Genomic DNA, 57671 nt, shown 5'->3' on the forward strand with positions numbered 1-57671 from the left:
GACCAGCGGCCGAAGGCCGCCGGTCACCCGGTGAACGTTGGTGGCCACCGCACTGATGTGGCTGAAGGGCGGGCCCGCCGCCTTTCGGTTGGTCCGCCCTTTCACACGCCGAGCGGCAGGGCCCGTCGCCGCGGCGGCCTTCGGCCCTTGCTCGCTGGTCGGCAAGCCGCCGGGGTGCGGGTCTGCGCCGCTGGTGCCCTCGGGTCGGCTGCCCCCTCACTCGCTCTCGGGCAGGCCCGCCGCCGCGGCGGCCGCCTTCGGGCCGACGAACGGTGCGAGCACCACATAGCTCAGCTCCGGCAGCCGGCCCGGCAGCTCCGCCGCCCGCCCGGTCGAGACGTGGTCGAAGATCACCCCGTAGACGCCGGCGATGACCGCCTCCACCGCCACCCGGGGTACCTCCGGCTGGCCGGCGCGGCGCGGCGCCTCGGCGAAGAAGCCCAGGTAGCTGGCGAGCAGCTGCCGCCGGCAGGCGAGCGCCTTGGGGCCGGCGGCCAGCACCTCGACGACCGCGAGCGAGGCGAACGCCGGCTCGGCCGCGAGGATGTGCAGCAACGTGCCGAGCCCACGCCGCATCCGCTCCGGCCACCGCCCCGGCTGCCCGTACGCCACGGCGACGCTCTTTTGCAGCAGCTCCACACCGAGCTCGAACGCCGCGAGGAAGCACGTCTCCTTGTCCGGAAAGTGCTGGTAGTACGCCCGCGTGGAGACCCCGGCCGCCGCGCAGACGTCGCCGAGGGAGGTGCCCACGTATCCCTTCTCCGCGACGGTGCGCGCCATCGCGTCGATGAGCCGGTCTCGCTGGGTGCGGGCGACGAACTCGCGCGGCAGGTCGTGCCGCCCCCGGGGCAGCCGCCGGTCGGGGGAGTTGGCCGACCGCGAGCCCGGGATCCCCGTGCCGAGCGCGGCGGTCCACTCCGACACCCCACCGCTCGGTGCTGCTGCGCTCGACATCCCCTCATAGTGCCGCACGCCCGCACCCCCCAACCCCTCCGTCCGGCCCGACCCCACGTGCGCCCCCGCCTCCGTGACGCCGGCGGTCGTGACGGCCTGGAGCGCATACCCACCCGCGCGGACCAACGCCGCGGATCTCGTCGGCGAGTGGGCAATGTCGGGGACATCGCCCACTCGGAGGCGGTGGATGGGGCAATGTCGGGGACATCGCCCCATCCGCGACCGGGGCCCCTCGCCGGCGGCGTCGGGGACGGGCGCGGCGCGCCCAGCGAAGGGCCGGCGACGCGCCGACCGGCGGCAGATCGCGGGACGGGCGGCGAGGCGGCGGGTGGTCAGGCGGGGGGCGGCGACACCGGTGACGGGCGGTGGCGGCGTAGCTCGCGGCGGGCGAGAGCGGCCCGGTGTACCTCGTCGGGGCCGTCGGCGAGGCGGAGGGTGCGGGCGGCGGTCCACAGGCGGGCGAGCGGGAAGTCCTGGCTGACCCCGCCACCGCCGTGGGCCTGGATCGCCTTGTCGAGCACCCATTCCGCCATCGCCGGCGTCACGATCTTGATGGCCTGGATCTCGGCGTGCGCGGCCTTGTTGCCGGCGGTGTCCATCAGCCACGCGGTCTTCAGGACCAGGAGGCGGGCCTGCTCGATCCGTACCCGGGACTCGGCGATCCAGTCGGCCACCACGCCGTGCTCCGCGATCGGCCGCCCGAACGCCACGCGCCTGCTCGCCCGCCCGCACATCAGGGCCAACGCCCGTTCGGCCATGCCGATCAGCCGCATGCAGTGGTGGATCCGGCCGGGACCGAGCCGCGCCTGGGCGATCGCGAAGCCGTCACCCTCGCCGGCGATCAGATTCGAGGCGGGTACGCGTACGTCGTCGAAGGAGATCTCCGCGTGGCCGCCGTGACCCCCGTCGTCGTACCCGAAGACTGTCATGCCGCGCCGCACGGTGACGCCGGGGGTGTCGCGGGGTACCAGGATCATGCTCTGCTGGCGGTGCCGCGGCGCCGCCGGGTCCGTGCGGCCCATGACCACGAGGATCTCGCAGCGGGGGTTCATCGCGCCGGTGGACCACCACTTGCGGCCGTTCACGACGTAGTCGTCGCCGTCGCGGGCGATGCTGGTGGCGATGTTGGTGGCGTCGGAGGAGGCCACCTCGGGCTCGGTCATGCAGAACGCGGAGCGGATCCGCCCGTCCAGCAACGGCTCCAGCCACCGCTCCCGCTGCGCCGGGCTGCCGAACTCGGCGAGCAGTTCCATGTTGCCGGTGTCCGGGGCCGAGCAGTTGAGCGCCTCGGGGGCGAGCAGCGGGCTGTGGCCGGTGATCTCGGCGAGCGGCGCGTACTGCAGGTTGGTGAGGCCGATCGACGGGAGGAAGAGGTTCCAGAGGCCGCGTTCGCGGGCCCGCGCCTTCAGTTCCTCCACAATGGGCGGAGTAGTCCACTGTGGACCAGCGGCCTCCTGCTCATCGAGGAGCGCCTCGGCCGGGTACACGTGATCGTCCATGAAGGACAGTAGACGTGCGCGCAGCTCTTCGGTCTTGTCGTCGTACCCGAAGTCCATCAGGCCTCCTCCGAGAGCGTGGCGTGGCCGTACGCGACCAGGGGTTGGACGATCTGGCCGAGCCGCTCGAAGCCGGCGCCGACGGTCTGGCCGCGAGTGAAGCGGTAGTGGATGCCCTCGGCGATGACGGCGAGCTTGAAGAAGCCGAACGCGGTGTACCACGGCAGGTGGGTGAGGTCGGCGCCGCGCCGCTCCGCGTAGCGGGCGGCGAGCGCGCGGCCGGGCGGGAAGCCGGCGGCCGGGTTGACCGCGGTGGCCACCGCGTTGCCGCCGATGCGGGCCAGCCCGTCCCAGTAGACGACGAGCAGGCCGAGGTCGGCGAGCGGGTCGCCGAGGGTGGCCATCTCCCAGTCGAGTACGGCGGCGACGTGGCCGCCCGCGTCCACGACCACGTTGTCGAGGCGGTAGTCGCCGTGCACCACGCCCGCGCCGCTCTCCGGCGGCACCTTCCCGGCGAGGCGGGCGTGCAACTCGTCGATGCCGGGCAGGTCGCGGCTGCGGGAGGCGTCGAGCTGCCCCTTCCAGCGGCGCACCTGCCGCGCCAGGTAGCCGGCCGGATGCCCGAAGTCGCCCAGCCCCACCGCGGCCGGGTCGACCTCGTGGAGGTCGGCGAGGACGTCGACCAGCGTGTACGCGAGGGTGCGCGCCCGCTCCTCGCCCAGTGTCGCGGTCTGCTCGGCGGTGCGGTAGACGGTGCCGTCGACGTACTCCATGACGTAGAAGGGCGCGCCGATCACCTCCGGGTCCGCACAGAGCAGCACCGTGCCGGGCACGGGTACGGCGGTGGGGGCGAGCGCGCTGATCACCCGGTGCTCGCGGGCCATGTCGTGCGCGGTGCGCAACACGTGCCCGAGCGGCGGGCGGCGCAGGACCCAGGTGTGGGTGGCGTCCCGCAACGTGTACGTGAGGTTGGAACGGCCGCCCGGGATCAGCTCCGCGCGCAGGTCGCCCTCGCGCAGCCCGGGATGCTCCCCATCGAGGTACGCCCGCAGCCGCGCGACGTCGAGCCCCGGCGGCTCGGTCGCCGGGTGCCCGCTCGGCGGTGGTGGCGGCTTGGTCACCGGTTGCCCGTTCGGCGGCGGCTTGGTCACAGGTTGCCCAGCAGGGTGAGGCCGCCGTCGACCACCAGCGTCTGCCCGGTGATCCAGGCGGCGTCCGGCGAGGCGAGGAACGCCACCGCGCCGGCCACGTCGGTCGGGTCGCCCAGCCGCCCCAGCGGGTAGCCGGCGGCCACCTCCTCCTCCCGCCCGGCGAAGAGCGCGGTCGCGAACCGCGTCTTCACCACGGCCGGCGCCACGGCGTTGACCCGTACCGCGGGCGCGAGCTCGACCGCGAGCTGGGCGGTGACCTGGACGAGGGCGGCCTTGCTCGCCGCGTACGCGCCGAGGCCGGGTGCCGCGCCGAGCCCGGCGATCGACGACATGTTGACGATCGCGCCGCCGTTCTTGCCCAGCCAGGCGTCGTACACGTGGCGGACCCAGCCGAGCGCGGCGAAGACGTTCACCTCGAAGATCTTGCGCACCGCGCCCGGGTCGGTCTCCAGCAGCGGGCCGAACGTGGGGTTGATGCCGGTGTTGTTGACCAGGATGTCCAGGCTTCCGAACGACTCCACCGCCCGCACCACGGCCTCGGCCTGGTGCTCCGGGTCGTCCGCCTTGCCGGCGACCGCGATCGCCCGCTCCGGGCCGCCGAGCGCGGTGGCCGCCTCGAGGAGCGGCTCGGCGTTGCGGGCGGTCACGCAGACCCGCGCGCCCTCCGCGACGAGCCGCTGCGCCACCGCGTACCCGATGCCCCGGCTCGCGCCGGTGACCAGCGCGACCTTCCCCTCCAGCCGACGCTCCACCCGGTCGCCTCCCGCCTCGTCGCGCACCCTCCGCCGTATGTTACTGCCCAGTCAACCCAGCACCTCCATACACGCCTGGAGCTTCCCGGTGCGATGCGGGCTACCCAACCCCTCTCCAGCCCTCAACGATGGTGGCTTGTCAATGTCTGATAACGGACACCGCCTTCTTTTGGCTACTTGTCTAGGTGGATGGCTATTCTTTGAAATTGCCACGAGGCTCCCGGTCGAAGGGTGATGCGGCCAGTTGCGTTGGCGCATACGGTCGTAACGAACGGTGATTTGATGGCTGTGGAGTGAGACTCGGCCGGTGAAGGGGAGCTGAGCCGTGAAGGTGATCTCAATCATCAACTTCAAGGGTGGCGTAGGTAAGACCACACTCACGGCTAACATCGGTGCTGGCCTGGCCGCGCGAGGTCTTCGCGTGCTCATTATCGATCTCGACCCGCAGGCGAGTCTCACCTTCTCCTTCTTCCGGCCCGAGGAGTGGTACGAGAATCTCGCCAACAAGCGCACCATCAAGCAGTGGTACGACAGTGCGGGTCAGGGCCGTACGCCGACGAGCCTGGCAAGTCTCGTGTCCACACCGCCCCGGGTGGCGCACCTGATCAGCGGGTCAGGTGGCTGGCTGGACATCATCGCATCACACCTAGATCTGCTCAGCGTCGACCTGTTGCTCGCTTCGGCGCTCGATCCCCGCTCCGGTCAAGTGCCACCGCGTCGATTCGTCAAGGTTCACCAGCGGCTTGCGGACGGTCTGGCGGAGGGAGTGGGCGACTATGACATCGTGCTGATTGACTGTGCGCCCAACTTCAACTTGGTGACGAAGAACGCTGTAGTAGCGAGCGACTTCATGTTGATTCCGACCCGACCTGACTTCCTCTCCACCCGCGGTATCGATCATCTGGGTGGTCAGGCCCGCAGCCTGGTGCGCCGCTACAACGAGCACGCTGCAGAGGGTGGTGACGGGATCATCAAAGAGCCGAGCTTCGCCGTGGTATTCACCATGGTCACGTTCAGGTCGGACGAGCCCATTGAGGCTCACGCCACTTACATTGCCCAAACCCGAGGGCTAGGCGTGCCAACATTCTCGACTCTGGTGCGTGATCGCAAAGCAGTGTACTCGGCCATACCCGAGTCCGGGGTGCCGGTGGTGCTGGCCGGCTCGGCGCCGCGTGCGGCGCGGCAGGAGACGCGGCAGCTTGTTGACGAATTCAGGAACTGGATCGAAGGGAACGCCCTATGAGTCATCCCGCCGCGCTAGCCGCGTCCGCGCTGAAGCAGATCTTCCAGGCCCTCGGACGGCTCACCGAGGAGGAACTAACGGACCTCGCCGAGGGCCGGGTTCGGGTGCAGTTGACCGCACGTCCTGCCCTAACTGCGGCCGGGGCAACTCCTACCAGAAGCCGCTCCAAGGCGAAGGTGGATGTCGAGAGGGTTGCGGAGACCATCCGGGATCTCCATACCACGGAGGAAATCGAGGCGTACCTCGAAGAGAACGACAAGGTCTTTACGGTCTCGGTTCTCAAAGAAATCGCGAAGGCTCTCGGCCCCACTGTTTCCAAGGCGGGAACGCGGAAGGCGGACATTAAGCAGAACATCGTACGAGGGACGATCGGCTTTCGGCAGAGTTCGGCGATGGTCGGCACCGGCGCGTACCTGGCGTGATCAACCCTGGTCGAGCACGATAAGGATGGCTTCCACGACCTGGTCGATCCAGTCGATCGTCTGCATCGTGCTCGCGGCGTCGATGTCCCGCTTGGCAGGACTCTGGGCCGGGTCCTCGTCGTACTCGTGTGCGATCTTGTTGCGGCGGCGCACCGCATCGCCGAGGCGGCGCCTAATTTCCGCGCCTGTGAATGTACTGGAGTCGCCAGAGCGTTCGCTCAGGACGGTGGCCACTCGTTGCCACAGGTTGCTTACGTCCGCGACCAAGCGCAAGCCGTCACGGATCTTGTCGGGATTCTGGTAAGTCGCGAATGCGAGCGTGCTGCGCAGGTGTCCGTCAACAGCGTCATGTAGCGTGCGCTTTCCAGCTTGGACGTCCTCCACGGCTTCCAGAGGCAACTCGAACCGACGATAACTTTCGGGACGCGTCCGAGAAGGATCGCCCACCATTGCGAGCATCCTCTCGTGGATCTCCTGCCGTACCCAGTGGTCCAGTGCCGCCACAGCCTGCACCCAGGCTGCGCGGTAGACATCCTTGACCTCGAAACCGGTAACGCCAAGCCGTTCCAAATGGGAACCTGCCGTGGCCAGGCTGCGGGCGTAACTGAGGTTTCGCCGGAGGTTGTCCGCCGCACGAAACTCGCCCGATACTTCTGACACCTTCGCGTTCCGTCCCGGGGGCGGCAAATCCGCAGGCGCCACTGACCCGCTCACAGACAGAAGGCGATCCGTCGCGTCCGGCCTGCTGATCCGGTAGATCGCCGTGAGTGCGGGCGCGGTCGCCAGGTCTGCGCCGATCTCACTGAGTCGGACGTCCCGCCGCAGCCATCGCACGGGGCGGGTATGGCTTGCCGGCAGGTCGGGACGGTATACATAGTCCCCAACGATTTCCCCAACGGCAACCTCGGGTGCTCGTGCCCGCAGCAGGACGACCAAGTCGCCGCGTCGCATGGAACTACGCAAGGCCCATAGCTGTGGGGCATAGGTGTCTCGGGTCTGCGGCTGTACGCTTCGGTACGCTTCCGCGACGAGGCGTCGGATGTCGCTGATCTTGGTCTGCTCCGAGAGGTCACCTACTTGTCGCCAGCCCACAGCGATGAGGTCTTCTGAGAAGGCGACGTCCTCGTACTCGTCGTTTCGGCCCGCCCGGACGATCCACGCCTGCGTCACGACTCTTAGGCCTCACTCTGTGCTGGTGACAGGGAACGTAATCGGCGGCGCTCCGAGCCACGGGGCCTCCGGGACTGACGGCAACGTTGACAGCGGTCGGGGAAGCGTCGACTCGCGCTCGATCACTTGACGCCACTGATCGGGTGTTCCAGTGACCAGGAACGGTCCGACCTGGACCTGGATGGCCTCTTCTACGACCTGGACTGGCACGGTCTCGCCAGCGATGCGGACATCTCCGTCGATGCCAACGACGCTTGCATCGGTGATCGCCTGCTGGAATTCCGCCATCGCCGCTGACCCGGTCCACCGTATGCCGTCACCACTGGCGGTGAAGAGCAGCCGCCCCGGATCCCAGGTGCTGGCGTATAGCACAAGGGACAGCGCATAGCCGTCTATCGGTGCCGCTGGCGACGTCGGCAGCCGATCCAGCCACGTGGGCCGAAACTGGGCGAGTAGTTGGTTCATTGATGCCGCCAGCAACCTCCGGCGCTCTTCGAGGAAGGCCGGGTACGCCTCCGGTTTCCAAAGCGTCTCGGTGAGCGGTATGAGATGAGCGGTCAGCTCCTCAACGTCCAACTGTGGGAAGTACTCGGCCGGCGTTTTTGTGCCGATTCTGCGGTTGGCTCGACCAGAGATAAAGACGAGGTTTGCTAGGTCATTGATCTCGGTCTTGTCGTACTGGCCGTCGAGAGTCGCCATTGGATGTACGTGGTGTGTCTCCAGCTTGCGGTCGCCGTCCGCTCCGGGCAGGATCTCCGTCCCGTACCACCAATCGCGCGCGCCGTTGAGCTGGGCCGCGAGCAGGCTGAGAAAGGCATAGGGACTCTCCTTCGTTCGGCCCGTGAGAGACTGAACGGTCACCTGAGGGGTGTTCGTCAGGAGGTCGAGATTGCCCAGTAGCGCCTGCATCGGGTCCGGGCGCCTAGCGGCGCGAATGTCGCGGCTGAGGGTCGTGTCGGTGGACCCGCCGTACCGGCCCTGCATAGTGGCGACTAGCAGCCAGTAGATGACACCGTCGCTCAGTTCTTTGTCAAGCGGGGCATCCGGCCGTTCTCCGAGAAACACGACAAGGGGGATCAGGGCGAGCATCGAGGGAAGCGGCCCAGACCCAGTGAGCTTTAGATTGGCGCGTAGCAGCGCCGCGACATGTCTCAGTCCGCGGCACACTGTGGCCCATCCTTGATCGAGATCCTCGTCCGACGCCGTCGCCAGCCTTCCATGGGACCACCCGGACAGACCGCCCCCAAGGACCACACCGGCCAGCGCCCTCGACAGAAAGTTCACGTCGATATCGGCGTAGCCTTGGCGACGCCAGTAGTCGGCCTGACCCTGGAGCTTTTCCAGCACCCCTGGCCATCGTGCTGACAGGGTTGCCATCGCGAGATCCAAGGTCCCGAGACGCCGTCCGCCGCTGTTGACGCGTACGAAGATCTCAGCCACCGTCTCGTATGGAAACCCCTTGAGGATCTCCATGTGGAAGCGGTGCTCCCGAAACTGCCGGATCCGCCCGAGACGCTGTTCGATCTCGGTGTCCTCAAGCTGGCTACCTGCGTCGATCAGTCTCTTGGTGAGCCTCAGCATGCTGGCCTTCGGATCCAGCACCTCCGACAGTTTGATCCAGCGTGGATCTTGCCGCGTGGCCGCGCTCTGGTTCTGGAACCTTTCCCGTTCGATGTTGAAGACGATCTGTGCGTCGGGGTGGTCAGCGAACACGCGATGTAGGGATGTCAGGCGCTGCTGCCCATCGAGCAGATAGAGCGGAGGCCGGACCGGTGTGACCGCGACGTCCGTGATAGCCATTTCTCGGACGACCGGAGCGTCCTCGGCCTGCCAGAAGAGTAGCGAGCCGGAGGGAAAACTCCGGTACAGCGAGTCCATCAACTTGGCGATCTGGGTGGGCTTCCAAACGAAATCACGCTGCAGTTCGGGCAGCTTGATCTCGGCACGCCCTATCTGGTCGATCAACTCTCCGACAGAACGTTCCGTCTTCTCCACGTGCACGTGGGCCGCCTCGGCATCATCGACTATGGGCACAGATCCGCAGGTGCATTCTCTCCCCTGAGGAACGCCCGTGTCGTGGCAGAAATCAGACAGTTTCGCCGAGCCGTCGACCTCCGCCCCAGCTGTTCCACAGACGCCCTGGGGTGATCCGAGGAGCGTGACGGCGAAACGAGGAGGTGGCCTCGCTGGTCGAGGACGACGCCGAGTTCGTCATCCACGGGATACAGCGGGCAAGGCGCTCTCGTGCCGACCGCCGTGCCGAACAAAGGTGGACTGAGGCGAACTATCCCGCGACGGAAGCTGGCCAGTCTTAGAGACAGACGAGACCCTGGCGAGGGTCTATACGCAGCCGGGCGGAGCCGGTAGCCAACACGGGTGCAGACGTTAGCACACTCCGCTCGACACGAGGTCGGGCCGTGTTCAGCGGCGACGGGGCGCTGGTGCTCACGTACGCGCTCTAGGTCGAAGGTCTTTGCCAACTCGACAATTACGGCACGACCATCTGGCGGTGTAGGCGTACCCATTGCTCCTGCAGGCGATGCTCGACATGGTCTCAGCGACGACCAACCCGGCGAAGGCACCGGCCGACACTCAGCCCAGCCGCACGCGCGGGTGTGGTCCACAGTAGATCCGAGCCGATAGCATGTGCTCGATGGCTGACGACGGAGGTGCCGGGCGCAAGCCGCCACTGCGGCCGCGTTACCGGCGGCCCGAGCCGGAGCGGCCGGCCAGCCGGCCCGCGTCGGTCTGGGTCGTGTCGGTGCTGCTGGTCCTCTTCGGGGTGCTGGGCGCGGTGCTCGGCGTGCTGCTCGTGCGGGACGCGGTCGCCCACGGCGAGGAGGACGAGGTCGTCGCGGCCGGGGTGTTCGCCGTGCTGCTGGCCGCCGCGCAGGTGGTGTCGGGCGTGGGCGTCTTCGCCGGCTGGGCCCGCGGCCGGGTGCTGGCGATGCTGGTCTGCGCCGCCAACGTCGTGCTGGTCATCGTCGGCGCCGCCACCGACCGGGTCGGCTCGGGGCAGTCGTGGCTGGCGATCGCGTTCTACGGCGCGCTGCTCTTCGGCCTCGCCGGCCCGAAGATCAGCGACTGGTGCAAGTAGCGCCGCCCCTAAGTCAGGGTGATCGAAGCTCCTCTCACGTCGTTCTAACGACTTGAGAGGAGCTTCGATCACAGGCGGGGACCGCGAGGTCAGTCGCGAAGGTCCCGGGCGCTGTGGACGACCAGGGCGCCGGCCTCGTCCACCCGGGCGACCTCGGTGGGGGTGAGCGTCGGATTGGCGGCGCGGATCCCGGCCGCCGTGTCGAGCTGGCCGAGGGGGTGGCCGCCGGCGTACGCGAGGAAGGACACGAGCAGCGCGCGGGCCGCCTCGGCCAGTTGCCGCGCGGGGTCGACGGCGACCTCGGCGCAGATCAGCGCGGTCATGGCCAGGTCGAGGTCGGGCGGGCCGCAGAGGGCGTCGCGCCAGTCGATCACGTACGGGCCGTGCGGGGTCAGCACGACGTTCTCGGGGTGCAGGTCGCGGTGGACGACGGCGGTGCCGGGCGGGGCGGCGGCCGGTGGCGGCAGCGCGTGCAGGCGGGTGTGCAGGTCGGCGAGGATCCGCGCGCCCTCCTCGGCGGGGAGGGTGCCGGCGACGAACGCGCCCAGCATCGTCGGGCCGTCGAGGCGGTCCATCACCAGGTCCGGACCGCGGGTGGCGTACACCGTGGGCACCGGGTACCCGTGGGTGGCCACGTGCGCCATGACGGCGGCCTCCGGCGCGGTGTCGACGTCGCCGTCCCGGTACCGCCGCAGCACCCGGCCGCCGCCGAGGTCGTAGACGTCGGCGTCACGGCCGGCGGCGAAGGGGGCCCCGAGGCCGGACGCCGTCACATCGGGATGCGGAGTGCGACCGTGCCGCGCAGGTCGAGCCAGGCGGCGTCCGGGGTGCGGACCACGCGCAGCACCACCTCCTCGCAGGCGGGGCAGCGGGCGACCATGCCGGGCGCGTTCGCGCTCGCGTAGACGTGCAGGGCGGCCAGGGCGCCGGCCAGGCCGCAGGCGGCGCAGCGGCTGGTCGCGGCCGTGACGTCCACGGCGAAGATCTCCCGCAGCGGCCCGGCGAGCGCGTTGCCGTCCAGGTGCGGGCCGAGGTCGAGCTGTTCGGTCATGTCAACCTCCAGTCAGAGCGAAGCGCATGTCAGCCTCCAGTCGCAGCGAAGCGCACGCGCGGCGCACCCATCAGCCTCCAGTCGGGCCGAAGCGCTCGGTGCGTAGCCGGCGGGGCTCGTGGCCGAGCGCGACGAGGATGTCGGCCACCGCCTCGACGAAGCCGGTCGGGCCGCACACGTAGCAGTCCGGGGTGAGGGCGGGCGGCCAGCCGTTGGTGTTGACGTCGGCGACGCCGATCCGGCGCGGCGGGTGCGGCCAACCCTCGGGCACCTCCCGCGTGTACGCGAACGTGACGTCGAGGCCGGCGTCGTCGCGGGCCCGGCGGCGCAGCTCGTCGCCGTAGTAGACGTCGCCGGGCGTGCGCACCGAGTAGATCAGGCGGAACGGGACGCGGCTGCCGGCCGCCCGCCGCGCCCGGATCATCGCCATCAGCGGCACGATGCCGGAGCCGCCCGCCACCAGCAGCACCGGGTCCATGGCCGCGGGGCGCCACACGAACCACCCGCCGACCGGGCCGCGCACCTCCACCGGGTCGCCGGGGGAGAAGACCTCGGTCAGGTACGGGGAGACCTCACCCTCCGGTACCGCCTGGATGGTGAGCTCGACCCGCTCGCCGTCGGCCGGGGCGGCGATCGAGTAGCTGCGCTGGGTGCTGTAGCCGTCGTCGGCGGTCAGCCGCACGTCGACGTGCTGCCCGGGAAGGTGGCCGGGCCAGCCGGGCACGTCGAGCACCAGCGTGCGGGCGGTCGGGGTCTCGGCGCGGGCCTCCGCCAGCCGGCCGACCCGCCAGGTCAGTCGCCCTGGTACCGCTGCTCGCGCCACGGGTCACCGTAGTCGTGGTAGCCGGCCGTCTCCCAGAACCCGGGCTCGTCGTCGAAGCGCAGCTGGATGCCGCGCACCCACTTGGCCGACTTCCAGAAGTACAGGTGCGGGACGAGCAGCCGGGCCGGGCCGCCGTGCTCGGGGTGCAGGTCTTCGCCGTCGAACCGGTACGCCACCCAGGCCTGCCCGTCGAGCAGGTCGGCGAGGGGGAGGTTGGTGGTGTAGCCGCCGTACGAGTGGACGAGCGCGTAGTCGGCGGCGGTGTCCACATCGGACATCAGCGTGTCGAGCGAGACGCCCTGCCAGCTGGTGCCGAGCTTGGACCACTTGGTCACGCAGTGGATGTCGACGGTCGGCGTGTCGCTGGGCAGCGCCATGAGGTCGGCCCAGGTCCAGCGGTGCTCCCGGGACGTCTCCGTCGTGATCACGAACTCCCAGCGGTCCATCGGCACCCGGGGCGTGGGGCCGGCGGAGAGGACCGGAAAGTCTTCGGTCAGGTATTGCCCCGGCGGCAGCGTGACCCCCGACGCCCGCGGCCGCCCGTGAAACCCAGGAGAGACGATTCCCACGCGAGCAGACTACGCGGCGGCGATGATCTCTTGGGCGGTTTGGGCGGCGCGCTCGATCGGGATGGCGAAGCCGATGCCGATGTTGCCGTTGCCGTCGATGGTGGCGATCGCGGTGTTCACCCCGACGACCTGGCCACGGGCGTTGACCAGCGGCCCGCCGGAGTTGCCCGGGTTGATCGAGGCGTCGGTCTGTACCGCCGACTGCCGCCCCGCGTTCCCCATCCGCACCTGGCGGTCGACGGCGCTCACGATGCCGGCGGTGACGCTGCCGGAGAGGCCGAGCGGCGAACCGACCGCCAGCACCGGCTCGCCCACCTTGAGGTCCGTGCTCCGGCCGAGGGTGAGCGCCCGGAGCGTCTCCGCGCCGTCGCCCACCTGCAACACCGCGATGTCGGTCCGGGCGACCCGGCCGACCAGCCGCGCGCCGCGTTCCTCGCCGTCCTGGCCGACCACGGTGATCCGGCCGCCGGAGGCGACGACGTGGTTGTTGGTCACGATGTGGCCCTGGTCGTCGATGACGAACCCGGAGCCCGACGAGGCCTCCTCGTCACCCACCACCTCGATCGACACCACCCCGGGCAGCGCCTCCTCGGCGGCGCCGACCAGCGCCTGCGGCACCGCGGCGTCCGCGGCGAGGCGCGGCGTCTGGACGTTGGCCCACAGCGACGCGTACCAGCCGGCGGCGCCACCCGACGCGGCCGAGAACGCGGCGACGAGCAGGCCGGCGAGCAGCAGCCGCCCCGGCCCGCGGCGGCGGGGCCGCTCCGCCGGGGTCTCGTCCCAGACCGTGCCCGGGGGCAGGTCGGCCCGGTGCCGCGGGTACGTGCGCGGCCCCGGCCAGGGCTCGTAGCGCTGGCCGGGCGGGTGGTACTGGCCACCCGGATCGTCGTAGCCCAGCATCGCCGTCATGCCCCCAGATACGGACGGCGGGCGTCGCCGGCTGAACGGAAACGAGAAATTTTCCCGGCCTGATCATCTTTCCGGGCCCGCGCTCCGTACTCCGGCACAGCGTCTGAGGTCGTTGGGGGACCGATGAACGTACCAGGGCTCACCTATGTGTTCGATGGCTACTGCGCGTGGTCGTACGGCTTCGCTCAGACCATGGTGGACATCGCTTCCGCGTATCCCGAGATCCCCGTCGAAGTCCTCTGTGGAGGGTTGTACGTGGGCTCGGCGCGGGTGCCGATCCGGCGGCTCGCCGACGTACCCGGCACCAACCGGCGGATCGCCGAGCTGACCGGCGCCTGGTTCGGCGACGGGTACGAGCGGCTGACCGCGGACGGCTCGTTCGTGATGAACTCCACCGCCGCCGCCCGTGGCTTCGCGGCGCTGCGCCGGGCCGCGCCGGACCGGACCGTGGAGCTGGCGGCGGCGCTGCAGGAGGCGTTCTTCGTCGAGGGGCGCAGCCTCGCCGAGCCGGAGACGCACCGGTGGATCGCCGGCGAGTACGGGCTGGACGGCGAGGCGGTCGTCGCCGGGTTCGACCACCCGTGGTCGCTGCGGGCAGCGGAGGCGGACTTCGCCCGGGTACGGCGGATGGGCGTGGCCGCGTTCCCGACGCTGCTGGTCACCTCGGGCGACCGGCCGCCGGTACCGGTGATGGCGGGTTCGGCCACCGCCCGGCAGGTGGAGGAACGGCTGTCCGCGCTGCTCAGCCGGGCCGGAAGGCAGGCCGGACCGGCGTGACGGCTGGGGCTGGTGGGACGCAAGTTGCATCCGAATTATGGACACGGGGCGTTCAATAAACTAGCTTGCCGTACGGACGGCGACGGTCACCGTGTGGGGACGGAGACGGCCGCGACCCGGCGAGGTGGTGTCGATGGGCAGGCACGCGCGGCTGGAGGTGGTGGTCGACGCCGCCACGGTCACCGCGGCCCGCGACGGTGACAAGCGGTCGTTGGACGACCTGGTCACCGAGCATCTGCCGCTGGTGTACAACATCGTCGGCCGGGCGCTCGACGGCCACCCGGACGTGGACGACGTCGTGCAGGAGACGATGCTGCGGGTCGTCCGCAAGCTGAAGAGCCTGCGCGACAGCAGCCGCTTCCGGGCCTGGCTGGTCGCGATCGCCATGCAGCAGGTACGGGCCCGGGCCCGGGCGCGCCGGGAGATGCTCGCCAGCGGCCTCGAGGACGTCCGCGAGCTGGCCGACCCGACCGCCGACTTCGTCGACGCGACCATCGCCGAGCTGGGGCTGACCGGGCAGCGCCGGGAGGTCGCCGAGGCCACCCGCTGGCTCGACCCGGCCGACCGGCGGCTGCTCGCGCTCTGGTGGCAGGAGGCCGCCGGCGAGCTCAGCCGCGCCCAGCTCGCCGCCGCGCTCGGCCTCACCGCGCCGCACGCGGCGGTCCGGGTACAGCGGATGAAGAGCCAGCTCCAGGGCGCCCGCGCGGTGGTCCGGGCGCTCTGGTCGGACCGGCACTGCACCGGCCTCATCGACCTGCTCGAAGGCTGGGACGCCAAGCCCAGTCCACTGTGGCGCAAGCGGCTGATCCGGCACACCCGCGGCTGCGCCGAGTGCGGCCACCACTGGGCCGACCAGGTGCCGGCCGAGCGGCTGCTGGCCGGGGTGGCGCTGCTGCCGGTACCCCTGGAACTGTCGGCCCGGCTCGGTGGCGCGCACGGGGTCGTCACCGGGACCACCGCGGAGGTCGCCCGCGCCGGCGCCGTCGAGCGCCTGCTGGAGACGGTTTCCGCGCGTCCCGGCGTCCGCGGCGGGCTGCTGGCCGGCGCGGTGGTCCTGGCCGTCGGCATCGTGTACCTGATCGTGCCGCACGAGCCGTCCGGACCCGCGGAGGTGGCCGCGCCGCCGCCGGCCGTCGCGCCCCCGGTCGAGCGGTCGCCGAGCCCGTGGGAGCCGAAGCCCGGGGCGCCCCGGCCGGTCGCGCAGGAGCGGGCGCCGGTACCCGCGCGGATCGCACCCAAGCCGTCATACGGGAGCAATGTGGACAGTCCGGATCCGGTGCCGCCGGCCGACCGCGTGCCCGGCGAGCTCCCGCGCCGCCCCGAGGGGCGCGCCGTGGTGCCGGTGGATGGCGAGTTCGACCGCTTCGGGTCCGGCCGGAGCGGCACGGTGCTCCTGCGCGAGCGCGGCCACCAGGTCACGGTCGAGGGGCAGGGGTACTTCGCGGTGCGCTGGCAGGTCTCGTTCCACCGGTGCGGCGGCGAGATCGCGATGCCCACCTGGACCGGCCTGACCGGCAAGCTCTTCCACGCCGGCTCCGGCGGCGGGCGGCGCCTCGACGACCGGGTGCCCGGCGCCGCGCCCGGCATGACCTGGATGGGCGTACCGGAGCGGGATCCGGCCCGGGTGCCGGCCGGCGCGCAGCAGATGTGGCAGGTCGAGTTCTACTACCTCGACGGCACGGTCACCCTGCACCACAACGAGGTACGCCGCTCCACCGCCGACTACGACCTCGCGGTCGCGCCGACCACGTGGCGTGCGGTGAACGCGGACCTGACCCGGGCGCCGCGCGCGCGGTGGGGCGTGCAGCGCTACGGCAAGGTCCGCGACACCGGCACCGACCGCGCGCCCGTTCCGCAGTACCTGACCAGGTCCAGCCCGGCCGACCCGCGGCGGGTGCCGCAGCGCTCGGCGCTCTGACGACCTGTGATCGAAGCTCCCCTCATGTCGTTCTAACGACTTGAAGGGAGCTTCGATCACGGGGTTGGGCTGCCGCGCAGGCCGGTCAGGACCATGTCGACGAGGTTGTCGACGTACCGCTCGGTGCGGGCGGTGACGTCTTCGCCCGGCGCGGGCGGCTCCATCGAGACCTGGACCGTGGCGACGCCGAACATCGTGCCGAGGACCAGCGCGGGCGCGGTCCCCTCGGGCAGCTCGCCCCGGTCGACCGCCGCGGCGATCATCGCCTCGACCGTGCGGACGCTGCCGAAGAGGTAGAAGTCACGCAGATCGGCGAAGAGGTCGGGGTAGGTGCGGGCGTCCAGCCACAGCCGCATGATCGCCAGGCCGGCCCAGCCCCAGTACATCTGGAAGACGAACCGCGCCATGGCCTTGAGGTCTTCGCGCAGGTCGCCGGTGTGGGTCCAGCCCTGGAACGGCTCCAGCCGGTCGCGCATCGCGGCGAGCAGCAGCTCCCGCTTGTCGCGCCAGCGCAGGTAGACCGAGGCCTTGCCGACGCCGGAGCGGCGGGCCACCTCGTCCAGCGTGAACCCCGCCCAGCCCTTTTCGGCGAAGACCAGGACGACGACGCTGTAGACCCGCGCCTCCATGTCGGGGTCGCGGGGACGGCCACGCCGCCGTAACGCCCCCGAATCATCCACCGCGCGAGCGTACCGGGCGGGCGTTCCGCAGCTCGTACCGGCTCTGGGTCCGCAGTGCCCTGTGGGTGCCAGGTCACGGCGGGTATCTGGTAGAACCGCGTCGATACGCCCCGCAGTCGTCATCGATGGGCCGCGTCGGCTCGAAACCAGTGGTGCTGATGTGACGTGAGCTGGGTAAAGTGCCGGTTGAGGGTTACTCCGCGTGGCCTCGCGCCAGGTTGTGAGCGTCCGTAGGTGGTTGCGGAGCGTGGCGTGAATCCGACGGAACGTTACAGATCCGCCTGAATAGGCTCAGTGTGGTGCAAGGGACGTTTTAACCTTCCTTTCCAGGGCGAACTCTCCCTACCGTGTCCGTGGGCGACGCGGAGGGAGGGCGGCCATGCGAAACAACTGGGACTGGGGCTGACATATCACGGGGCTGTCGATCTCACTCACTGCTGCGGTAACCTGACCGAATGTCGACCGGTCGATGGAAACCTTCCACAGTGGAGAGAGCGGGCCGACGTGCGGAAGGGTGAGACCGGGCAGCTGCGGCTGTTGACCGGTCTCGTCCTGTTTCTGGCCGCCGGGTGCGTGACCTGGGCGGCCACCCACCTGGTCGCGCCGTCACCGGCCGAGTGGCTCTACCTCGTCATCGCCGTCGGCCTCGTCATCGTCGCCACCGCGTGTTCCGCGCCGGTGCAGATCCGCAGCCAGATGCGGTTTACCGCCACCTCGGCCGCGGTGCTCGTGCTCGCCGTGATCCTGCCACCGGCCTGGGCCATCCTCTGCGCGGCCACCGGCGTCACCGCCGGCCGGCTCGCCGCCCGGCACGCCGGTGTCTCGTTTCACAAGGCCCTGCACAACAGCGGCAAGGACGTCCTGGCCGCCACCGCCGCGTCGTACGCGGCGTGGCTGGCCGGTGTCCGGCCCGGCGTCGAGGGCGAGCTGCTCACCCAGGGCTGGGTCACGTACGTGGTGGCGCTGTCGCTGGCCGCCGCCGCGTTCGCCGCGGTCGAGGAGATCGTCATGCCGGCCACGCTGGTGCTCGCCACCGGCCGGTCGTGGGGCCAGATCTGGCGCACCGACTGGGACGTGCGGCTCGCCGTCAACCTCGCGAGCATCCTGCTCGCCGGCGCCGCCCTCGGCCTGCTCGCGCTCGACCCCCGGCTCATGATCGCGATACCCCTGGCCCAGCTCGTCCTCTACCTGCTCTACATGCACCGCCTGCACCTGCGCGCCGAGCGCACCACCTGGGAGCAGCTCGCCGCCGCCACCGACGCGCTCAACGGCGTCGACCTCACCGGCGTGCTGCACACCGCCGCCCGGGGCGCCGTGGCGGTCTTCAACGCCCGGCAGGCGCAGGTCGAGCTCTGGGACGTCGAGCCCTGCCGGCTGGTCCGCGCCGACGCCACCCGCGTGCTGTACGACGGCCCCTCCAGCCAGGCGCCGCCGCCGGCCGAGCTGACCGCCAGCCGCTTCCTCGGCGGGCGCGACGGCAGCGCGATCGGGGTGCTGCGGCTCGCCCTGCCGGCGACCACCGGCGGCATCCACGGGCGGGAGGAGAGCACGCTGCGGGCCTTCGGCGCCTCGCTGACCACCGCGATCCTCAACGCCCGGGCGTACGCGGAGCTGACCGAGGAGCGCGACCGGCACGCCGAGGACGCCCGCCACGACCCGCTCACCGGCCTCGCCAACCGGCGCGCCCTGCTCGACCGCCTCGGCGCGGCGCCGGAGCAGCCGGCCAGCGGCACCCGCGCGCTCGCGCTGGTCGACCTCAACCGGTTCAAGGAGGTCAACGACACGCTCGGCCACGCCTTCGGCGACCAGCTCCTGGTCGAGCTGGGTGGCCGGCTGCACGCGGCGGCCGACGAGAACGGCGCGGTGGTGGCCCGGCTGGGCGGCGACGAGTTCGCGATCGTGCTCGACAACCTGCCCGCACCGGCCACCGCGATCCACCGCGCCCGCCGCATCCTCGACTGCCTGCGCGATCCGGTCGCCCTCGCCGGCATGCAGGTCACCGTGCAGGCCAGCGCCGGCATCGCCCTCGCCGGACCGGGCGTGGCCGCCGGCGAGCTGCTGCGCCGCGCCGACGTCGCGATGTACCAGGCCAAGCGCGCCGGTGTGTCCATCGTGGACTACCAGCACGGCCGGGACACCGCCGACCACCGGCAGCTCTCCCTCGGCGGCGAGCTGGCCCGCGCGGTGGAGGAGGGCGAGTTCACCGTCCGCTTCCAGCCGATCGTCGACCTGGGCAGCGGCGAGGCGGTCGCGGCCGAGGCGCTCACCCGCTGGCAGCACCCCCGCCACGGCGTGCTGCTGCCCAAGCAGTGGCTCCCGATCGTGGAGCGCTCCGACCTGCTCGGCGCGTTCACCGCCCGGGTGCTCCGCCAGGCGCTGCTCGGCCTGCGCGAGTGGAAGGCGGCCGGCTTCGACCTGACCGTCGCGCTCAACGTGTCACCGCACAGCCTGCTCGACCCCGCGTTCCCGGCGATGGTCCTCGACGAGCTGCGCGCCCGCCGCCTCGACCCGGGCTCGCTGATGCTGGAGCTGGCCGAGACTACCTCGGTGGGGCAGCTCCAGGCCGTCGAGCGGGTGCTGACCACCCTGCGTTCGGCCGGCGTTCGGCTGGCGCTGGACGACTTCGGCACCGGCCACTCGTCGCTCTCCGTCGTCTCCGAGGTCGCGGTCCACGAGCTGAAGATCGACCGTACCTTCGTCGCCGCGATGCGCACCTCGGCCCAGGCGGCCGCCGCCGTCCGCTCCACGGTCGAGCTGGGCCGCTCGCTCGGCCTGGCGCTGGTCGCCGAGGGCGTGGAGACCGCCGACCAGCGCCAGGCGCTGTGGGAGCTGGGCTGCACGGCCGGCCAGGGCCACCTCTTCGGCCGCCCGATGAAGGCCGGCGAGCTCCTGGAAGCCCTGCGCGACGGCGCCGACGGCGTACGCGGCTCCCTCGCCGCCAGCCTCCACCCCGGCGCCACGGTGATCGCCCTCCGAAACCGCCCACCCGCCTGACCCGACTCGCCCGCCGCTTGATCGTTCGCCCGTTCTCCGCGTGAAACGCCGTGGAGAGCGTGGTTTTCGGGCGAACGATCAAGCGGCTCGTCGGCGGGCAGCGGCGAGGACTTCCAGGACCTCCCGCCGTACCGCATCCGGCTCGCGAAACAGCCGGCGGTGGGTAAACCGGACCACCTGGATGCCGAGCGCTGCCAGCGCGGCGTCCCGTCGCAGGTCCGCCTCGCGCCGCTCGGGCGCCGCGTGCCACGCCGCGCCGTCCAGTTCGAAGTCGACGCGCTCCCTCGGCGCCCACACGTCGAGATAGCACGCCCGACCGTCGACGCGCACCGCCACCTGGCGTTCGAACCGCGGCATGCCCGGCCCGGTGAACACCTGGTCGTGGCCCCAGATCTCCAGCGGGCTGTGACAGCCGCTGGCCAGCCGGTCCAGCAGCGCTCGGATCCCGGCGCGGTCGGCGAGCCGGGGTACGGCCTCCAGCGCCGCCAAGACCCTTTCCGGCGTGGTCCACCGCTCGCGGACGGCCTTGATCAGCGGTGCGGGTCGCTCCTCCCGCCGGAGCAGCGGCCACGCGTCGACCAGTGTGGTCTCCAGGCGCGTGACCGGCAGTCCGGACCGCGTGACCACGTCCGGCGGCTCGATCCGCAGGCCCCTGCGTTGGTGCACCACCACTGGCGGGTGCGAACGCAGCCGGACGTCGAAGGGGACGCGGAGATGCACGGGCTCGTCCCGATCCGCGGGGCGCAGCCCCCACACGTCCAGAGCGGTGGTGTGGCTGAGCGTCCCGCGGCCCCCGGCGTACCGGACGGCGGCGCGCCGGAGCACGGCGGGCTGGTCGGCGAGGGCGGCCTCGGCGTACACGCCGGGCAGGAGCCGGTGCACGTGACCGGAGCGCACGGCCCACTCCAGCGCCCGGATCGAGACGACCTGGTCCACCTCGTTCCGTCCCGCCACACCATGGCCGTGGGCGAGCAGGGCTCGCAGCGTCGCGTTCATGCCGCGATGCTCGCCCATCCGGCCGGCGCGCTCGACGCGCCGATCGTCGATCTGTGGACGGCGGTCGACGCTGTGGAAAGCCACCGCGACGGCGACGGATCTGCTATGGCGCTCGATCGTTCGCCCGAAAACCACGCTCCGGGCGGCGTTTCCCGCGGAAAGCGGGCGAACGATCAGTGGCCGCGGAAGGCTTCCTCGAGCCACCACGACGGCTCGTGCGACGTCACCTTGGCGTCCACGACCAGAGGGGTGTCGCGCGGGCCGGCGAGCCACTCGCGTACCCCATCCAGGTCTTCCGGGGTGCGGACGGTGAGTGACGCGCAGCCGAAGCCGCGCGCGGTGGCGGCCAGGTCCGTGTCCGGAAACGTGACCGTGTCGAGCGGGTGGCCGTGCGGGCCGAAGTGGTGGACCTCGGCGCCGTAGGCGGCGTCGTCGTAGACGACGACCAGCAGGGGGAGGCCCAGCCGGACGGCGGTGGTGAGCTCGGCCACCGACATCAGGAAGCCGCCGTCGCCGAGCGCGGCCACCGTGAGGCGGTCGGGGCGGGCGACCGCGGCGCCCAGCGCGGAGGCGAGGCCGAGCCCGATCGACTGGAACGCCTGGGTGAAGCAGAAGCCGGCCGCGTCCGGCACCGAGAGGTACATCGACGGGTAGCCCATGAAGTTGCCCGAGTCGACGACCACCGTGCGCTGCGCCGGGAGCAGGTCGTCGAGCGCGGCGCTCAGCGTGCGCGGGTCGACGCGGCCGCCGCCGGTCGCGTCCTCGTACGGCACGTCGCGCCACCGCCCCGCCGCGGCGATCCGGGCCCGCAGCGACGCGGTGCGCCAGCCCTCGTCGCGGCCGAGGCCGGCGGCGCAGGCGCGGGCGACCTCGACCACGTCGCCGGTCACCGCCACGTCGACCGGGCGGTGGCGACCCAGCGCGGCCGGGTCGAGGTCGACCTGGGCGACCGTGGTGCCGGGGCGGATCAGGCGGCCGTGCCGGGTGGTCCACATGTTGAGCGCGCAGCCCCAGGCGACGACGAGGTCGGCACCGCCGATCAGCTCGGCGGCGAGCGGGGTGGCGAAGCCGCCGGAGACGTCCAGGTACCAGGGGTCGCCGGCGAAGAGGCCGCGGGCGGCGGCGGAGACGGCCAGGAGCGCGCCGCGGCGGTCGGCGAGCGCGGCGATCGCGGTGCGGGCGGCCGCGCCCCGGCGGGCGGCGCCCCGGCCGGCGACGAAGACCGGGCGCCGGGCGGCCCCGAGAGCGTCCACAAGGGACCCGACGTCGGGGGTGGCGGTCGGGGGCGGCGGCGCGCCGGGCGCCGGTGGGCCGGCCGGCTGGGCCTGGACGTCCAGCGGGAGGCCCAACACCACCGTCCGGCCGGCGGCGCAGGCCCGCGCCACGTCCGCGTACACGGAGGCAGCCGCCACCCGGTGGAAGGCCGCGCCCACCGACCCGGCCAGGGCGGGCAGGTCGACGTGGAAGTTGGAGTGCGGGCTCGTCGCCTCCGGGGCCAGGACCACCAACGGGGTACGGCTCTTCGCCGCCTCGGCGACCCCGGTCAGCGCGTTGGTCACGCCCGGGCCCTGGTGCACGGTGAGCACGCCGAGGCGGCCGGAGACCCGGGCGTACCCGTCGGCCATGCTCGCCGCGCCACCCTCGTGGGCCGCGGCGTGGAAGCGGGCGCCGGCGGCGACGAGCGCGTTCGTGACGTGGAAGTTGCCGCTGCCGACCACGCCGAAGACGTCCCGCACGCCGTGGGCGGCCAGGGCCTGAGCGACGGCGGAGGCGACGTTCACCGCTCGACCAGCGCCAGCACCCGGCACGGGCTGCCCGAACCGTCCACAATGGGCAGCGGCCCGGCCACCAGCACCGCGCCGGTGGGCGGCAGCAGGGCGAGGTTGCGCAGCTGGGTGAGGCCGTACTTGCCGGCGCCCAGCAGGTACGAGTGGCAGGGGAACGGCGGGTCGAACGAGTGCGCCGCCCCCGCGTCGGTCCCCACCGTCTCCACGCCCACGCCGCGCACCGGCGCCTCCTCGGCCAGCCACTTGGCGCAGGCCACCGACATGCCCGGGGTGCGGCCCGCGTTGAGGTACGCCGTGTCGTCGTCGCTGCGCGCGTCCCACCCGGTGCGGACCAGCAGCCACCCGCCGGCCGGGAGCGGGCCGTGCTCCTCCTGCCACGCCTCGATGTCGGCGACCTCCAGCAGCGCGTCCGGGTCGTCGGCCACCCGCGCGGTGAAGTCGAGCACCACCGCCGGCGCGAGCAGGTCGCGGGCCGGGACGCGGGAGACATCCGGCAGGTCACGCCCGGTCACCCAGTGGATCGGCGCGTCGAAGTGGGTGCCGGTGTGCTCACCGGTGGTGAAGTTGTTCCAGTACCAGGCGGGGCCCGCGTCGTCGTACCGGCTGATCTCGGCCAGCCCGAAGCGGCTGGTCTGCCCGAACTGCTCGGGCAGCGCGATGATCGGGGTCGCCGGGGAGAGCGGAGCGGTGAGGTCGACCACCTCGATCGTGCCGGCGTCGAGGGCGGCCACGAGGTCCGAGAGCAGCGTCATGGGTGGACCGTAGAGTCACGGCGCTGGCCGGGCAAGAGCCCAGACCGGATCGCCCGCCCGCGGCCTGCCGGCCATGCTCTGTCCATATTGGACGGTAGGCTTCCCTTCCGCCCGTTTCCGCGCGAGATCGCGCTATCGACCGTGTGGGGTCGGCATCGGCCGGCCCCGACGTCGGCGTCACGCTCCGGCGAGCGATCCGGCGAGGTCCGGACCGTTGCTCCCGCGGCCCCGCCCTCCGCGTCGACTTCACCTCCTGAGGGCGCGGCCGCCGTCGCCAGTGGCCATTGTGGACCAGGGCCTGTTTCGAGAATCCTTGCCGGGCTGCGCCGGGCCCAGACGACGACCGGCGGCGCCGGCGAGCTTGCCGAGTCGCCGGCGCCGCGCGAGCATGAAGCCCGTACGGACGTGCCGGCGAGTCGGCTGGCTCGCAGCCTCCCTGGACCTCGGCTCGCCTCGACAATCCGTTTGAAACAGGCCGTAGCCCGTGATGCGGGCCTTCCGGATGCTGGGAAAGGAACAGATCGTGGTACGTAGATGCCCCTGGAGGGGCAGGAAAGTACCACGATCTGCTCCGCGGCACGGCTCGTGCTCAACCTGCGGCGCCGCCGCGAGAACGACGCGCTTGCGCGGCGCCGGCACGAGAACGGCGCGCCGGCGCGAGAACGGCGCGTCCGCGCGGCGCCGGCGCCCGGGTCAGGCGCTGGCGCAGGCGGTGCCGTTGACCGTGCAGGCGGTGGGGGCGATGTCGCGGCCCCACCGCTCGAACTGGACGCGCAGCGCCAGCTTGCCGCGGGCGGTGACCGGGGTGCGGCCGGTGAAGACGTAGGCGCCGCCGAGGCGGTCGAATTCGGGCGGGGGCGCGCCGTCGACCCAGAAGGTCTGCAGGCGCCCCACGCCGCGCGGGAACTCCAGCCGCACCGTCCACTCGCGCTGGTTGGCGGCGGGGTTGGTGACCAGCACCTGGCCGATGAAGCCGTCGCGGTAGGTGTCGACCAGCGAGTAGCGGCCGGTCACCGGGGGCGGTGCCGGGGGAGGCGGCGGCGTGGTGCGGGGCTTGGCGGTGGTGGGTCTGGCGGATGGGGACAGCGGCGGCAGCGTGTTGGGCGGCGGCGGGGGCGAGGGCGCGCGGGTCGTGGTGGCGACGGCGGGCGTGTAGTCGGCGACCGGCGGGGTCCAGGCGTAGTCGATGGAGGCGCGCGGGGCCGGGCCGGCGCCGGAGCCGCGGGTGACCGCGACCGCCGCGATGATGACCAGGGCCACCGTCACGCCGAGCGCGGTCGGTGCCCAGAGCAGCAGCACCTCGGACGCGCTGGGCCGGCGGAGGCCGAAGGGCGCGGCGCGGCGCGGCACCGGTCCGCCGGGCGGTGAGGTGGGGCTGGCGGGCAGGGTGCGGCGCGGCACCGGGCCGGCGGGTGGCGAGGTGGGGCTGGCGGGTAGGGCGCGGCGCGGCACCGGGCCGGCGGGTGGCGAGGTGGGGCTGGCGGGTAGGGCGCGGCGCGGCACCGGGCCGGCGGGCGGTGAGGTGGGGCTGGCGGGTAGGGCGCGGCGCCGGCCGGGCTCGACGGTGGGCGCGTCAGCCGGCCTCGCGGGGCGGGGGCCAGGGTGGTCCGGGCGGCTGGGCACTCAGTCTCCCTGCGGGCGGCACGGCGGGGTCGCCCGAGTGGGGGCCGGGCGGAGGGGGTCCGGCGGTGCCGCCGGCGCGGCCAAAGCCTAACCCTTTCGGGCGCAAACCGGCATCCCCTCGGTTGACAGAATTCATGGGCATCTATACGGTAAGGAACTGGAAAGCGTTTTCCTGTCTCCGGGCTACCGCTTGCCGCCGCGCCCGCCGGTGCTGATCTGCCTCGCTCCGGCCCGCCCGGCGCACCGTCCCCACGGGAGGTTCCCCCATGACGCTCCACCGCACCGACCAAGCCGAGCGCCCACGCCCGCGCCGCTGGCGCGGGCCGGCGATCGGTGTGGCCGCACTGGCGCTCGCCGCGGCCGGGGCACTGGTCGCGATGCCGGACGCGTCCGCCGCCACGTTCAACTTGCAGGGCTGGGCCACGCAGGGCGGCGGCACGACCGGCGGCGGCAGCGCCTCGCCGGTGACCGTCACGAGCTCGTCGGCCCTGATCAGCAACATGCAGGCCAGCGGCGCCCGGGTGATCCGGGTGTCCGGCACGATCTCGATCAGCGGCATGCAGAAGGTGGCGGCCAACAAGACCATCATCGGCGTCGGGAGCGGCGCCACGATCACCGGTGGCGGGCTCAACGTCTCCGAGGTGTCCAATGTGATCATCCGGAACGTCAACTTCCGGGGCTGGGGTGACGACGCGATCAACGTGCAGTACTCCACCCGGGTCTGGATCGACCACAACAGCTTCAGTGACGGCAGCGACGGCGCGGTCGACATCAAGCGCGCCTCCGACTACGTCACGGTCTCGTGGAACCGCTTCTTCGACCACGACAAGACCGCGCTGCTCGGCCACTCCGACGGCAACGGCGGCGAGGACCGCGGCCACCTGCGGGTGACGTACAACAACAACTGGTTCGACGGCACCAACCAGCGGCACCCGCGGGTGCGCTTCGGCAACCCCGTCCACGTGTTCAACAACTACTACAGCAACATCGGCAGCTACGGCGTCGCCTCCACCTGCGAGGCGGGCGTCCTCGTCGAGGGCAACTACTTCGAGAACGTCGAGGACCCGTTCCACCGCGGCGAGGGCAGCTCGCCGGATGGCAACCTGGTCGCGCGCAACAACCACTTCGTCAACTCCGGTAGCGGGGAGACGGGCGGCAGCGTGGCCGGCATCCCGTACTCGTACCAGATGGACAGCGCGAGCAGCGTCAAGGCGTCGGTGACCAGCGGCGCCGGCACCGGGAAGATCTGATTTCCCAGCGGGCGGCGGGCGGTTGGCCCGCCGCCCGCCCCCGGTGATGGCAGCTACCCGGAACGCGGTCCCCCGGCGGGCCGGGGGGGTCGCTCACGGCCCGGGGCCCCCCGGGGGGGGGGGGGGGGGGCCCCCCCCCCCCCCCCCCGGTGATCGAAGCTCCCGTCAAGTCGTTCCAGCGGCGTGACGGGAGCTTCGATCACGGAAGCGGGGTGAGGCGGGCGAGGATGAGCGCGCTGATCTCGTCGAGCTGGGCGACCTGCTCCGGGGTGAGGGCGTCGAAGACCACCGACCGCACCTTCGCCACGTGGCCGGGCGCGGTCTCGACCACCTTCCGGTACCCCTCGTCGGTGAGCACGGCCAGGTAGCCTCGGCCGTCCTCCGGGGTCCGCTCGCGCCGCACCCACCCGCGCTCCTCGAGCCGGCCGACCAGGTGGGAGAGGCGGGACTGGGAGCCGTTGGAGAGCGTGGCCAGCTCGCTCATCCGCAGCGCGCGGTCGGGCGCCTCGGAGAGCATCGCCAGCACCCAGTACCCGAAGTGGGTGAGGTTTGCGTCCTGCTGCAGCTGGGCGTCGAGCGCGCCGGGCAGCTGCGTCACCACGGCCGCGAACCGCCGCCAGGCACGCTGCTGCTCGGCCGTCAGCCAGCGCGTCTCCTCCATGATCAGATTTTACCGGCAGCGCGGGCCCGGCCACGCCCGCCTCGGGTTCGGGAAACCGGGCGCGACGAGGTGACGGGGCGCGGCTACATCGAGGTCTATCGTTAGCGGATGGATGCGCGTAACCGCCCACCATTCCGCGCCGACCACGTCGGCAGCCTGTTGCGACCCGCCGCGTTGCTGCGCGCGCGGGAGGACCGTGCCGCCGGCTGCATCACCGCCGACGAGCTCCGCGCGGTCGAGGACGAGGCGATCACCGAGGTCGTTCGCATGCAGGAGGAGGTCGGCCTGCGCTCGGCCACCGACGGCGAGTTTCGCCGGACCTCCTGGCACATGGACTTCATCTACCAGCTCGGCGGCATCGACCCCGCCGACGAGAAGCTGACCGTGCGGTTCTTCAACGACGAGGGGACGCTCGAGTTCAGCTCGGCCGCCCTCCGCGTGCACGACCGCGTCTGGCTCGCCAAGCCCATCTTCACCGACGCCTTCACCTACCTGCGGTCCCAGGTCAAGACGAACGTCCCCAAGCTCACCATCCCGTCGCCCAGCATGGTCCACTACCGGGGCGGCCGCGCGGCGATCGACGCGCGGGTCTACCCGGACCTGGACCAGTTCTGGGACGACCTCTCCGCCGCGTACGCCGAGGAGGTGCGCCAGCTCGGCCTGCTCGGCTGCACCTACCTGCAGCTCGACGACACCAGCCTCGCCTACCTCAACGACCCCCGGCAGCGCGAGCTGGTCGCCGCCCACGGTGGCGACCCGATGCACCAGCACGAGCGGTACATCCGGCAGATCAACGCCGCCCTCGCCGGGCGGCCGGCCGACATGGCCGTGACCACCCACATGTGCCGGGGCAACTTCCGGTCGTCGTGGGCGGCCGAGGGCGGGTACGACTTCGTCGCCGAGGCCCTGTTCACCCAGCTCGACGTCGATGGCTTCTTCCTGGAGTACGACGACGAGCGCTCCGGCGGCTTCGGCCCGCTCCGCTTCGTACCGCCCGGCAAGATGGTGGTGCTCGGCCTCGTCACCACCAAGCGCGGCGAGCTGGAGAGCAAAGACGACCTCAAGCGCCGCATCGACGAGGCGGCCCGGCACGTACCGCTGGAGCAGCTCTGCCTCTCCCCGCAGTGCGGCTTCTCGTCCACAGTGGAGGGAAACGCCCTCGGCTACGACGAGCAGGTCGCCAAGCTGCGGCTGGTGGTGGAGACCGCGCGAGAGGTCTGGGGTGAGTGACGTGCGCCGCTTCCTCGCCTTCGCGCTGGTCGCCTGCCTCGTGGCCGGCTGTGGCTCCGACCCGCCCGCCTCCTCCGACGAGGGCCCGGACCGGGTCGATGTCGGGGTCATCGCGATCCTCGACGTGGCCCCGATCTACCTCGGCAAGGAGAAGGGCTTCTTCGCCAGCCGCGGCATCGACCTCACGCTGACCCCCGCGCAGGGCGGCGCCGCGATCGTGCCGGCGGTGGTCAGCGGCCAGTACCAGTTCGGCTTCAGCAACGTGGTGTCGCTGCTGCTGGCCCGCTCCGAGCGGCTGCCGCTCAAGGTGGTGAGCAACGGCAACAACTCCACCGGCGTGGACGGCGCCGACTTCGGCAGCGTGCTGGTCCGCGGCGACAGCCCGATCCGTACCGCCGCCGACCTGCCCGGCCACGACATCGCCGTCAACACCCTGCGCAACATCGTCGACACCACGGTCCGCGCCTCGGTCCGCAAGGCCGGCGCCGACCCGGCCGCGCTGAGGTTCACCGAGCTGCCGTTCCCGGACATGCCCGCGGCGCTGCGGAGCGGCAAGGTGGACGCGGCGTTCATGGTCGAGCCGTTCCAGTCGGCGGCCCGCGCGCAGGGCGCCCGCTCGGTGGCGTCGAGCTATGTGGACGCCGCGCCCGACCTGACCGTCGCGGTCTACTTCACCTCGCAGCCGCTGGTGGAGCGCGACCCCGACCTGGTCCGGCGGTTCGGCGAGGCCATGCGCGAGTCCCTGGCCTACGCCGACGCCCACCCGGACGAGGCGAGGCGCGTCATCGGCACGTACACGAAGATCGCACCCGAGGTGATCGCGCAGGTCACCCTCCCGAAGTGGCCGCCGGAGGTCAACCGCGCCTCGGTACAGACCCTCGCCGACCTGGCCCTGCGGGACGGGCTGATCGACTCCCCGGTCGACGTCGGCGCGCTGCTCCCGTAGTGACACGAGGGCCCCGCCGCCGGTCGCGGCGGGGCCCCTTCTCGACCGTGCGGGTCAGCTGGCGGTACAGGTCGGGGTCGGGTTGGTGTTGGTGCCGTTCCAGGAGCCGATGAAGCCGAACGCGGTGGTCGCGCCGGCGCCGAGGCTGCCGTTGTAGCTCACGTTCCGGGCGGTCACGTTCGCGCCGCTGGAGGTGATCGTGGCGTTCCAGGACTGGTTGACGGTCTGGCCGGACGGGAACGACCAGCTGACCGTCCAGCCGCTGATCGCCGAGCTGCCGGCGGTCACCCGGACCTCGCCCTGGAAGCCGCCCTGCCACTGGCCGATCACCGAGTACGCGACCGTGCAGCTGCGCCCGGCCGGGGGCGGCGAGGTGGTGGGCGCCGTGGTCGGCGGGGTCGTGGGCGGCGTCGTCGGCGGGGTGGTCGGCGGGCGGGTGGTCGGGCCGGTGGTCGGGTTGGTGCCGCCGAACCAGCTCAGCTCGCGCGAGGTCTGCCGGATGCCGTTGGCGCCGTTGAAGATCCGCTGACCCCAGGAGGTGAGCTGGGCCGGGTCGAAGTTGGTGACCATGTCGAGGTACTCGACGCCGCCACCGTTGCCGCTCCAGCTCCAGCCGATGTAGCCGATCCCGTTCGCCTGCGTGTACGACATGATCGTGTCTTCGTCCGGGTTGCCGTCGGAGTGGTTGTGGCCGAACTCGCCGACCACGATCGGCAGCCCCGCCGTGCGGAAGCGGCCCAGGTAGTCCTGGATCTCCGCGGCGGTGTCGAAGACGCCGTACATGTGGATGGAGAAGACGGTGTTGCGCTGCGGGTCGGCGTTGAAGACCGTCTGCGCGTTGTCCCGCATGATGAACCGCCAGTCCTGCCCCCACATCGGCGCGTCGACCATGATGAGGTGCTCGAAGCCGGCGTTGCGCAGCCGGCCGATCGCGCTGGACGTGGCGGTCGGCCAGGTGGCCGAGACGCTCTCGTTGTTGCCGAACGGCTCGTTGCCGATGTTGATGACGATGAAGTTCTCGGTGCCGGCGAGCACGCTGCGCTGGCTGATCCAGTAGCTGGCGGCCTGGTCGAGGGTGGCCGCCGCGCCCTCCTCGCCGTACCCGGTGGTGTCGTGCGCCTCCAGCACGCAGAGCAGGCGGTTGGTGCGGCACAGGCTGACCACGGTGGCGAGGTCGTTGCTCGGGCCCCAGCGCTGGCCGCTGCCGAGCACCACCCGTACGGTGTTGGCGCCCAGCGCCTTGATGTTGGCGAACGAGCTGGTCTGGCTCGTGTACCAGACGTGCGGGTGGCTGACCCCGCGCATGACGACGTTGGTGCCGTTGGCCTCGACGATGCGGCCGCCGCTGACCCGCAGGCCCACGGCGGCGTCGGCCGGCTTGACGAAGACGAGGACGGACGCGAGCAGGGCGACGGCCGCCGCGCAGACTATCGCGATCTTTCGTTTCATGGATCACCTCGGAAAAGGAGCCCGGAGGGCATCGGACGGGGGCTTGCCCAAAGCCCCACGACGACCACCCGGCTCCCAGGGTGACGGCATCAGCGTAGATGAATGGCTGGCGGGAAATCAACCGGTTAAGTAACCGCCGGCGGGAGGTCAGGCCGGCTGTGCCGCACACCCCCCAAAGGTGAGGCGGATACACCCACCGGAGGTCAGGTAGATATAGTGCAACCGCTGCAAAGGGGGGAGCGGAGGGAGGCTCGGTGTCGCATCAGGGCGCCCAGGCTTCCCGGGTCCTGACCATTCCGAACGGGATCAGCTTCGTCCGGCTGCTCGGCGTGCCGCTGTTCCTCTACCTCCTGCTCGGCCCGCACTCCGACGTCGCCGCGGTCGTCGTCCTCGCCATCGGCGGCACCACCGACTGGGTCGACGGGTACGTGGCCCGCCGCCTCGGCCAGGTCAGCCGCCTCGGCGAGCTGCTCGACCCCGCCGTCGACCGGCTCTACATCCTCGCCACGCTCGTCGCGTTCACCGCGCGCGAGGTGGTGCCCTGGCAGTACACGGCCGCGCTGCTCGCCCGCGAGCTGGTGCTGGTCGCCAGCCTGGCGGTGCTGCGCCGGTACGGGTACGGGCCGCCGCCGGTGCACTACGTGGGCAAGACGGCCACGTTCATCATCCTGGCCGCGTTCCCGGTGCTGCTGCTCGCGCACGCCTCGGACGGGGCGGCGCCGGTGGCCTTCCCGATCGGCTGGGGACTGGCCTGGTGGGGCCTGGTCCTCTACTGGGTAGCTGCCGCGTTCTACGTGGTGCAGACCACCCAGCTCGTCCGGCGACGGATGGTCCAGCGGTGAACGACAAGACCAGGGTGTACGCGCCGGACTTCCTCACCGAGCTGTTTCGCAACCCGCTCGACCCCGGGTACGCCGACGCGGCCCGGCGCAAGGCCATCGCCGGCGAGCCGCGCGGTTGGCGGGGCACCGGCGTACGGCTGGTGAGCGCGCTCACGCTGGTCGCGGTGGGTTTCCTGCTCGTCGTGGCGTACCGGCAGACGATGGCCGACGAGCCGTCCCGCACCCAGGCCCGGGCCGGCCTGGTCGACCAGATCGAGCAGCGCCAGGCGGTCACCGACGACCTGCAGAGCGAGGCCGACCAGCTGCGCGACGAGGTGGCCCGGCAGCGCGACGCGGTGCTCGACGACCGCGACGCGGCCCGGCTGCGCGACCAGGAGGCGGCCGCCGGGCTGGCCCGGGTGCGCGGCGACGGCGTGGAGGTGCGGCTGGACGACGCGCCGGACGCGGTCGACGCGGTCACCGGCGCCGGCAAGCCCGACCTCGGCCGGGTGCTCGACCGGGACCTGCAGGACATCGCGAACGCGCTGTGGAGCGCCGGCGCCGAGGCCATCTCGATCAACGACCAGCGGCTGACCGCCACCTCGACCATCCGCGCCGCCGGTTCGGCTATCCTGGTCGACTTCCGGCCGGTCACCCGCCCGTACGTGGTGCGCGCGATCGGACCGGGCGACATGGAGGACGACTTCAAGGACAGCGCGACCGCGCGGCTCTTCCGGGCGCTGGTCGAGGACGAGGGCATGTCCTTCTCGGTACGCGGCGTCGACGACCTCACCCTCCCGGCCGCGTCCGAGCCGCAGCTGCGCTTCGCGACGCCCTCGCCCACCGCCACGCCCACCCCTCGCACCACGGAAGGCGGGAAATGAAGCACCCCACGACGGCGCCCCGCGGGGGGTCGGCATGATCGCGGTACTCGCCCTGGCCGTCGGCGTCGTGCTCGGCGTCCTGCTGGACCCGACGGTGCCGGCCGCCCTCCAGCCGTACCTGCCGATCGCGGTGGTGGCCGCGCTCGACGCCGTGTTCGGGGGCGTGCGGGCCCGGCTCGACGGGATCTTCGACGACAAGCAGTTCGTGATCTCGTTCATCTCGAACGTGCTGGTCGCCGCCCTGATCGTCTACCTGGGCGACCAGCTCGGCGTGGGCGGGCAGCTCTCCACGGGCGTCGTCGTCGTGCTCGGCGTGCGGATCTTCGGCAACGTGGCGGCCATCCGCCGGCGGCTCTTCAAGGCTTAAACCATGACAGAACACAAGCCATCGGGTACGGGCTGGCCCGAACCCGGCGCCGGGACGCCCGACGCCGAGGCGGCCCAGACCCGCACCGAACCCGAGCCGGAGTCCGTGACCGGGGACGCGTCGCCCGTACCCGATGGTGGGTCTTCCGAAGATCTGGCGCCCGCGGAGGACGAGCGGCCGGCGGCGGCCAAGCGGCGGCTCACCTCGGCCGGCGTGGTGATCGCGGTGTTGCTGGCGCTGCTCGGCTTCACGCTGGTGGTGCAGGTCAAGAGCAACTCGACCGACTCCGGGCTCGCCTCGGCGCGGCAGGAGGACCTGGTCCGCATCCTCTCCGATCTGGAGGCGCGCGAGGAGCGGCTGCGCGACGAGATCGCCGACCTGGAGGAGAGCCAGCGGCAGCTCACCTCCGGCGCGGAGGGGCGGCAGGCGGCGCTCGACGAGGCGACCCGCCGCGCGGACGAGCTCGGCGTGCTGGCCGGCACGCTGCCGGCGCGCGGGCCGGGGCTGACCGTGCTCTTCCAGGAGGGTTCGGAGCGGCTGGCGGCGTCGGCGGTCCTGGACGCGGTGCAGGAGCTGCGCGGCGCCGGCGCGGAGGCGATGCAGATCGCCGGCAGCGACGGCACGGCGGTGCGGATCGTGGCCTCGACCTGGTTTCTGGACGCGGACGGTGGCATCGCGGTCGACGGGCGGCGGCTCTCCGCCCCGTACACGGTCACGGTGATCGGCGAGCCGCGGACCATGGAGACCGCGCTGAAGATACCTGGCGGGGTGGTGGAGTCGGTGGAGAACGACAACGGTACGGTGATCGTCCAGGAGCACGAAGTGGTCGACGTGTCGGCCCTGCGCGCCCCGACCAGCCTGCAGCACGCCCGACCGACCTCCTGATCCCCGTCGCTCTCGTCCCCTCTCGAACGTCTCGTCCCCTCCCGAAGTGAAGGAACGTCTGTGATTCCCGAGGATCTGCGCTACACGGCCGAGCACGAGTGGGTGGCCGCGGCGAGCGGTGGGCCGGTGCGGGTGGGTATCACCCATTTCGCCCAGGACGCGCTCGGCGACATCGTCTACGTCCAGCTCCCCGACCCGGGCGCGGCCGTGGCGGCGGGGGAGGCGTTCGGCGAGGTGGAGTCGACCAAGAGCGTGTCGGAGATCTACGCGCCGCTCACGGGTACGGTGGTCGCCCGTAACGACAAGCTCGCCGAGGAGCCGGAGGTGATCAACACCGACCCGTACGGCGAGGGCTGGCTGGTCGAGATCGAGCCGGCCGATCGGGCGGCCGTGGAGGGGCTGCTGACCGCCTCGGCGTACCGTGATCTGACGGCGAGCTGACACCGCGTGGCTTTGCCCGCGCGTCCGGTTGACCCTGTATTTCGGCGCTGGCTAGGCTCGCCCAGTCGAGCGGGAACCGTGCCCAGCGACGTTCCATCCGCTGCTCCCCGCGCACGCGGGGGCGGTCCGATCCGTGAGGTGGTCAGATGACTCGCCCAGACGACGAGTTCCCCCCACTCGACGTCACGTCCACGCTGAACCTCGGTTCGCTCGACGAGGTCCTCGAGGGTCCGGACGCGGACGTGGTGCCGAGTCGGATGTCCGGCTCGCTGCCGCCGGGCATGGCGCTGCTCGTCGTCCGGCGCGGGCCGAACGCGGGCGCCCGCTTCCTGCTCGACCACGACGTGACGACCAGCGGGCGCCACCCGGACAGTGACATCTTCCTCGACGACGTGACGGTCTCCCGGCGGCACGCGGAGTTCCACCGCGACGGCGGCACCTTCACCGTCCGCGACGTGGGGAGCCTCAACGGCACGTACGTCAACCGCGAGCGGGTCGAGGCGGCCACCCTCAGCAACGGCGACGAGGTGCAGATCGGCAAGTTCCGGCTGGTGTTCATCGCCGGGCCGCGCCCGGACGAGGACACCCGGTAGGTCGTGTCGGTTTCGCCAGCGTCGTCGGCGGGCTCGCCTTCGCCTCCGCCGGCTCTGATGAGCATCGGCGAGGTGCTGGCCGAGCTGCGCGCGGAGTTTCCCGACACCACCATCTCCAAGCTGCGCTTCCTGGAGGCCGAAGGGCTGGTCGAGCCGCGCCGCACCGCCGCCGGTTACCGCAAGTACAGCTGGGACGACGTCGCCCGCCTGCGCTTCGTGCTGAGCGCCCAGCGTGACCAGTACCTGCCGTTGCGGGTGATCCGCGAGCAGCTCGCCTCGCGCGATGCCGCCCCGCTGCGCCTGGTGTCCGTGGGGACCGCGCCGGAGGGTGACTCACGACTCAGCCGCGAGCAGCTGGTCGAGCGCTCCGGGCTGGACGAGGTCACCCTCGCCGAGGTGGAGCGGCTGGGGCTGCTGGCGCCGATCGCCCCCGGGCGGTACGACGCGGACGCGCTCGCCGTGGCGACCGCGGTGGCCGGGCTGGCCGCGTTCGGGCTGGAGCCGCGCCACCTGCGCGCGTACCGGGCCGCCGCCGACCGCGAGGTGGGGCTTTTCGCCCAGCTGGTGGCGCCGCTGGCGCGCCAGAACGACCCGGCGGCCCGGGCCCGCGCCGGCCAGACCGCCGACGACCTGGTGCGCCTCTCGCAGCAGTTGCACGCGGCGCTCGTGCGGGCCGGGCTCCGCGAGGCGTTGGGACGGTGAGTTTTTTCGGGTCAACGGGTACGTGTCCTTGACACAAACCGTGGGGGACGGGCCACCGGCGGTCCGTGTACCGTGACGGTGAGGGCGGGAAAGACACAACCACACGGAGGCGGCGGTGCGCGAGCTGAGCGTGGTCGGGGTGCGGGTGGAGCTGCCCAGCAACCAGCCGATCGTGCTGCTCAGGGAGGTCGAGGGCGACCGTTACCTGCCGATCTGGATCGGTGCGGTCGAAGCCACCGCGATCGCGTACGAGCAGCAGGGCGTCAAACCGGCCCGGCCACTCACCCACGACCTGCTGCGCGACATCCTGGCGGCCCTCAAGGCCCCGCTGCGCGCGGTCGAGATCACCGAGCTGAAGGAAAACGTGTTCTACGCCGACCTGCTGATCGGTGACGGCCTGCGCGTCTCGGCCCGGCCGAGCGACTCGATCGCTCTCGCGCTCCGCGTGGGTGCCCCGATCCGCTGCTCCGACCAGGTCCTGAGCGAGGCCGGCATCGTGATTCCGGACGAGCAGGAAGACGAGGTGGAGAAGTTCCGGGAGTTCCTGGAGCAGGTGCGGCCGGAGGATTTCGCGGGTTAGCGGTGTGACTCGTCGCCCGTGGGCGGCGTGTCGCGCGAATGCCTCCCCGGCAACCCTCCAGGTGCGCTATAGGGTTGGCGCCGTTGGCCGGCTCGGAACGGCTTTCGCGGGCGTAGCGAGCTCTGGTCAGCACAGCCCCGTTTGGGAGGTTGCCACATGGATGAGGGTTCCTCCTCCGCCGCCGTGAGTGGCGTAGAGGTCGACACCGTCGGATATCGCGGCGTGACCGCCTGCCACGCGGTCGGGATCAGCTACCGCCAGCTGGACTACTGGGCGCGTACCGCCCTGGTGGTGCCGAGCATCCGGGACGCCTCGGGGTCGGGCACGCAGCGCCTGTACTCGTTCCGCGACCTGGTCGTGCTCAAGGTGGTCAAGCGGCTGCTCGACGCCGGCGTCTCCCTGCAAAACATCCGCAAGGCCATCGAGACCCTCCGCTCCCGTGGCGTCGAGGACCTGGCCGGCATCACGCTCATCTCCGACGGCACGACGGTGTACGAGTGCCGCTCGCCCGAGGAGGTCGTCGACCTGCTGCAGGGCGGGCAGGGCGTGTTCGGCATCGCGATCGGCGGCGCGTTCAAGGAGATCCAGGGCTCGCTGTCACACCTGCCCGCCGAGCCGGCCGCCGGCGCCCCGGTGACCACCGAGGTGGTCGAGGCCGACGACGCGGGCGACTCCGGCGTCGTGGGCGACGAGCTGGCCGCCCGCCGCGCCCGCCGCCGCGCCGGCTGAGCCTGCCCTGCGCTGTCGCGGCCTTGCGCCATCGCGGCCTTGCGCCGCCGCGGCCTTTGCGGACCGCCGCACCGATCTCCCCACTCGCTGTCCCTGGCGTGCTCGTTCCGGCGCTGTTCAAGACACCGATCTGAGCTGCCGCGACGCCCGCGGTGGTCCGGACCGTTGCTCCCGCGGCCGCACCCTCCGCGTCGCACGACCCGCACGGCCGACGGTCCGGCAGGCTCTGTGCGGGCCGGGCTCCCAGCCACGCTCCCGACCGGCGACCTCACCGCGACCAACGCGGTCTCGTGGCCTACGCCCAAATCAAGCTCTGGCGCTGCCGCGCTCGCTCCCTCCACCACCTCCACCTCCGCTGGGGTAGGCGGATTCCATGATCGGCGCTGGCGTTGGTAGATCGTGGTACGCCGGTGCCCTTCCAGGGGCAGCTAAATACCACGATCACAAGGACAAAGCTGGGGCACCGCGCAACGGTCTTGACCACGGCGGGCGCCGCGGCAGCTCGAATCTGTCTGTTGCCGATGGACCGCCCGGGCGTCCTACTCCGTCGCGTACTTGTCGATCTCCGCGAGCTCGTCGTCGGTGAAGGCCAGGTTGTCCAGGGCGGCGACGTTCGCCTCCAGCTGGGCGACGCTGCTGGCGCCGATGATGAGGCTGGTCATCCGCGGGTCGCGCAGTGCCCAGGCGAGCGCGAGCTGGGCGAGCGTCTGCCCCCGCCGGCCGGCGATCTCGCCCAGCGCGCGGACCTTGCCCATGGTCGCCTCGGTCAGCGCGCTCTCCTTGAGGAACCCGCCGGTCGCGATCCGCGAGTCGCCCGGGATGCCGCTCAGGTAGCGGTCGGTGAGCAGGCCCTGGGCGAGCGGGCTGAACGCGATGCACCCCGCGCCCGCCTCGTCGAGGGTGCCGAGCAGCCCGTCCCGCTCGATCCACCGGTTGACCATCGAGTACGAGGGCTGGTGGATCAGCAGCGGCGTACCCAGGTCGCGCAGCACCGCCGCGGCGGCCGCGGTCTGCTCGGAGCGGTAGTTGGAGATGCCGACGTAGAGGGCCTTGCCGGAGCGGACGATGTGGTCGAGCGCCGACATCGTCTCCTCGACCGGAGTGTCCGGGTCTGGGCGGTGGTGGTAGAAGATGTCCACGTAGTCGAGCCCCATCCGGCGCAGCGACTGGTCGAGCGAGGAGACCAGGTACTTGCGGGAGCCCCACTCGCCGTACGGGCCGGGCCACATGTAGTAGCCGGCCTTCGAGGAGATGACCAGCTCGTCCCGGTACGCCCGGAGGTCGGTCGCTAGGACCCGCCCGAAGTTCTCCTCGGCGGCGCCGGCCGGCGGCCCGTAGTTGTTGGCCAGGTCGAAGTGGGTCACGCCGAGGTCGAACGCGCGGCGCAGGATCGCCCGCTGCGTCTCCAGGGGGCGGCCGTGGCCGAAGTTGTGCCACAGCCCGAGCGAGATCGCCGGCAGCCGGAGCCCGCTGCGCCCGACGCGGCGGTAGGTCATCGATTGGTAGCGGTCGTCCGCGGCAACGAAGGTCACGCGCCCCACCGTAGTGCCGTCACTCGCGCGAAACAGCGCCGCTGGTAGGTTGGACACGCCGGTACCACCCGCGCGGGAGAGACCGTCACGACGGCGCCGAAGGGGCAAATCCTCCCCGGAACCTCTCAGGCAAAAGGACCGCGAGGGCAGGCGACTCTGGAGCGCACGAGGTGCGACAGAGGGGGAGGTTGGAGCACCGACCTTCCCGGGAGCCGCCATGAGTTTCGCCGCCCGCCACATCGGACCCTCCGCCGCCGAGCAGCGGCGGATGCTGGAGACCGTGGGGTACGGCTCGCTCGACGAGCTGATGGACGCCGCGATCCCCGAGGTCATCCGCTGGCACGAGGAGCTCGACCTGCCACCGGCCGCCAGCGAGGAGGAGGCGCTCGCCGAACTGCGCGCGCTCGCCTCCCGCAACACCGTGGCGGTCTCGATGATCGGGCTCGGCTACCACGGCACCCACACGCCGGCCGTGATCCGCCGCAACGTGCTGGAAAACCCCGCCTGGTACACCGCGTACACGCCGTACCAGCCGGAGATCAGCCAGGGCCGCCTGGAGGCGCTGCTCAACTTCCAGACCATGGTCGCCGACCTCACCGGCCTCAAGACCGCCAACGCCTCGATGCTCGACGAGGCCACCGCCGCGGCCGAGGCGATGACCCTCGCCCGCCGCGCGAGCAAGAGCACCAGCCGGGTGTACGTGGTGGACGCCGACGCCCTGCCCCAGACCATTGCCGTCATCCGCACCCGGGCCGAGCCGCTCGGCATCGACGTGCGCGTGGTCGACCTCGACCGTGAGCCGCTGCCGGACGAGTTCTTCGGGCTCCACCTCCAGTACCCGGGCGCCTCGGGCGTGGTCCGCGACCACGCCGCGCTGGTCGACGGCGCGCACGCGGTCGGCGCTCTGGTGACCGTCGCCGCCGACCTGCTCGCGCTCACCCTGCTCCGCCCGCCGGGCGAGATCGGCGCCGACATCGCCGCCGGCACGACCCAGCGCTTCGGCGTACCCATGGGGTACGGCGGCCCGCACGCCGGCTACCTGGTGGTCCGCGCGGGCCTGGAGCGGATGCTGCCCGGCCGGCTGGTCGGGGTCTCCCGCGACGCCGACGGCGCCCCCGCGTACCGGCTGGCGCTACAGACCCGCGAGCAGCACATCCGCCGCGAGAAGGCGACCAGCAACATCTGCACCGCCCAGGTGCTGCTCGCCGTGATGGCCAGCATGTACGCGGTCTACCACGGCCCGGACGGCCTGCGCGCGATCGCCTCCCGGGTGGCCGGCCGGGCCGCCACGCTCGCGGCCGGCCTGCGCGCCGGCGGGGTCACGCTCGCCTCGGACGACTTCTTCGACACGGTCACCGCGCTGGTGCCGGACCGGGCCGCGTCGGTCGTCGAGGCCGCCGCGTCCCGCGGGGTCAACCTGCGGCTCGTCTCGCCGGATGCCGTGGGGATCGCGTGCGACGAGACGACGACCCTCTCGCACCTCTCCGCCGTGTGGGCCGCCTTCGGCGTCGACCCGGCCGAGCCGGTGGCCGCCACGGTGCCGCTGGCACGCACGTCGGAGTACCTGACCCACCCGGTCTTCCACAGCCACCACTCCGAGACCGCGATGCTGCGCTACCTGCGGCGCCTCGCCGACCTGGACTACGCGCTCGACCGCGGGATGATCCCGCTCGGCTCCTGCACGATGAAGCTCAACGCCACCACCGAGATGGAGCCGGTGACCTGGCCCGAGTTCGCCGACCTGCACCCGTTCGCGCCGGCCGCCCAGGCGGCCGGCTACACCGAGATGATCAGCCGGCTGGAGGGGTGGCTGGCCGAGATCACCGGGTACGACGCGGTGAGCGTCCAGCCCAACGCCGGCTCCCAGGGTGAGCTGGCCGGGCTGCTCGCCATCCGCGCGTACCACCTGTCCCGCGGCGACACCGGGCGGGACGTCTGCCTGATCCCGTCCAGCGCCCACGGCACCAACGCGGCCAGCGCGGTGATGGCCGGCATGCGCGTGGTCGTGGTGGCCTGCGACGCCGACGGCAACGTCGACCTTGTTGACCTGGAGCGGAGGCTTTTGGAGGTGGGCGACTCGCTGGCCGCGGTGATGGTCACCTACCCGTCGACCCACGGCGTGTACGAGACCGGCATCGCCTCGCTCTGCGCCAAGGTGCACGACGCCGGCGGCCAGGTGTACGTGGACGGCGCCAACCTCAACGCCCTCGTCGGGTACGCCAAGCCCGGCCGGTTCGGGGCGGACGTGTCCCACCTCAACCTGCACAAGACGTTCTGCATCCCGCACGGTGGCGGCGGGCCGGGCGTGGGACCGGTGGCGGTGCGGTCTCACCTCGCCCCGTTCCTGCCCTCGACCGACGGGCCCGGCCTGGTCTCGGCGGCCCCGTACGGCTCGGCGGGCATCCTGCCGATCTCCTGGGCGTACCTGCGGATGATGGGCCCGGACGGCCTCACCCGGGCGACCGGCGCCGCCGTGCTGGCCGCCAACTACGTGGCCGCCCGGCTGCGCGAGCACTACCCGGTGCTGTACGCGGGCAACAAGGGCCTGGTCGCCCACGAGTGCATCCTCGACCTGCGCCCGCTCACGAAGCAGACCGGCGTCACCGTCGACGACGTGGCCAAGCGCCTGATCGACTACGGCTTCCACGCGCCGACGATGTCCTTCCCGGTGGCCGGCACGCTGATGGTCGAGCCCACCGAGTCCGAAGACCTGGCCGAGCTCGACCGCTTCTGCGACGCGATGATCGCCATCCGCCAGGAGATCGAGTCGGTCGCCTCCTGGGGCGCCGACAACCCGCTCGCCAACGCCCCGCACACCGCGTCGATGGTCACCGCGGACGAGTGGAGTCACCCGTACCCGCGTTCACTGGCGGCGTACCCGCCAGGCGTGGACCGCACGGCCAAGTACTGGCCCCCGGTCCGCCGCATCGACGGCGCCTTCGGCGACCGCAACCTGGTCTGCGCCTGCCCACCCGTCGACTCGTACGCCTGACCCGCCTCTCCGGCCCCTCGCCGTGGGCCGGCAGCCGCCGCGGGCCTCGTCGCTCGCGGTGGGGACGGTGGTCGGCCGTCCCAGCGCCCCGGGGTCGCGTGATGATGCGGCCGGCGGACGTGGGGGCTTGGGCGCCGGCCGTCCGGGGCCGGCGAGCGGGCCGGGGCGTGGGCGTGCGCGGATGAGGCCACTGAGAGCGCCCCGCCCCCGACGGCGCGTCTGCCCGGGGCGCACGGTGAGACCTGGACGGCCTATCTGGGCGGCCGGGGCCCCACGTCGGGCCGACCGCCTGTCGCGGACGCCGGCGCCCGTACGGGGCGCGTGGTGGGCCTTTCGCGGCCTGTGCGGCGCGCGGTCGGGCCTGTCGCCGGCGGCGGAGGCTGATGCGGGCCGCGTGACAGCGGCCTTGAGCGGCCGATCCGGGCACGCGGAAGGCTGGCGCTGGCGCCCGCGGGCGGTGCTGGCGGCAGGGGAGGGGCTGGATGGGGGGCACGACGGCATGGCCGCGCGGTGAGGCGGCCTTACCGACGAGGGACGACGGTGTCCGTCGAGAGCCTCAGCCCGCGAACGTTGGGGGCGAGGCGGATGGCATGCTCACTCAGATGGAGCGTGCCAGGTCTCAGGCGGCGAGGGCGTGGCGCGCCGGGCCGCGGTGCGGGGCGATGGACCTGCCGTCGGGCAGGAGCTCGCCGGTGTCTTCGAAGACGATCACGCCGTTGCAGAGCAGGCTCCAGCCTTGCTCCGGGAAACACGCGACGACGCGTGCGGCGTCCCGATCGGTGGCTTCAGCTGAGGGGCAGGACGGTTGGTGCGGACACATCGGGTTCTCCGGGCTGTGGGGGTGCTGTGTCACGGTTCACATGACCAGTGACGCACGCTACCAAGCAGAACGACACTCTTTCGAACAAGTAATGGCACTAACACGGGAGAATCCACCCTTCGGATGAGGCACTTCGGACCGGTTGTACTGGGAACGCTCCCAATTCAGTCCAACGTTGTCAGCGGGGCGCATCCTTCCCGTTACGGGGCGTTTAGGGAGCGTTCTCGGGTCGAGTGGCGGATCGGCGACGGCGACGATCCCTTCAATCTTCTCCAAGCGTTCCTCGACCATCACGGACTGCCGGTGCGGGATCTGGGTCGGATCGGCGACACGCCGTGCCGTGCGGGAGCCGCCGTCGGCGCGTCGGTCTTCGTCTCGGCCGCCGCCGGGGCCTGGGTCGCCGGCGCGCCGATCGGCCCGCCCAGCCCGGCGCCCGCCGTGCCCGACCTGGTCGCCGTCGTCTACGACCCCGCCGGGGAGCCCGAGTGCGGCGCGGCCACCGGCCCCGCCGGCCCCGGCCGGGGCAGCGCCGGCGCCCTGTCCCACGGCATCACCGAGCGTCCCGTCTCCGGCACACCAGAGCGCCTCGCCCAGGGGGGCCCGGCCGGCGACGACACCAGCGGGAAAGCTGCCGAGCGCGGCGGGCGCGCGGCCGGAAGCAGCGGCCTCGGCCCGTGGCGGCTGGGGGAGTGGCGGGCCAGCTGGAGCCCGGCCGCCCACGCCGACGCCGTCCGGAAGGTGCGGGCGGCCATCTCCCGCGGCGACGTCTACCAGGTGAACGTGGTCGGCCACGCCGCCGCCCCCTACTTCGGCGACCCGCTGCCGGCGCTGCGGCGACTGGCCGGGCTGCGTGGCGCGCGGTACGCGGGCGTGCTCACCGGCGCCGGCTGGGCGGTCGGGTGCGCGTCGCCGGAGACGCTGGTGGAGGTGTCCGGCGGGCGGATCGTGACCCGGCCGATCAAGGGGACGCGCCCGGCGACCGGGGCGGGTCGGCGGGAGCTGCTGGAGTCGGCCAAGGAGCGGGCCGAGCACGTGATGATCGTCGACCTGGAGCGCAACGACCTGGCCCGGGTCGCGCGGACCGGCTCGGTGCGGGTCGACGAGCTGTACGCGATCCGGCGCTGGTGCGACCTCTGGCAGGCCGAGTCCGTGGTGTCCGCGGCGCCGGCGGCGGGCCTGGGCCTCGCCGACCTGCTGCGCGCGATGTGCCCGGGCGGCTCGGTGACCGGCGCCCCCAAGCTCGCCGCGCTCGCCGAGATCGCGGCGCTGGAGCCGGTCGGCCGTGGTCCCAGCATGGGCGCGCTCGGCTGGGTCGGCCACGACCGGATCGACCTGGGGCTGACCATCCGCACCGCGGCCGCCGACGGGGAGCGGATGCACCTCTGGGCCGGCGGCGGCATCACCTGGGGCAGCGACCCCGAGGCCGAGGTGGCCGAGGCGGTCGCCAAGGCGGCCCCCCTCCGCGCCGCCCTGGTCTGGACGCCCGGACCGGCCCAGGACGAGATGGAGCTTGAGCACCCCTGACGCCCGTCGCGGCCCGGCACCGGACCCGCCGCGCCCCGGTCCGGCCGTGGAGCCGGCCCGACCGCGGAGCCGGCGCCGTACCGGGGGTCGGCCCCGGCCGGCCCCGCACTGGAGTCGGCCCGGCGGTGGAGCCGGCCGGGTCGTGGAGCCGGCGCCGTACCCGGAGTCGGCGCAGCCGGCCCGCACCGGAGCGGACCCGCCAAAGCCGGCGCCGGGTCGCGAGTGTGGAGAAGGCGGCGGTACGGCGGGCGGGTAAGGAAGCGGATAGCCTGGCGGCCATGACGATGCGGCCCATCCGGCTGCTGGGCGACGCGGTGCTGCGTACGCCGGCCGAACCGATCACCTCCTTCGACGCCGAGCTCCACTCGCTGGTCACCGACCTCATGGACACGCTGCTCGGCGCGCCCGGCCGGGCCGGTGTGGCGGCGCCGCAGATCGGCGTGAGCGCGCGCGTGTTCGTGTACGACGCGGACGGCGAAGTGGGGCACGTGGTCAACCCGACGATCGAGCTCTCCGACGACATGCAGGACGGCGACGAGGGCTGCCTGTCGATCCCGGAGCTGTACTTTCCGACGCCGCGCGCCATGTCCGCCACCGTGCACGGGTTCGACCAGTACGGGACGCCGCTGACCGTGGGCGGGAGTGGCTTCCTGGCTCGGGCACTGCAGCACGAGACCGACCACCTCGACGGCAAGCTCTACATCGACACGCTCCGGGGCGACACCCGTCGCCAGGCGCTGCGCGACATCAGAGCGGCGGCCTGGTCGCGCCGCTGACGCGTCGAGCGACAGCCGCAAGGCCCGCGGGCGCGAGCCCGCAGGCGCGAGCACCACCCCCGCACAAGCGGACGGCCCGCGAAGGCCCCGCGCGCCACCCCAGGCCCGCGAGCGACCTCGCGCGAAAAGCCCGCGCGCGAGCACCAGCCCCCCGAAAGGGCGCACGCGACCCCAAGCCCGCGGCGACGCCTCCGAAGAGCCCGCGCGACCGCGAATCCCCGCGAAACCCGTGCGACCCCGGGGCCCGGACAAGCGACGGCCCGCGAGAGCCCATACGCGAGCCCTCAGGCCTCGCGAAGTCCAAACGCGACCCCCAGGCCCGCGCGAGCGATGACCGCGAAACCGGCGCGACCCAAGACGGCGCGAGCGACGGCCAGCGAAAGCCGCACCGGAAGAGCCCGCGAAGCAGCGCGCGGAATGATGGCCAGCACAACCAGGGTGTGCAAACCCCGAGACGGCCCGATGGGGGCGGCCCGCCCGAGCCGCCCCCATCTGTCCCCCGCCGGGGCATCGAACCTCTCTCAACCTCCCCGTGCGGCCCGCGCGGCCGCGCCAGCGGCGCGCGGGCCCGGTGGAGAGAGGTTCATTCGTGGGCGATCGCGCCGAGCACGTTGAGCCGTGCGGCGCGGATCGCGGGCAGGATCGCGGCGACCACTCCTACGATCGCTGCCAGCACCACGGCCAGCCCCATCTGGGACCAGGGAAGGACGAGCTCGGTGATGCCGTCGTCCTTGAGGGCTCGGACCACCGCCGCGCCGAGACCGGTGCCGACCACGATGCCGAGGATCGCCCCGAACATCGAGATCACCACGGCCTCGACCGTGATCATGCGCATCGTCTGGGCCCGGCGCAGGCCGATCGCGCGGAGCAGCCCCAGCTCGCGGGTCCGCTCCAGCACCGACAGCGCCAGCGTGTTGACGATGCCGAGCACGGCGATCAGGATCGCCAGCGCCAGCAGGATCTGGATCATCGTGAGGATCTGGTCGAAGCCGCTGGTCTGCTGCTCGATGAACTTGCTCCGGTCGGCCACCGACACCTCGGGGCTGTCCGCGAGCAACCGGTCGACCTGCGGCTCCACCTGGCTCGCGGTGGTGCCGGGATCGAGCTGGATGTAACCCTGGGTCGGCTGCGGGATCGCGAAGTCCTTCGTCGCCTGTACCGGCAGCACGAACCCGCCGTACAGGTCGGACTCCTTGTAGATGCCCGACAGCGTGTACGTCTGGGCGTCACCGCGGGACAGCTGCACGGTCAGCCGGGAGCCGACCGACAGCCCCATGTCGGACGCGGTCTTGGAGTCGACCAGCATCTGGTCGGGGCCGATCGTGCCGATGTCGCCGGCGGAGGGCTCGGCCCGGTAGACGTCCTTGAGCGCGGCGATGTCGCTGACCGCGGTGAGGTACTCGCGGTCGCCGTTGACCTCGCCGAGGTCGCCGTACGTACCGGTCGCGGCCCGCACCCCCGGGATGGCCTTGACCTCGTCGAGCACCACCGGGTCGAAGCTCGGCGGGCGCGGCCCGCTCTGCGCCCCGGAGATGACCAGGTCGGCGTTGATGGTGTCCTCGGCGAGCTTGGTGATGCTCGACTTGGCCGAGCCGAGCAGCACCGTGACGCCGGTGACCAGCGCGATGCCGACCATCAGCGCGGCCGCCGTGATGGCGGTGCGGCGCGGGTTGCGGCCGGAGTTGAGGCGGCCCAGCTTGCCCGGCACCGACCAGGAGAAGATCCGGCCGAGCAGGCTCACCACCGGCTTGCTCACCAGCGGGGTCAGCAGCGCCACGCCGATGAACGTGACCAGCACGCCACCCAGGATCGTCCACAGTGTGCTGTCGCCGGCGTTGCCGCTCAGGCCGAGCGCGAGCAGTGCGCCGCCGGCGGCGCCGACGACGGCGCCGGCCACGGTGATCTTCGTGAGTGGACGGTCGGGCGTCGCGACGTCCTGCATCGCGGCGACCGGCGGGATGCGCGAGGCGCGCAGCGCCGGCAGCACCGCGGCGACCACGGTCACCAGCAGGCCGACCGCGAAGGAGCTGATGACCGCGGCGGCCGGTACGCCGACCGAGGCCATCTCCAGCCCGCCGCCGACGCTGCCGAAGACGAACGCCAGCAGCGCGCCCACCCCGACGCCGGCGCCGAGGCCGAGCACGGACGCGACCAGGCCGATCACGACCGCCTCGATGAGCACCGAACCGATCATCTGCTTGCGGCTCGCGCCGACCGCGCGCATCAGCGCCAGCTCGCGGGTCCGCTGCGCCACGATGATCGAGAACGTGTTGAGGATCAGGAAGATGCCGACGAACAGCGCCACGCCGGCGAAGCCGAGCAGGATGTTGTTGAAGAAGCTCAGCCCCTGCTTGAGCGCGCCGGACGCCTCGTCGGCGAGCTGCTGGCCGGTCTTCACCTCGTACCCGTCGCCGAGCTGCGCGGCGATGTCGTCGCGCAGCTGGTCGTGCGAGACGCCGCTGGCGGCTTTGACGGTGATGCCGTTCCACACGCCGGTCTCGCCGAGCATCAGCTTCTGCGCCACCGGTGGCGTGAACTCCACCTGCTGCACCCCGCCGAGGCTGTCCCGGTCACCGCTGTAGCCGAAGATGCCGACGATCGTGAAGTCCTGCCGGGGCTCCCGGGTCAGGACGCCGACCTTGTCGCCCACCGCGACCTTGGCCGCGTCGGCGAGCGTCACGTTGATCGCGATCTCGTTGTCGGCGGTCGGGCCGCGCCCCTCGCGCAGCTCGGTGAGGCCGTCGTCCGGGTTCCAGCTCTCGCCGAGCTGCGGTGGCCCGAACGAGGTGACCGCCTTGCCGTTGTCGCCGATGAGGCGGGCGCCGTCGGTGGAGACGAAGCCGGTGGCCTTGGCCACGCCCGGCACCGCCGCCACCTTGTCCACAGTGGAGGTCGGGAACGGCGCGGCCGCCTCCTCGCCCTCGAACTCGTCGACGTCGACCTTGGGCTTGGCGGCCACGCCGACGTCGGTCTGCGAGTACGCCGTGGAGAAGACCTGGTCGAAGGAGCGGCCGAGCGTGTCGGTGAGCACGAACGCCCCCGACACGAACATCACGCCGAGCACGACCGCCAGCCCCGACAGCACCAGCCGGAGCTTGCGGGCGAGCAGGCTCTTGAGCGTCGCCCGGAGCATCAGACCCCCGCCTCACCGCTGAGCACGTCGAGGCGCTTCATCGTGTCGAGCACCGACTCGGGCGTCGGCTCGAAGAGCTCGGAGACGATCGAGCCGTCGGCGAGGAAGACCACGCGGTCCGCGTACGACGCGGCGACCGGGTCGTGGGTCACCATCACGATGGTCTGCCCGTACTCCCGGACGGAGCGCCGCAGGAACGCGAGCACCTCGGCGCCGGAGCGGGAGTCGAGGTTGCCGGTCGGCTCGTCGGCGAAGACCACCTCGGGCCGGGCGACCAGCGCGCGGGCGCAGGCCACCCGCTGCTGCTGCCCGCCGGAGAGCTGGGACGGGCGGTGGCCGAGCCGGTCGCCGAGCCCCACCGTCGCGATCACCGTGTCGAACCACGCCTTGTCCGGCTTGCGCCCGGCGATGGAGAGCGGCAGCAGGATGTTTTCCATCGCCGACAGCGTGGGCAGCAGGTTGAACTGCTGGAAGATGAAGCCCACCTTGTCGCGGCGGAGCTTGGTCAGCCCCGAGTCGCCGAGCCCGGTGACGACCGTGTCGCCGATCGCCACCTGCCCGCGGGTCACCGAGTCGAGACCCGCGAGGCAGTGCATCAGCGTGGACTTGCCGGACCCGGAGGGTCCCATGATCGCGGTGAACCGCCCGCGCTCGAACTCGGCGCTGACCCCCCGCAGCGCGACCACCTGGGCCTCGCCCGTGCCGTACACCTTCCACACGTCGGTGGCACGGGCCGCCACATGCGTGTCGCGGGCTACCGTCGTCGTCACTCTTCCCCCTCGTGGCGATCCGCGCCCGGGGCGATGCCCGGGCGCGGGAAATCTGGTCCGGCCGGCCACGTGGACCGGCCGGCAGCATCCATGGTGGGGGCCGCGGGCCGCGGAGTCGTCCGCCCGCGGGGGGAACTGGAGACCCACCTTTGGATGCGGGCCGCCCCGGAGGCGCGCTCAGGGTTGCCCCTGAGCGCGCCCGCGCACATGGCCTCTGACGAGGCCATCCCCCGAATGCTGGTCACGGCTACTCACGCTAGGTCACCGAAGGGCCCGCGCCGTCGTGCTCGCGGAGACTCTTCGGGTACGCCCGCCGTCGTGCGCCCGGCCCCGCGCATCCCCCCAGAGGAGTACGCGCCCGTCCCCCTACGCTCCCGGGCGGACCAGACCCGTCTCGTACGCGAGCACGACCGCCTGCACCCGGTCGCGGAGGCCGAGCTTCGTGAGCACGTGCCCCACGTGCGTCTTGATCGTGGTCTCGCTCACCGAGAGCGCGCCGGCGATCTCCGCGTTGGACAGGCCCCGGGCGACCTGGACGAGCACCTCGCGCTCCCGGTCGGTGAGCGAGTCGAGCGCCTTCGGCGGGGTGGACGAGGGGTCGGGCAGGTGGTCCGCGAACCGGTCCAGCAGCCGCTTCAGGATCCGCGGCGCCACCACCGCCTCCCCGGCCGCCACCGTGCGGATCGCGGTCACCAGGTCTTCGGCCGGCACGTCCTTGGCCAGGAAGCCGCTCGCGCCGGCCCGCAGCGCCCCCACCACGTACTCGTCGAGGTCGAAGGTCGTGAGGATGAGGACCCGGACCGGCAGGCGGGCGTCGACGATCGCGCGGGTCGCGGCCACCCCGTCGAGGCGGGGCATGCGGATGTCCATCAGCACCACGTCGGGCAGCAGCCGGCGGGCCAGGTCGACCGCCTCGGCGCCGTCGCCGGCCTCGCCGACGATGTCCAGGTCGTCCTCCGCCCCCAGCACCATGCGAAACCCGGTCCGCAGCAGCGGCTGGTCGTCGGCGAGCAGGATCCGCACCGGTCGTTCCTGGGTCACCCTTTGTCCCCCCGTCACTGTTCCATCGGGATCTTCGCGTACACCCGGAAGCCGCCGCCGGGCCGGGGCCCGGTGCGCAGCGTCCCGCCGTACAGCGCGACCCGCTCGCGCATGCCGACCAGCCCGTGCCCGACGTGGTCGGTGCCGGGCGCCGGGCCGCGCCCGGTGTCGAAGACCTCGACGATCAGCCAGTACACGCCGAAGCTGAGCCGCACGTGCGCGGTGGCCTGGCCGGCGTGCTTGAGCGCGTTGGTGAGCGCCTCCTGCACGATGCGGTAGATGGCCAGGGCCACGCCGTGGTCGAGCGGGCCGGGCGTGCCGTCCACCCGCAGCGCGACCGGCAGCCCCGCCTCGCGCACCTGCTCGACCAGCGCCTCGATCCCGGCCAGCCCCGGCTGGGGGGAGAGCTCGGCGGCCGGCTCGGCGTCGGTGCGGAGCACGTCGAGCAGGCGGCGCATCTCGCGCAGCGTGGCGCGGCTGGTGTCCTCGATCGTGGCGAGCGCCTCGTCGGCCGCGTCCGGGTCGCGCCCCAGGACGCGGCGGGCGCCGGTCGCCAGTACCCCCATCACGCTGACGTGGTGGGCGACCATGTCGTGCAGCTCGCGGGCGATGCGGCGGCGCTCGTCGCCGACGGCCTGCTCGGCCAGGGCGCGCTGGTTTTGCTCGGCGACCCGGGCCCGCTCCTCCAGCGCGAGCACCGAGGTGCGGCGGGCGTGCACGGTGCGCCCCAGGAAGAAGCAGACCATCGCCATGAGGCCGTTGATGAACATGATGTAGAGCGCCGACATGCCGTCCGGGCGCAGGTCGGCGGGCGTGACCAGGTTGAGCGCGAGGACCGGGACCCAGAGCAGCGCCGTGGTCAGCGCGGCCTTGCGGAGGGGGAAGCGCGCGCCCACCGTGTACGTGACGAGCAGGATCGCGACCGCCATCGTGACCGGCTGGTGCCGGGTGCCGACCGACGCGGCGAGCGAGCCGAGCACGATGAGGACGGCGGCCCAGGTGGCGACCCGGCGCAGCACCAGAGCCGCGCACCCGACGACGCTCCAGCCGATCGTGGCGCTCCAGCCGGTGGTGCGCAGCTCCGGCGGGCCGAACCCGGTGAGCACGATCTCCACCGCCACCACCCCGAAGGCCAGCAGCGCGTCGTAGCCGATCGCCCGCCGCCCCGCCGCGTCGAGGCGCAACCGCTCGCGCCAACCGCCCAGCAGGGGGCGGCCGGCGAGCGGAGCGTCGGCGCGGGCCATGCTTGGAAACTATCCGCTGCGGGGCGCCTCTCCTTCGTCGCCCGCGGTGAGGCGGTCATCCTCCTGCGGGATGAGGGTGCCCTCCGCCCCCTGATCGCCCGGCTCCGGAAACGGCGGCGGGGTGCCGCCGTAGGCCGGGCAGAGCGCCTGATGGCTGCACCAGTCGCAGAGCCGGCTCGGCTTGGGGCGGAAGTCGCGCTCGGCGGTGGCCCGGTCGATCGCCTGCCAGAGCGCCAGCAGCGTGCGCTCGAAGCGGACCAGCTCCTCGGGATCGGGCGCGTAGTCGCAGATCTCCCGGTCGCGCAGGTAGAGCAGGCGCAGGACGCGCGGCACCACGCCCCGGGTGCGCCACAGCACCAGCGCGTAGAACTTGAGCTGGAACAGCGCCCGCGCCTCGAACGCCTCACGCGGCGCGCCGCCGGTCTTGTAGTCGACCACCCGCAGGTCGCCGGCGGGGGAGACGTCGAGGCGGTCCACATATCCCCGGATGAGCAGCCGCTCGTCGACGACCGCGGAGACCAGGCTCTCCCGCTCGGCCGGCTCGAGGCGGCTCGGATCCTCGACCGCGAAGTATCCCTCGAGCAGCTCGCCGGCCGAGGCGAGGAAGACCTCCCGCTCGCCCTCGGCGAAGAGCTCGGCCAGCGGCGGCGCCCCCTCGACCAGCCGCTCCCACTCCGGGGTCACCAGGCCGGCGGCGGCCGCGTGGGTGCGCTCGCCCGGCGGCAGGTCGAACAGGCGCTCCAGCACCGCGTGCACCAGCGTGCCACGGGCCTGGTCGGGGGTGGGGCGCTCGGGCAGCCGGTCGATCGTGCGGAACCGGTAGAGCAGGGGGCAGGTCTTGAAGTCGGCCGCCCGCGAGGGGGAGAGGCTCGGGAGTACCGGCTCCTTGGCATCGACCTCGAGCTCCGCGACCGTCATGCCAAGAGGCTAGGGCACGGGTACGACATCGGCGCGAAGCGGCACACGAAGCGGACACCGGCGCCCACTAGCGGAGTCTCCCGGCGGGCTCGAGACCCCGTAGCATCGAGGGGTGGAGGATCGCGCGCGGCAGGACCGGACCGACCGCCGACCGGGTCTCGCCGTGGGGCGGGTCCTGGGCGTGCCGGTGTACCTGAATGCCTCGATGCTCCTGCTCGCCGTGCTCGTCACCGTGATCTACGGCGAGTTCGTCCGCCGCGAGCTCGACCTCTCCCAGCCCGCGGGGTACGCGATCGGCTTCGGTTTCGTGGTCTGCCTACTCGGATCGGTGCTCCTGCACGAACTCGGCCACGCATTGACGGCGCGCCGGTACGGTATCGGCGTGCGCGGCATCACATTGGAGCTCCTCGGTGGCTACACCGAGATGGACCGCGACGCGCCCAGCCCCAAGGTCGACCTGTACGTGTCGCTCGCCGGCCCGGCCGTGTCGTTGGTGCTCGGCGTCGTGGCCACCGTCGCGACGCTCGCGCTGCCCGACCGCACCCTGGTCAACCAGCTCGCGTTCCAGCTCGCGGTGAGCAACGTCGTGGTCGCCGTGTTCAACTCGCTGCCCGGCCTGCCGCTCGACGGCGGGCGGGCGCTCCGCGCCGCTGTGTGGGCGCTCAGCCGCGACCGCCACCTGGGCACCGAGGTCGCCGGCTGGGTGGGGCGCGCCGTGGCCGTCGCCACCGCCGCCGCGGTCGCGCTGCTCACCGCCGTCGGCGTGCTGTCCACGTTCGGGCTGGTGTTCATGCTGCTCGTGGCGTTCACGATGTGGCAGGGCGCCGGGCAGGCGATCCGGGTGGCCCGGATCAGCAAGCGCTTCCCCCTCATCGACCTGGCCCGGCTGGCCCGCCCGGTCTTCGCCGTGCCCACCGGCACCCCGCTCGCCGAGGCCCAGCGCCGCGGCACCGACGCCGGCCGCCCGGGCGCCTCGCTCGGCGTCTCCGACTCCGCCGGGCGGCTGGTCGCGCTCGTCGACCGGGCCGCGGCCGCGGCGGTGCCGGCCGAGCGCCGCCCCTGGGTGGCGGTCGACGCGGTGGCCCGGGGCATCGACGGGATCCACACCATTCCGGTCGGCACCAGCGGCGAGCAGGTGATCAAGGCCGTCCAGGCCCATCCAGGCGCGCAGTACCTCGTCACCGCTGGCGACGACGTCGTCGGCGTTCTCCATGTCGCCGATCTCGCCCAGCTGTTGGAACCCAACCGGAAGATGAACACGTGACCTCCGCCGCGCTCTCCGACGTCGACTCCGTGCCCGCCCACCGCGGGCCGTTCCGCCCTGGTGACCGGGTGCAGCTCACCGATCCCAAGGGGCGGATGCACACGATCGTGCTGGAGCCCGGCCGCTCGTTCCACACCCACCGGGGCGCGCTGGAGCACGACGCGCTCATCGGCCTTCCGGACGGTAGCGTGGTGACATCGAGTGGTGGCACCGCCTACCTGGCACTCCGTCCGCTACTTTCCGACTACGTGCTGTCAATGCCACGCGGCGCCCAGGTGATCTACCCGAAGGACGCGGCGCAGATCGTCGCCATGGGCGACATCTTCCCCGGTGCGAAGGTCCTGGAGGCCGGCGCCGGCTCCGGCGCGCTCTCCTGCTCGCTGCTGCGCGCGGTGGGCGCCGCGGGCGAGCTCCACTCCTGGGAGGTGCGCGACGACTTCGCCGCGATCGCCCGCAAGAACGTGGAGGCCTTCTTCGGCGGCCCGCACCCCGCGTGGCACCTGCGCGTAGGTGACGTGGGGGAATGCGACGAAACCGGCTTCGACCGGATAATCCTCGACATGCTCACCCCGTGGGAGGCGCTCGACCTGGTCGAGCGGGCGCTCGTTCCCGGCGGCGTCTTCATCGGGTACGTGGCGACCGTGCCCCAGCTCTCCGAGCTGGTCGAGGCGCTGCGCGAGCGCGGCTGCTTCACCGAGCCGCGGGCCTGGGAGAGCCTGGTGCGCGACTGGCACGCCGACGGGCTCGCGGTCCGCCCCGACCACCGGATGATCGCGCACACGGCGTTCCTGGTCTCCACCCGCCGCCTCGCGCCCGGCGTGACCGCCCCGCCGCGCCGCCGCAAGCCCAGCAAGGGCGCCGAGGCGTACGCAGCTCTGCGAGCGCGAGGAGTGAGCTCCCGCGGCCCGCAGCCGTCCCACGGCCCGGAAGGTGCGAGCCCCGCAGTCGGGAGCGAAGAAAGGCTCGGCAAGGCGGCCGCGATGCCGCCGCCGCGGGGCGGCACCGAGCGGGTCGAGGGGGCCGACACGAGTGGCTAGGCCGGCGTTCGGAGGTGGTGAGCTGCCCGCGGTCTTCCCCGACTGGTCGCCGTACCAGGACCTGGACTCGGCGGCCCGGGCCTACCTGCGCGACCCCGACGTGGCCCTGGAGGCCCTCGGCGGGGTGCTGCGCGGCGCCACTGTGCTCGGCTTCACGCTCGAACGCTTCGTCAACGAGGTCAACGGCGTCTGGCAGGAGGTGGTGGTCTGCGACGGCAGCCGGCTCATCCTGTGGCACGGCGAGGACGTGGCGCCCGGTGACGGCCCGCCCGGCGCGATGACCTCGTCGCTGCGGGTCGTGCCGCTCTCCACGGTCACCGAGGTGGGCTGCCGCAGGCGCCTCACCCGCACCGCGAGCGGGCAGGCGCGGGTCGACAGCATCGACGTGTACCTGCTGCTCAGCAGCTTGGACGAGGCCGGGCCCAACCCCGCCGCCCCGACCGAGGAGCAGGCCAACTCGGTCCGCCACGACGCGCTCCGCTTCGGAAAAACCCTGGACGACGGCGGGGCGGGACAAATCACCCGGCTGGAGGAGTTCGCACGGCTCGTCGCGTCGATGGTCGGACGCCCGACACTTTGAGGAATGCACCGCTGCTCGGCGGGCATTACCACCACTGCTCACCCGCCGATACAGATCAAGAGTCAGTGACGAGGGTGTTGCGTAGGTTCGATTAGCCGTAACAGCGGTTAGTGTTATGGCAGTACGTTCAAGCCCCCCGGGGAGGTGGGACGTGGCACGCAGCGACGACGCGGACTCGCGCGCCGCACGGTGGGAGAAGGAGGCCCACGATCTCTCCACTCAGGTCGCGTTCCTTCAAGAGGAACTCGCTCTGGTGCGGCGCAAGCTGACCGAAAGCCCACGACACGTCCGGCAGCTCGAGGAGCGGCTAGCGGCAACGCAGGCGCAGCTGGCCCGACTGACCGAAAACAACGAGCGGCTCGTGAGCACTCTCAAGGAGGCTCGGGCCCAGATCGTCACGCTCAAGGAGGAGATCGACCGCCTGGCGCAGCCGCCGAGCGGCTACGGCGTCTTCCTGGCCAAGCACGACGACGGCACCGTCGACGTGTTCACGGGCGGGCGAAAGCTCCGGGTGGCGGTGTCCCCGTCACTCGAGGTCGACGAGCTGCGGCGCGGGCAGGAGGTCCTGCTCAACGACGCGCTCAACATCGTCGACGCGTTCGGCTACGAGCGGGTCGGCGAGGTGGTCATGCTCAAGGAGGTGCTGGAGCACCCCGCCGGCGGTCCGGGTGACCGGGCGCTGGTGGTGTCGCACGCCGACGAGGAGCGGATCGTGCACCTCGCGGAGACGCTCATCGGCGCCCCGCTGCGCGCGGGTGACTCGCTGATGATCGAGCCCCGCTCGGCGTACGCGTACGAGCGGATCCCCAAGAGCGAGGTGGAGGAGCTCGTCCTGGAGGAGGTGCCCGACGTCGGATACGAGGACATCGGCGGCCTGCACTCCCAGATCGAGCAGATCCGCGACGCGGTCGAGCTGCCGTTCCTGCACTCCGACCTCTTCCGGGAGCACCAGCTGCGCCCGCCGAAGGGCATCCTGCTCTACGGCCCGCCCGGCTGCGGCAAGACCATGATCGCCAAGGCGGTGGCCAACTCGCTGGCCAAGAAGATCGCCGAGGGGCGCGGCGAGGAAAAGCACACCAGCTACTTCCTCAACATCAAGGGCCCCGAGCTGCTCAACAAGTACGTCGGCGAGACCGAGCGGCACATCCGGTTGATCTTCCAGCGGGCCCGCGAGAAGGCGGGCGAGGGCACGCCGGTGATCGTGTTCTTCGACGAGATGGACTCCGTCTTCCGCACCCGCGGCTCGGGCGTCTCCTCCGACGTGGAAAACACGATCGTCCCGCAGCTGCTCAGCGAGATCGACGGCGTGGAGGGGCTGGAAAACGTCATCGTGATCGGCGCCTCCAACCGCGAGGACATGATCGACCCGGCCATCCTCCGCCCCGGCCGCCTCGACGTGAAGATCAAGATCGAGCGCCCGGACGCCGAGGCCGCGAAGGACATCTTCTCGAAGTACATCCTGACCGGCCTCCCGCTGCACCCCGACGACCTCACCGAGCACGGCGGCGACTCGCAGGCGACTGTGGCCGCGATGATCGAGGCGGTCGTGCTGCGGATGTACTCGGAGACCGAGGAAAACCGCTTCCTCGAGGTCACGTACGCCAACGGCGACAAGGAGGTCCTGTACTTCAAGGACTTCAACTCCGGCGCCATGATCCAAAACATCGTCGACCGCGGCAAGAAGATGGCGATCAAGGAGTTCCTGTCGTCGGGGCGCAAGGGCCTGCGGCTGCAGCACCTGCTGGACGCCTGCGTCGACGAGTTCCGGGAAAACGAGGACCTGCCCAACACCACCAACCCGGACGACTGGGCCCGCATCTCCGGCAAGAAGGGCGAGCGGATCGTCTACATCCGCACGCTCGTCTCCGGCGGCAAGGGCGCCGAGGCCGGCCGTTCCATCGACACCGTCAGCAACACGGGCCAGTACCTGTAGAGCCCGCACTCTTCGAAAGGCCCCGCACGCTCCGTGCGGGGCCTTTCCGTTTTCCGGACGAGGGCTAACGCGACGCCCGCGGTGGTCCGGACCGTCGCGCGGGGCCCGGGGAAACGTGGAGCGTTTTCTTGGGGGGGCGTTCCGCGGCCTCACCCCCCGCGTCCCGACAACCCCCCCGCCCCGAGGCCGGCGGCCCGGCGATCACATCTCGCCCCGGCAAGCCCTCGCTCGACGCCACCCAGTGGGCAATGTCCCGGACATTGCCCACTCGTCCGCTTGGCCCGGCCCGCCATGAGGCGGGCGGATCCCATGATCGACGCGGGGCAGGTGGATCGTGGACGTCTGGTGTAGCTCCGGCGACAGCGAAGGGCCACGATCGCCGTCAGCCCTCGCAGGCTCTCGCCGATCGTGGGCGTGACGCGACATTTCGGGCAAGCGGAAGGGGCGGCGCGGCGGGTGAGCGCGTCCGGCGCTGGCCCGGCGCGCGGTGGTCGCGGGGAGGGTGTGGAGCGCGGACGGTGAGGCCGCAGGAACGCAGCCCCAAGAAACGCTCCACCGTTTCCCCGGGGGCCCCGCGCAACGGTCTGGACCACCCTAGCCGCTGGCGCCGGGGGAGGGCGCGGGATCGGCCGCGGGTCTCTGGAAGGCGGGCAGCAGGCCCTTCGCGACCCGGTCGAAGAGCACCGCCACCGCCACCACCAGGGCGGGCAGCATCGGCAGCTCGTAGCGGAACATGGTCATGAAGGGCGCGATGAGGAAGATGCCCGTGGCCCCGACCCACGCGGACGCCACCAGCCACGGCACCACCGTGCGCCAGGCGACCACGCTGGCCACCAGCGACAGCACCAGCAGCAGCACCAGCGGCCAGCTGGAGAGCACGATGGTGGCCTCCTTGGAGAGGGCCTCCGGCACCGCCTCGCGGTACCAGGGCAGCGCCTCGCCCAGCGTGCGGGCCCGGCCGCCGGTCATGCTGAAGAAGTGGTCGCGGCTGCTCAGCGGCGCGCTCACCAGCTTGCTCCAGATGGCACCGGCCACCACGCCGGCCGCGGCGCCGGCGGCGGCCGCGGTCCAGGAGCGCCAGCGGCCGCGGTCGCGCCACATCGCCCAGAGCCAGACCGCGGCGACCGTCGCCACCGTGTACGGGGTGATGACCCGCGCGGTGCCCACCAGGAACGTGACCAGCGCCAGCCCGGCCACCGTCCACTTGGTCGCCGGCTTGCGCCAGGGAAGCAGCAGAAGTGTCGCAGTATGCAGCATCAGCGCGAGCGAGTCGGTCAGGCCGCCGACGCACCACTTCGCGATCAGCGGGGACGCGACCGCGAGCACGCCCGCCGCGACCGACGACGGCACCGAGGCGTGCACGGTGGCGAAGCGGTAGACCAGGTACATCGCCACCACGAACGCG

The 57671-nt window shown here is 72.2% G+C and carries 51 protein-coding genes and 1 riboswitch (1 of these 52 running past the window's edge); of the genes, 25 read left to right on the forward strand and 26 right to left on the reverse strand.

Translation table 11 applies throughout. The features are described 5' to 3' along the window. Nucleotides 1-216 precede the first annotated feature (216 nt). The 4 genes from RB614_RS28980 to RB614_RS28995 all read right to left on the reverse strand — a co-directional run bounded on the left by RB614_RS28980 (nt 217) and on the right by RB614_RS28995 (nt 4380). Complete coding sequence (locus RB614_RS28980; RefSeq protein ID WP_308715842.1) at nt 217-954, reverse strand: TetR/AcrR family transcriptional regulator; 738 nt, start codon at nt 952-954, stop codon at nt 217-219. A gap of 332 nt (nt 955-1286) precedes the next feature. Continuing rightward, nucleotides 1287-2510 (reverse strand): acyl-CoA dehydrogenase family protein, encoded by a 1224-nt coding sequence (locus RB614_RS28985; RefSeq protein WP_308715843.1) that lies wholly within the window; start codon nt 2508-2510, stop codon nt 1287-1289. Continuing rightward, the gene (locus RB614_RS28990; RefSeq protein ID WP_308715844.1) at nt 2510-3571 is read right to left on the reverse strand and encodes a phosphotransferase family protein; all 1062 of its coding nucleotides are present in this window, start codon (nt 3569-3571) and stop codon (nt 2510-2512) included. Before RB614_RS28990 ends, RB614_RS28985 begins: the two co-directional genes overlap by 1 nt. 26 nt (nt 3572-3597) lie before the next feature. Beyond that, on the reverse strand, nt 3598-4380 hold the full coding sequence (locus RB614_RS28995) for an SDR family oxidoreductase (RefSeq protein ID WP_308715845.1): 783 nt from the start codon (nt 4378-4380) through the stop codon (nt 3598-3600). Nucleotides 4381-4678: 298 nt separating this feature from the next. Here RB614_RS28995 and RB614_RS29000 point away from each other — a divergent pair, with 298 nt between their 5' ends. Together RB614_RS29000 and RB614_RS29005 are read left to right on the forward strand one after the other, a co-directional pair. After that, nucleotides 4679-5596 carry a ParA family protein gene (locus tag RB614_RS29000; RefSeq protein ID WP_308715846.1) on the forward strand — a complete coding sequence of 306 codons (918 nt, stop codon included), beginning with the start codon at nt 4679-4681 and terminating at the stop codon, nt 5594-5596. Then, entirely contained in the window at nt 5593-6018 is a 426-nt protein-coding gene (locus RB614_RS29005) for a hypothetical protein (protein ID WP_308715847.1), read from the forward strand. The genes RB614_RS29000 and RB614_RS29005 overlap by 4 nt, the downstream gene beginning before the upstream one ends. Here the strand turns inward: RB614_RS29005 and RB614_RS29010 are convergent, their stop codons facing one another. Both RB614_RS29010 and RB614_RS29015 read right to left on the reverse strand, forming a co-directional pair. Continuing rightward, nucleotides 6019-7188 (reverse strand): hypothetical protein, encoded by a 1170-nt coding sequence (locus tag RB614_RS29010; RefSeq protein WP_308715848.1) that lies wholly within the window; start codon nt 7186-7188, stop codon nt 6019-6021. A gap of 12 nt (nt 7189-7200) precedes the next feature. Then, nucleotides 7201-9189 (reverse strand): GmrSD restriction endonuclease domain-containing protein, encoded by a 1989-nt coding sequence (locus tag RB614_RS29015; RefSeq protein ID WP_308715849.1) that lies wholly within the window; start codon nt 9187-9189, stop codon nt 7201-7203. A 652-nt stretch (nt 9190-9841) separates the two neighbouring features. On the opposite strand from RB614_RS29015, the gene RB614_RS29020 reads away from it, so the two are divergent. After that, the gene (locus tag RB614_RS29020; protein ID WP_308715850.1) at nt 9842-10285 is read left to right on the forward strand and encodes a hypothetical protein; all 444 of its coding nucleotides are present in this window, start codon (nt 9842-9844) and stop codon (nt 10283-10285) included. Between the two features lie 89 nt (nt 10286-10374). Here RB614_RS29020 and RB614_RS29025 read toward each other — a convergent pair whose 3' ends face one another. From RB614_RS29025 to RB614_RS29045, 5 genes are all read right to left on the reverse strand, one after another. Continuing rightward, the gene (locus tag RB614_RS29025) at nt 10375-11058 is read right to left on the reverse strand and encodes a phosphotransferase (protein ID WP_308715851.1); all 684 of its coding nucleotides are present in this window, start codon (nt 11056-11058) and stop codon (nt 10375-10377) included. Beyond that, nucleotides 11055-11336 (reverse strand): DUF6510 family protein, encoded by a 282-nt coding sequence (locus RB614_RS29030; RefSeq protein ID WP_308715852.1) that lies wholly within the window; start codon nt 11334-11336, stop codon nt 11055-11057. Before RB614_RS29030 ends, RB614_RS29025 begins: the two co-directional genes overlap by 4 nt. Nucleotides 11337-11406: 70 nt before the next feature. Continuing rightward, nucleotides 11407-12159, reverse strand: coding sequence for a ferredoxin reductase (locus RB614_RS29035; protein ID WP_308715853.1), 753 nt, complete (start codon nt 12157-12159; stop codon nt 11407-11409). Then, nucleotides 12129-12728: a sulfite oxidase-like oxidoreductase gene (locus RB614_RS29040; RefSeq protein ID WP_308715854.1), complete on the reverse strand. Its 600-nt coding sequence runs from the start codon at nt 12726-12728 to the stop codon at nt 12129-12131. Before RB614_RS29040 ends, RB614_RS29035 begins: the two co-directional genes overlap by 31 nt. 9 nt (nt 12729-12737) lie before the next feature. Continuing rightward, entirely contained in the window at nt 12738-13637 is a 900-nt protein-coding gene (locus RB614_RS29045; protein WP_308715855.1) for a S1C family serine protease, read from the reverse strand. A gap of 123 nt (nt 13638-13760) precedes the next feature. Between RB614_RS29045 and RB614_RS29050 the strand changes: the two genes are divergently transcribed. Then, complete coding sequence (locus tag RB614_RS29050; RefSeq protein ID WP_308715856.1) at nt 13761-14414, forward strand: DsbA family protein; 654 nt, start codon at nt 13761-13763, stop codon at nt 14412-14414. Between the two features lie 133 nt (nt 14415-14547). After that, complete coding sequence (locus tag RB614_RS29055; protein ID WP_308715857.1) at nt 14548-16332, forward strand: RNA polymerase sigma factor; 1785 nt, start codon at nt 14548-14550, stop codon at nt 16330-16332. A 56-nt stretch (nt 16333-16388) separates the two neighbouring features. Here the strand turns inward: RB614_RS29055 and RB614_RS29060 are convergent, their stop codons facing one another. Continuing rightward, entirely contained in the window at nt 16389-17012 is a 624-nt protein-coding gene (locus RB614_RS29060; RefSeq protein WP_308715858.1) for a TetR/AcrR family transcriptional regulator, read from the reverse strand. Between the two features lie 504 nt (nt 17013-17516). Between RB614_RS29060 and RB614_RS29065 the strand changes: the two genes are divergently transcribed. Then, nucleotides 17517-20006 (forward strand): putative bifunctional diguanylate cyclase/phosphodiesterase, encoded by a 2490-nt coding sequence (locus RB614_RS29065; protein WP_308715859.1) that lies wholly within the window; start codon nt 17517-17519, stop codon nt 20004-20006. A 78-nt stretch (nt 20007-20084) separates the two neighbouring features. Here the strand turns inward: RB614_RS29065 and RB614_RS29070 are convergent, their stop codons facing one another. The 4 genes from RB614_RS29070 to RB614_RS29085 form a co-directional block, all read right to left on the reverse strand. Further along, nucleotides 20085-21002 carry a DUF559 domain-containing protein gene (locus tag RB614_RS29070; RefSeq protein ID WP_308715860.1) on the reverse strand — a complete coding sequence of 306 codons (918 nt, stop codon included), beginning with the start codon at nt 21000-21002 and terminating at the stop codon, nt 20085-20087. A gap of 173 nt (nt 21003-21175) precedes the next feature. Further along, on the reverse strand, nt 21176-22783 hold the full coding sequence (locus RB614_RS29075; RefSeq protein ID WP_308715861.1) for a thiamine pyrophosphate-binding protein: 1608 nt from the start codon (nt 22781-22783) through the stop codon (nt 21176-21178). After that, nucleotides 22780-23541, reverse strand: coding sequence for a cyclase family protein (locus tag RB614_RS29080; RefSeq protein WP_308715862.1), 762 nt, complete (start codon nt 23539-23541; stop codon nt 22780-22782). Before RB614_RS29080 ends, RB614_RS29075 begins: the two co-directional genes overlap by 4 nt. A gap of 693 nt (nt 23542-24234) precedes the next feature. Next, a complete protein-coding gene (locus RB614_RS29085; RefSeq protein ID WP_308715863.1) occupies nt 24235-25164 on the reverse strand; it encodes a hypothetical protein in 930 nt (309 codons plus the stop codon). 266 nt (nt 25165-25430) lie between these two features. On the opposite strand from RB614_RS29085, the gene RB614_RS29090 reads away from it, so the two are divergent. Then, nucleotides 25431-26414: a pectate lyase family protein gene (locus tag RB614_RS29090; RefSeq protein ID WP_308715864.1), complete on the forward strand. Its 984-nt coding sequence runs from the start codon at nt 25431-25433 to the stop codon at nt 26412-26414. Nucleotides 26415-26613: 199 nt separating this feature from the next. Here the strand turns inward: RB614_RS29090 and RB614_RS29095 are convergent, their stop codons facing one another. Continuing rightward, nucleotides 26614-27075 carry a MarR family winged helix-turn-helix transcriptional regulator gene (locus RB614_RS29095; protein WP_308715865.1) on the reverse strand — a complete coding sequence of 154 codons (462 nt, stop codon included), beginning with the start codon at nt 27073-27075 and terminating at the stop codon, nt 26614-26616. Between the two features lie 108 nt (nt 27076-27183). On the opposite strand from RB614_RS29095, the gene RB614_RS29100 reads away from it, so the two are divergent. Beyond that, the gene (locus tag RB614_RS29100) at nt 27184-28305 is read left to right on the forward strand and encodes a 5-methyltetrahydropteroyltriglutamate--homocysteine S-methyltransferase (protein ID WP_308715866.1); all 1122 of its coding nucleotides are present in this window, start codon (nt 27184-27186) and stop codon (nt 28303-28305) included. Further along, entirely contained in the window at nt 28298-29251 is a 954-nt protein-coding gene (locus tag RB614_RS29105) for an ABC transporter substrate-binding protein (RefSeq protein WP_308715867.1), read from the forward strand. The genes RB614_RS29100 and RB614_RS29105 overlap by 8 nt, the downstream gene beginning before the upstream one ends. Before the next feature lie 54 nt (nt 29252-29305). Here the strand turns inward: RB614_RS29105 and RB614_RS29110 are convergent, their stop codons facing one another. Beyond that, the gene (locus RB614_RS29110) at nt 29306-30700 is read right to left on the reverse strand and encodes a cellulase family glycosylhydrolase (RefSeq protein ID WP_308715868.1); all 1395 of its coding nucleotides are present in this window, start codon (nt 30698-30700) and stop codon (nt 29306-29308) included. A 254-nt stretch (nt 30701-30954) separates the two neighbouring features. Here RB614_RS29110 and clsA point away from each other — a divergent pair, with 254 nt between their 5' ends. From clsA to RB614_RS29155, 9 genes are all read left to right on the forward strand, one after another. Further along, entirely contained in the window at nt 30955-31542 is a 588-nt protein-coding gene (gene clsA / locus RB614_RS29115; RefSeq protein ID WP_308715869.1) for a cardiolipin synthase ClsA, read from the forward strand. After that, a complete protein-coding gene (locus RB614_RS29120) occupies nt 31539-32405 on the forward strand; it encodes a DUF881 domain-containing protein (RefSeq protein WP_308715870.1) in 867 nt (288 codons plus the stop codon). The genes clsA and RB614_RS29120 overlap by 4 nt, the downstream gene beginning before the upstream one ends. A gap of 34 nt (nt 32406-32439) precedes the next feature. After that, entirely contained in the window at nt 32440-32772 is a 333-nt protein-coding gene (locus RB614_RS29125) for a small basic family protein (RefSeq protein WP_308715871.1), read from the forward strand. A 3-nt stretch (nt 32773-32775) separates the two neighbouring features. Further along, the gene (locus RB614_RS29130) at nt 32776-33657 is read left to right on the forward strand and encodes a DUF881 domain-containing protein (RefSeq protein ID WP_308715872.1); all 882 of its coding nucleotides are present in this window, start codon (nt 32776-32778) and stop codon (nt 33655-33657) included. Between the two features lie 60 nt (nt 33658-33717). Continuing rightward, complete coding sequence (gcvH, locus tag RB614_RS29135) at nt 33718-34098, forward strand: glycine cleavage system protein GcvH (RefSeq protein ID WP_308715873.1); 381 nt, start codon at nt 33718-33720, stop codon at nt 34096-34098. 146 nt (nt 34099-34244) lie between these two features. Then, nucleotides 34245-34691 carry an oxoglutarate dehydrogenase inhibitor Odhl gene (gene odhI / locus RB614_RS29140; protein ID WP_308715874.1) on the forward strand — a complete coding sequence of 149 codons (447 nt, stop codon included), beginning with the start codon at nt 34245-34247 and terminating at the stop codon, nt 34689-34691. Nucleotides 34692-34748: 57 nt separating this feature from the next. Then, entirely contained in the window at nt 34749-35393 is a 645-nt protein-coding gene (ftsR, locus tag RB614_RS29145) for a transcriptional regulator FtsR (RefSeq protein ID WP_308715875.1), read from the forward strand. A 115-nt stretch (nt 35394-35508) separates the two neighbouring features. Further along, nucleotides 35509-35973 carry a bifunctional nuclease family protein gene (locus RB614_RS29150; protein WP_173042466.1) on the forward strand — a complete coding sequence of 155 codons (465 nt, stop codon included), beginning with the start codon at nt 35509-35511 and terminating at the stop codon, nt 35971-35973. Nucleotides 35974-36129: 156 nt separating this feature from the next. Next, nucleotides 36130-36702 (forward strand): MerR family transcriptional regulator, encoded by a 573-nt coding sequence (locus RB614_RS29155; RefSeq protein WP_308715876.1) that lies wholly within the window; start codon nt 36130-36132, stop codon nt 36700-36702. Nucleotides 36703-37241: 539 nt separating this feature from the next. Here RB614_RS29155 and mgrA read toward each other — a convergent pair. Continuing rightward, nucleotides 37242-38234, reverse strand: a complete 993-nt coding sequence (gene mgrA / locus RB614_RS29160) for an L-glyceraldehyde 3-phosphate reductase (protein ID WP_308715877.1) — start codon at nt 38232-38234, stop codon at nt 37242-37244. 63 nt (nt 38235-38297) lie between these two features. Continuing rightward, a riboswitch (glycine riboswitch) is annotated at nt 38298-38385 on the forward strand. 66 nt (nt 38386-38451) lie between these two features. On the opposite strand from mgrA, the gene gcvP reads away from it, so the two are divergent. Next, nucleotides 38452-41226, forward strand: coding sequence for an aminomethyl-transferring glycine dehydrogenase (gcvP, locus tag RB614_RS29165; RefSeq protein ID WP_308715878.1), 2775 nt, complete (start codon nt 38452-38454; stop codon nt 41224-41226). Nucleotides 41227-41845: 619 nt separating this feature from the next. On the opposite strand, the gene RB614_RS29170 is transcribed toward gcvP, so the two are convergent. After that, nucleotides 41846-42046, reverse strand: coding sequence for a DUF5999 family protein (locus tag RB614_RS29170; RefSeq protein ID WP_308715932.1), 201 nt, complete (start codon nt 42044-42046; stop codon nt 41846-41848). 123 nt (nt 42047-42169) lie between these two features. Between RB614_RS29170 and RB614_RS29175 the strand changes: the two genes are divergently transcribed. Then, nucleotides 42170-43570, forward strand: coding sequence for a chorismate-binding protein (locus tag RB614_RS29175; protein ID WP_428983125.1), 1401 nt, complete (start codon nt 42170-42172; stop codon nt 43568-43570). A 278-nt stretch (nt 43571-43848) separates the two neighbouring features. Then, on the forward strand, nt 43849-44346 hold the full coding sequence (locus RB614_RS29180) for a peptide deformylase (protein WP_308715879.1): 498 nt from the start codon (nt 43849-43851) through the stop codon (nt 44344-44346). A gap of 583 nt (nt 44347-44929) precedes the next feature. Here the strand turns inward: RB614_RS29180 and RB614_RS29185 are convergent. From RB614_RS29185 to RB614_RS29205, 5 genes are all read right to left on the reverse strand, one after another. Further along, nucleotides 44930-47479 (reverse strand): ABC transporter permease, encoded by a 2550-nt coding sequence (locus RB614_RS29185; RefSeq protein ID WP_308715880.1) that lies wholly within the window; start codon nt 47477-47479, stop codon nt 44930-44932. After that, complete coding sequence (locus RB614_RS29190) at nt 47479-48249, reverse strand: ABC transporter ATP-binding protein (protein WP_308715881.1); 771 nt, start codon at nt 48247-48249, stop codon at nt 47479-47481. The genes RB614_RS29185 and RB614_RS29190 overlap by 1 nt, the downstream gene beginning before the upstream one ends. A gap of 366 nt (nt 48250-48615) precedes the next feature. Continuing rightward, nucleotides 48616-49290, reverse strand: a complete 675-nt coding sequence (locus RB614_RS29195; RefSeq protein ID WP_308715882.1) for a response regulator transcription factor — start codon at nt 49288-49290, stop codon at nt 48616-48618. Between the two features lie 14 nt (nt 49291-49304). Next, nucleotides 49305-50534, reverse strand: a complete 1230-nt coding sequence (locus RB614_RS29200) for a sensor histidine kinase (RefSeq protein WP_308715883.1) — start codon at nt 50532-50534, stop codon at nt 49305-49307. A 9-nt stretch (nt 50535-50543) separates the two neighbouring features. Further along, nucleotides 50544-51452, reverse strand: coding sequence for a RecB family exonuclease (locus RB614_RS29205; protein WP_308715884.1), 909 nt, complete (start codon nt 51450-51452; stop codon nt 50544-50546). Nucleotides 51453-51564: 112 nt separating this feature from the next. Here RB614_RS29205 and RB614_RS29210 point away from each other — a divergent pair, with 112 nt between their 5' ends. From RB614_RS29210 to arc, 4 genes are all read left to right on the forward strand, one after another. Then, the gene (locus RB614_RS29210; protein WP_428983126.1) at nt 51565-52716 is read left to right on the forward strand and encodes a site-2 protease family protein; all 1152 of its coding nucleotides are present in this window, start codon (nt 51565-51567) and stop codon (nt 52714-52716) included. After that, nucleotides 52713-53753 carry a tRNA (adenine-N1)-methyltransferase gene (locus RB614_RS29215; RefSeq protein WP_308715885.1) on the forward strand — a complete coding sequence of 347 codons (1041 nt, stop codon included), beginning with the start codon at nt 52713-52715 and terminating at the stop codon, nt 53751-53753. The genes RB614_RS29210 and RB614_RS29215 overlap by 4 nt, the downstream gene beginning before the upstream one ends. Beyond that, the gene (locus RB614_RS29220) at nt 53746-54333 is read left to right on the forward strand and encodes a hypothetical protein (protein WP_308715886.1); all 588 of its coding nucleotides are present in this window, start codon (nt 53746-53748) and stop codon (nt 54331-54333) included. The genes RB614_RS29215 and RB614_RS29220 overlap by 8 nt, the downstream gene beginning before the upstream one ends. A 151-nt stretch (nt 54334-54484) precedes the next feature. Further along, entirely contained in the window at nt 54485-56266 is a 1782-nt protein-coding gene (arc, locus tag RB614_RS29225) for a proteasome ATPase (protein ID WP_308715887.1), read from the forward strand. Between the two features lie 594 nt (nt 56267-56860). On the opposite strand, the gene RB614_RS29230 is transcribed toward arc, so the two are convergent. Continuing rightward, nucleotides 56861-57671: the 3' portion of a hypothetical protein gene (locus RB614_RS29230; RefSeq protein ID WP_308715888.1), read on the reverse strand. Its footprint extends 449 nt past the window's final position; only the last 811 of its 1260 coding nucleotides appear in the window; the start codon falls outside the window, past its right edge — the gene reads right to left on this strand; the stop codon is at nt 56861-56863.

Origin of the sequence: Phytohabitans maris (assembly GCF_031085175.1) — a bacterium.
GTDB lineage: Bacteria > Actinomycetota > Actinomycetes > Mycobacteriales > Micromonosporaceae > Phytohabitans > Phytohabitans maris.

Coding starts and splice junctions, on each gene's coding strand:
- RB614_RS28980 (WP_308715842.1), bottom strand. CDS start 954: ATGTCGAGCGCAGCAGCACCGAGCGGTGGGGTGTCGGAGTGGACCGCC.
- RB614_RS28985 (WP_308715843.1), bottom strand. CDS start 2,510: ATGGACTTCGGGTACGACGACAAGACCGAAGAGCTGCGCGCACGTCTA.
- RB614_RS29005 (WP_308715847.1), top strand. CDS start 5,593: ATGAGTCATCCCGCCGCGCTAGCCGCGTCCGCGCTGAAGCAGATCTTC.
- RB614_RS29020 (WP_308715850.1), top strand. CDS start 9,842: ATGGCTGACGACGGAGGTGCCGGGCGCAAGCCGCCACTGCGGCCGCGT.
- RB614_RS29030 (WP_308715852.1), bottom strand. CDS start 11,336: ATGACCGAACAGCTCGACCTCGGCCCGCACCTGGACGGCAACGCGCTC.
- RB614_RS29045 (WP_308715855.1), bottom strand. CDS start 13,637: ATGACGGCGATGCTGGGCTACGACGATCCGGGTGGCCAGTACCACCCG.
- RB614_RS29050 (WP_308715856.1), top strand. CDS start 13,761: ATGAACGTACCAGGGCTCACCTATGTGTTCGATGGCTACTGCGCGTGG.
- RB614_RS29055 (WP_308715857.1), top strand. CDS start 14,548: ATGGGCAGGCACGCGCGGCTGGAGGTGGTGGTCGACGCCGCCACGGTC.
- RB614_RS29070 (WP_308715860.1), bottom strand. CDS start 21,002: ATGAACGCGACGCTGCGAGCCCTGCTCGCCCACGGCCATGGTGTGGCG.
- RB614_RS29080 (WP_308715862.1), bottom strand. CDS start 23,541: ATGACGCTGCTCTCGGACCTCGTGGCCGCCCTCGACGCCGGCACGATC.
- RB614_RS29090 (WP_308715864.1), top strand. CDS start 25,431: ATGACGCTCCACCGCACCGACCAAGCCGAGCGCCCACGCCCGCGCCGC.
- RB614_RS29095 (WP_308715865.1), bottom strand. CDS start 27,075: ATGGAGGAGACGCGCTGGCTGACGGCCGAGCAGCAGCGTGCCTGGCGG.
- RB614_RS29100 (WP_308715866.1), top strand. CDS start 27,184: ATGGATGCGCGTAACCGCCCACCATTCCGCGCCGACCACGTCGGCAGC.
- RB614_RS29110 (WP_308715868.1), bottom strand. CDS start 30,700: ATGAAACGAAAGATCGCGATAGTCTGCGCGGCGGCCGTCGCCCTGCTC.
- RB614_RS29125 (WP_308715871.1), top strand. CDS start 32,440: ATGATCGCGGTACTCGCCCTGGCCGTCGGCGTCGTGCTCGGCGTCCTG.
- RB614_RS29130 (WP_308715872.1), top strand. CDS start 32,776: ATGACAGAACACAAGCCATCGGGTACGGGCTGGCCCGAACCCGGCGCC.
- odhI (WP_308715874.1), top strand. CDS start 34,245: ATGACTCGCCCAGACGACGAGTTCCCCCCACTCGACGTCACGTCCACG.
- ftsR (WP_308715875.1), top strand. CDS start 34,749: ATGAGCATCGGCGAGGTGCTGGCCGAGCTGCGCGCGGAGTTTCCCGAC.
- RB614_RS29155 (WP_308715876.1), top strand. CDS start 36,130: ATGGATGAGGGTTCCTCCTCCGCCGCCGTGAGTGGCGTAGAGGTCGAC.
- gcvP (WP_308715878.1), top strand. CDS start 38,452: ATGAGTTTCGCCGCCCGCCACATCGGACCCTCCGCCGCCGAGCAGCGG.
- RB614_RS29170 (WP_308715932.1), bottom strand. CDS start 42,046: ATGTGTCCGCACCAACCGTCCTGCCCCTCAGCTGAAGCCACCGATCGG.
- RB614_RS29175 (WP_428983125.1), top strand. CDS start 42,170: ATGAGGCACTTCGGACCGGTTGTACTGGGAACGCTCCCAATTCAGTCC.
- RB614_RS29180 (WP_308715879.1), top strand. CDS start 43,849: ATGACGATGCGGCCCATCCGGCTGCTGGGCGACGCGGTGCTGCGTACG.
- RB614_RS29185 (WP_308715880.1), bottom strand. CDS start 47,479: ATGCTCCGGGCGACGCTCAAGAGCCTGCTCGCCCGCAAGCTCCGGCTG.
- RB614_RS29200 (WP_308715883.1), bottom strand. CDS start 50,534: ATGGCCCGCGCCGACGCTCCGCTCGCCGGCCGCCCCCTGCTGGGCGGT.
- RB614_RS29205 (WP_308715884.1), bottom strand. CDS start 51,452: ATGACGGTCGCGGAGCTCGAGGTCGATGCCAAGGAGCCGGTACTCCCG.